This is a genomic window from Rhodococcus sp. USK13, from assembly GCF_018343855.1.
GTDB classification, from domain to species: Bacteria; Actinomycetota; Actinomycetes; order Mycobacteriales; family Mycobacteriaceae; genus Rhodococcus_F; species Rhodococcus_F oxybenzonivorans.
In genome coordinates this window covers 1378527-1436197 of record NZ_CP069242.1, presented here as the reverse complement: position 1 = coordinate 1436197, position 57671 = coordinate 1378527, and the positions used below count along the sequence as shown (strand labels likewise).

52 protein-coding genes and 4 pseudogenes (2 of these 56 cut by a window edge) are annotated in these 57671 nt (G+C 65.1%); 32 read left to right on the top strand and 24 right to left on the bottom strand.

The genetic code is table 11. The features are described 5' to 3' along the window. The 5 genes and pseudogenes from JQT59_RS09440 to JQT59_RS36825 all read left to right on the top strand — a co-directional run. A protein-coding gene (locus tag JQT59_RS09440; RefSeq protein ID WP_213575898.1) for an FAD-dependent oxidoreductase crosses the window boundary here: on the top strand, positions 1–234 show its end. It extends 1338 nt beyond the left edge of the window; the window shows 234 of its 1572 coding nt (coding positions 1339–1572); its start codon lies off the left edge, out of view; it ends in the stop codon at positions 232–234. 1024 nt (positions 235–1258) lie between these two features. Continuing rightward, positions 1259–2770 carry an MFS transporter gene (locus tag JQT59_RS09435; protein WP_213575897.1) on the top strand — a complete coding sequence of 504 codons (1512 nt, stop codon included), beginning with the start codon at positions 1259–1261 and terminating at the stop codon, positions 2768–2770. A gap of 180 nt (positions 2771–2950) precedes the next feature. Next, positions 2951–3127, top strand: a pseudogene (locus JQT59_RS36835) (transposase); the annotation flags it as partial. Between the two features lie 62 nt (positions 3128–3189). Continuing rightward, the gene (locus JQT59_RS36830; RefSeq protein WP_249354308.1) at positions 3190–3375 is read left to right on the top strand and encodes a hypothetical protein; all 186 of its coding nucleotides are present in this window, start codon (positions 3190–3192) and stop codon (positions 3373–3375) included. Then, positions 3372–3812, top strand: a complete 441-nt coding sequence (locus tag JQT59_RS36825; RefSeq protein ID WP_249354306.1) for a transposase — start codon at positions 3372–3374, stop codon at positions 3810–3812. The genes JQT59_RS36830 and JQT59_RS36825 overlap by 4 nt, the downstream gene beginning before the upstream one ends. Positions 3813–3931: 119 nt before the next feature. Here JQT59_RS36825 and JQT59_RS09425 read toward each other — a convergent pair whose 3' ends face one another. The 5 genes from JQT59_RS09425 to JQT59_RS09405 are packed head-to-tail and all read right to left on the bottom strand — an operon-like array spanning position 3932 to position 9312. Then, complete coding sequence (locus JQT59_RS09425; RefSeq protein WP_213575896.1) at positions 3932–5017, bottom strand: ABC transporter ATP-binding protein; 1086 nt, start codon at positions 5015–5017, stop codon at positions 3932–3934. Positions 5018–5068: 51 nt separating this feature from the next. Further along, a complete protein-coding gene (locus JQT59_RS09420) occupies positions 5069–5950 on the bottom strand; it encodes a carbohydrate ABC transporter permease (protein WP_213575895.1) in 882 nt (293 codons plus the stop codon). Further along, on the bottom strand, positions 5950–6915 hold the full coding sequence (locus JQT59_RS09415; RefSeq protein ID WP_213575894.1) for a carbohydrate ABC transporter permease: 966 nt from the start codon (positions 6913–6915) through the stop codon (positions 5950–5952). Before JQT59_RS09415 ends, JQT59_RS09420 begins: the two co-directional genes overlap by 1 nt. Continuing rightward, a complete protein-coding gene (locus JQT59_RS09410) occupies positions 6912–8237 on the bottom strand; it encodes an ABC transporter substrate-binding protein (RefSeq protein WP_213577586.1) in 1326 nt (441 codons plus the stop codon). Before JQT59_RS09410 ends, JQT59_RS09415 begins: the two co-directional genes overlap by 4 nt. Before the next feature lie 52 nt (positions 8238–8289). Beyond that, complete coding sequence (locus tag JQT59_RS09405) at positions 8290–9312, bottom strand: sugar-binding transcriptional regulator (RefSeq protein ID WP_213575893.1); 1023 nt, start codon at positions 9310–9312, stop codon at positions 8290–8292. Positions 9313–9454: 142 nt separating this feature from the next. Here JQT59_RS09405 and JQT59_RS09400 point away from each other — a divergent pair, with 142 nt between their 5' ends. From JQT59_RS09400 to xylB, 4 genes are read left to right on the top strand one after another with little or no spacing between them, the layout of a single operon-like run. Beyond that, positions 9455–10459, top strand: coding sequence for an NAD(P)-dependent alcohol dehydrogenase (locus tag JQT59_RS09400; protein ID WP_213577584.1), 1005 nt, complete (start codon positions 9455–9457; stop codon positions 10457–10459). A 10-nt stretch (positions 10460–10469) separates the two neighbouring features. Next, complete coding sequence (locus JQT59_RS09395) at positions 10470–11951, top strand: mannitol dehydrogenase family protein (protein ID WP_213575892.1); 1482 nt, start codon at positions 10470–10472, stop codon at positions 11949–11951. Beyond that, on the top strand, positions 11948–12871 hold the full coding sequence (locus JQT59_RS09390) for a carbohydrate kinase family protein (RefSeq protein WP_213575891.1): 924 nt from the start codon (positions 11948–11950) through the stop codon (positions 12869–12871). Before JQT59_RS09395 ends, JQT59_RS09390 begins: the two co-directional genes overlap by 4 nt. Continuing rightward, on the top strand, positions 12868–14259 hold the full coding sequence (gene xylB, locus JQT59_RS09385; protein WP_213575890.1) for a xylulokinase: 1392 nt from the start codon (positions 12868–12870) through the stop codon (positions 14257–14259). Before JQT59_RS09390 ends, xylB begins: the two co-directional genes overlap by 4 nt. Positions 14260–14302: 43 nt before the next feature. Here xylB and JQT59_RS09380 read toward each other — a convergent pair whose 3' ends face one another. Then, a complete protein-coding gene (locus JQT59_RS09380; protein ID WP_213575889.1) occupies positions 14303–15307 on the bottom strand; it encodes an NADP-dependent oxidoreductase in 1005 nt (334 codons plus the stop codon). Positions 15308–15341: 34 nt separating this feature from the next. Then, entirely contained in the window at positions 15342–15728 is a 387-nt protein-coding gene (locus JQT59_RS09375) for a DUF1304 domain-containing protein (RefSeq protein ID WP_213575888.1), read from the bottom strand. Between the two features lie 79 nt (positions 15729–15807). On the opposite strand from JQT59_RS09375, the gene JQT59_RS09370 reads away from it, so the two are divergent. Continuing rightward, a complete protein-coding gene (locus JQT59_RS09370) occupies positions 15808–16401 on the top strand; it encodes a TetR/AcrR family transcriptional regulator (protein ID WP_213575887.1) in 594 nt (197 codons plus the stop codon). A gap of 14 nt (positions 16402–16415) precedes the next feature. Here JQT59_RS09370 and JQT59_RS09365 read toward each other — a convergent pair whose 3' ends face one another. Continuing rightward, on the bottom strand, positions 16416–20891 hold the full coding sequence (locus JQT59_RS09365; RefSeq protein ID WP_213575886.1) for a PDDEXK-like endonuclease domain-containing protein: 4476 nt from the start codon (positions 20889–20891) through the stop codon (positions 16416–16418). Positions 20892–21114: 223 nt separating this feature from the next. On the opposite strand from JQT59_RS09365, the gene JQT59_RS09360 reads away from it, so the two are divergent. Further along, on the top strand, positions 21115–22257 hold the full coding sequence (locus JQT59_RS09360; RefSeq protein ID WP_213575885.1) for a glycoside hydrolase 5 family protein: 1143 nt from the start codon (positions 21115–21117) through the stop codon (positions 22255–22257). A gap of 4 nt (positions 22258–22261) precedes the next feature. Here JQT59_RS09360 and JQT59_RS09355 read toward each other — a convergent pair whose 3' ends face one another. The 3 genes from JQT59_RS09355 to JQT59_RS09345 are packed head-to-tail and all read right to left on the bottom strand — an operon-like array spanning position 22262 to position 24689. Further along, positions 22262–22714 carry a MaoC family dehydratase gene (locus JQT59_RS09355; RefSeq protein WP_213577582.1) on the bottom strand — a complete coding sequence of 151 codons (453 nt, stop codon included), beginning with the start codon at positions 22712–22714 and terminating at the stop codon, positions 22262–22264. Between the two features lie 45 nt (positions 22715–22759). After that, complete coding sequence (locus JQT59_RS09350) at positions 22760–23506, bottom strand: GntR family transcriptional regulator (protein WP_213575884.1); 747 nt, start codon at positions 23504–23506, stop codon at positions 22760–22762. 31 nt (positions 23507–23537) lie between these two features. Continuing rightward, positions 23538–24689 (bottom strand): acyl-CoA dehydrogenase family protein, encoded by a 1152-nt coding sequence (locus JQT59_RS09345; RefSeq protein ID WP_006946138.1) that lies wholly within the window; start codon positions 24687–24689, stop codon positions 23538–23540. A 193-nt stretch (positions 24690–24882) separates the two neighbouring features. Here JQT59_RS09345 and JQT59_RS09340 point away from each other — a divergent pair, with 193 nt between their 5' ends. From JQT59_RS09340 to JQT59_RS09330, 3 genes are read left to right on the top strand one after another with little or no spacing between them, the layout of a single operon-like run. Next, complete coding sequence (locus JQT59_RS09340; protein ID WP_213575883.1) at positions 24883–25722, top strand: HpcH/HpaI aldolase/citrate lyase family protein; 840 nt, start codon at positions 24883–24885, stop codon at positions 25720–25722. Beyond that, entirely contained in the window at positions 25719–26726 is a 1008-nt protein-coding gene (locus tag JQT59_RS09335) for a MaoC family dehydratase (RefSeq protein WP_213575882.1), read from the top strand. Before JQT59_RS09340 ends, JQT59_RS09335 begins: the two co-directional genes overlap by 4 nt. A 25-nt stretch (positions 26727–26751) precedes the next feature. Next, positions 26752–27960 (top strand): CoA transferase, encoded by a 1209-nt coding sequence (locus tag JQT59_RS09330; RefSeq protein WP_213575881.1) that lies wholly within the window; start codon positions 26752–26754, stop codon positions 27958–27960. Positions 27961–27969: 9 nt separating this feature from the next. Here JQT59_RS09330 and JQT59_RS09325 read toward each other — a convergent pair whose 3' ends face one another. After that, positions 27970–28110, bottom strand: a complete 141-nt coding sequence (locus tag JQT59_RS09325) for a hypothetical protein (protein ID WP_213575880.1) — start codon at positions 28108–28110, stop codon at positions 27970–27972. A 496-nt stretch (positions 28111–28606) separates the two neighbouring features. Here JQT59_RS09325 and JQT59_RS09320 point away from each other — a divergent pair. The 7 genes and pseudogenes from JQT59_RS09320 to JQT59_RS36820 form a co-directional block, all read left to right on the top strand. Then, positions 28607–28825 (top strand): annotated as a pseudogene (locus JQT59_RS09320) (DDE-type integrase/transposase/recombinase); the annotation flags it as partial. Positions 28826–29884: 1059 nt separating this feature from the next. After that, on the top strand, positions 29885–31246 hold the full coding sequence (locus tag JQT59_RS09315) for an RraA family protein (protein WP_213575879.1): 1362 nt from the start codon (positions 29885–29887) through the stop codon (positions 31244–31246). After that, positions 31243–32580 carry a TRAP transporter large permease subunit gene (locus JQT59_RS09310; RefSeq protein WP_213575878.1) on the top strand — a complete coding sequence of 446 codons (1338 nt, stop codon included), beginning with the start codon at positions 31243–31245 and terminating at the stop codon, positions 32578–32580. The genes JQT59_RS09315 and JQT59_RS09310 overlap by 4 nt, the downstream gene beginning before the upstream one ends. Positions 32581–32598: 18 nt before the next feature. Then, positions 32599–32874 carry a hypothetical protein gene (locus JQT59_RS09305; RefSeq protein WP_213575877.1) on the top strand — a complete coding sequence of 92 codons (276 nt, stop codon included), beginning with the start codon at positions 32599–32601 and terminating at the stop codon, positions 32872–32874. Positions 32875–32882: 8 nt separating this feature from the next. Beyond that, positions 32883–33866, top strand: coding sequence for a cyclase family protein (locus tag JQT59_RS09300; protein WP_249354303.1), 984 nt, complete (start codon positions 32883–32885; stop codon positions 33864–33866). A gap of 56 nt (positions 33867–33922) precedes the next feature. After that, on the top strand, positions 33923–34687 hold the full coding sequence (locus JQT59_RS09295) for an IclR family transcriptional regulator (RefSeq protein ID WP_213575875.1): 765 nt from the start codon (positions 33923–33925) through the stop codon (positions 34685–34687). A gap of 484 nt (positions 34688–35171) precedes the next feature. Next, a complete protein-coding gene (locus JQT59_RS36820) occupies positions 35172–35345 on the top strand; it encodes a hypothetical protein (protein WP_249354302.1) in 174 nt (57 codons plus the stop codon). A 455-nt stretch (positions 35346–35800) separates the two neighbouring features. Here the strand turns inward: JQT59_RS36820 and JQT59_RS36815 are convergent. Then, positions 35801–35896, bottom strand: a pseudogene (locus JQT59_RS36815) (helix-turn-helix transcriptional regulator); the annotation flags it as partial. A 92-nt stretch (positions 35897–35988) separates the two neighbouring features. Between JQT59_RS36815 and JQT59_RS37670 the strand changes: the two are divergent. Further along, positions 35989–36111 carry a hypothetical protein gene (locus tag JQT59_RS37670; protein WP_283254101.1) on the top strand — a complete coding sequence of 41 codons (123 nt, stop codon included), beginning with the start codon at positions 35989–35991 and terminating at the stop codon, positions 36109–36111. Positions 36112–36175: 64 nt separating this feature from the next. On the opposite strand, the gene JQT59_RS09285 is transcribed toward JQT59_RS37670, so the two are convergent. From JQT59_RS09285 to JQT59_RS09260, 6 genes are all read right to left on the bottom strand, one after another. After that, a complete protein-coding gene (locus JQT59_RS09285) occupies positions 36176–36847 on the bottom strand; it encodes a DDE-type integrase/transposase/recombinase (protein ID WP_249354301.1) in 672 nt (223 codons plus the stop codon). A gap of 65 nt (positions 36848–36912) precedes the next feature. After that, positions 36913–37140 carry a hypothetical protein gene (locus JQT59_RS09280; protein WP_249354300.1) on the bottom strand — a complete coding sequence of 76 codons (228 nt, stop codon included), beginning with the start codon at positions 37138–37140 and terminating at the stop codon, positions 36913–36915. A 767-nt stretch (positions 37141–37907) separates the two neighbouring features. Continuing rightward, on the bottom strand, positions 37908–39404 hold the full coding sequence (locus JQT59_RS09275; RefSeq protein ID WP_213575874.1) for an aldehyde dehydrogenase family protein: 1497 nt from the start codon (positions 39402–39404) through the stop codon (positions 37908–37910). A 325-nt stretch (positions 39405–39729) separates the two neighbouring features. After that, positions 39730–40224 carry a hypothetical protein gene (locus JQT59_RS09270; protein WP_213575873.1) on the bottom strand — a complete coding sequence of 165 codons (495 nt, stop codon included), beginning with the start codon at positions 40222–40224 and terminating at the stop codon, positions 39730–39732. A gap of 268 nt (positions 40225–40492) precedes the next feature. Continuing rightward, positions 40493–41326 carry a cupin domain-containing protein gene (locus tag JQT59_RS09265; RefSeq protein ID WP_213575872.1) on the bottom strand — a complete coding sequence of 278 codons (834 nt, stop codon included), beginning with the start codon at positions 41324–41326 and terminating at the stop codon, positions 40493–40495. Positions 41327–41391: 65 nt separating this feature from the next. Further along, positions 41392–41910, bottom strand: a complete 519-nt coding sequence (locus JQT59_RS09260) for an antibiotic biosynthesis monooxygenase family protein (RefSeq protein ID WP_213575871.1) — start codon at positions 41908–41910, stop codon at positions 41392–41394. Positions 41911–42096: 186 nt separating this feature from the next. Between JQT59_RS09260 and pdxR the strand changes: the two genes are divergently transcribed. After that, on the top strand, positions 42097–43599 hold the full coding sequence (gene pdxR, locus JQT59_RS09255; RefSeq protein WP_213575870.1) for a MocR-like pyridoxine biosynthesis transcription factor PdxR: 1503 nt from the start codon (positions 42097–42099) through the stop codon (positions 43597–43599). 49 nt (positions 43600–43648) lie between these two features. Here pdxR and JQT59_RS09250 read toward each other — a convergent pair. Further along, positions 43649–44061: pseudogene (locus JQT59_RS09250) on the bottom strand (hypothetical protein). Between the two features lie 929 nt (positions 44062–44990). On the opposite strand from JQT59_RS09250, the gene JQT59_RS09240 reads away from it, so the two are divergent. Then, positions 44991–45389, top strand: coding sequence for a hypothetical protein (locus JQT59_RS09240; RefSeq protein ID WP_213575869.1), 399 nt, complete (start codon positions 44991–44993; stop codon positions 45387–45389). Positions 45390–46011: 622 nt separating this feature from the next. After that, complete coding sequence (locus tag JQT59_RS09235) at positions 46012–47265, top strand: acyl-CoA dehydrogenase family protein (protein ID WP_213575868.1); 1254 nt, start codon at positions 46012–46014, stop codon at positions 47263–47265. Here JQT59_RS09235 and JQT59_RS09230 read toward each other — a convergent pair. Beyond that, positions 47223–48263, bottom strand: coding sequence for a helix-turn-helix domain-containing protein (locus tag JQT59_RS09230; protein ID WP_249354299.1), 1041 nt, complete (start codon positions 48261–48263; stop codon positions 47223–47225). The genes JQT59_RS09235 and JQT59_RS09230 overlap by 43 nt on opposite strands. 238 nt (positions 48264–48501) lie before the next feature. Between JQT59_RS09230 and JQT59_RS36805 the strand changes: the two genes are divergently transcribed. From JQT59_RS36805 to JQT59_RS09210, 5 genes are all read left to right on the top strand, one after another. Further along, the gene (locus JQT59_RS36805) at positions 48502–49059 is read left to right on the top strand and encodes a sigma-54-dependent transcriptional regulator family protein (RefSeq protein ID WP_249354297.1); all 558 of its coding nucleotides are present in this window, start codon (positions 48502–48504) and stop codon (positions 49057–49059) included. A gap of 95 nt (positions 49060–49154) precedes the next feature. Then, on the top strand, positions 49155–50189 hold the full coding sequence (locus JQT59_RS36800) for a helix-turn-helix domain-containing protein (protein WP_249354295.1): 1035 nt from the start codon (positions 49155–49157) through the stop codon (positions 50187–50189). Positions 50190–50349: 160 nt separating this feature from the next. Then, positions 50350–51843, top strand: coding sequence for an aldehyde dehydrogenase family protein (locus JQT59_RS09220; protein ID WP_213575867.1), 1494 nt, complete (start codon positions 50350–50352; stop codon positions 51841–51843). Between the two features lie 314 nt (positions 51844–52157). Next, entirely contained in the window at positions 52158–52613 is a 456-nt protein-coding gene (locus JQT59_RS09215) for a hypothetical protein (protein ID WP_213575866.1), read from the top strand. A gap of 145 nt (positions 52614–52758) precedes the next feature. Then, positions 52759–54399 carry an AMP-binding protein gene (locus JQT59_RS09210; protein ID WP_213577576.1) on the top strand — a complete coding sequence of 547 codons (1641 nt, stop codon included), beginning with the start codon at positions 52759–52761 and terminating at the stop codon, positions 54397–54399. 293 nt (positions 54400–54692) lie between these two features. On the opposite strand, the gene JQT59_RS09205 is transcribed toward JQT59_RS09210, so the two are convergent. Beyond that, the gene (locus JQT59_RS09205) at positions 54693–55235 is read right to left on the bottom strand and encodes a hypothetical protein (protein ID WP_213575865.1); all 543 of its coding nucleotides are present in this window, start codon (positions 55233–55235) and stop codon (positions 54693–54695) included. A 313-nt stretch (positions 55236–55548) separates the two neighbouring features. On the opposite strand from JQT59_RS09205, the gene JQT59_RS37665 reads away from it, so the two are divergent. Together JQT59_RS37665 and JQT59_RS09195 are read left to right on the top strand one after the other, a co-directional pair. Continuing rightward, a complete protein-coding gene (locus tag JQT59_RS37665; protein WP_283254056.1) occupies positions 55549–55677 on the top strand; it encodes a hypothetical protein in 129 nt (42 codons plus the stop codon). 208 nt (positions 55678–55885) lie between these two features. Beyond that, complete coding sequence (locus tag JQT59_RS09195) at positions 55886–56149, top strand: ribbon-helix-helix domain-containing protein (protein WP_249354293.1); 264 nt, start codon at positions 55886–55888, stop codon at positions 56147–56149. Positions 56150–56260: 111 nt separating this feature from the next. On the opposite strand, the gene JQT59_RS09190 is transcribed toward JQT59_RS09195, so the two are convergent. Next, positions 56261–57544: a VWA domain-containing protein gene (locus JQT59_RS09190; protein WP_213575864.1), complete on the bottom strand. Its 1284-nt coding sequence runs from the start codon at positions 57542–57544 to the stop codon at positions 56261–56263. 126 nt (positions 57545–57670) lie between these two features. Then, position 57671 carries a 1-nt sliver of a hypothetical protein gene (locus JQT59_RS09185; RefSeq protein ID WP_213575863.1) on the bottom strand. Its footprint extends 341 nt past the window's final position, so just 1 of its 342 coding nucleotides falls inside the window; its start codon lies beyond the right edge, outside the window; only part of the stop codon is in view: it crosses the right edge, with 1 base visible at position 57671.

Below are 57671 nucleotides of genomic sequence, written 5' to 3'. Positions count from 1 at the left end.
ACCAACGGAGGGCTTGCCGTCGACACGGACCTGCGCGTCCTCGACCGCACCGGCACTCCAATTGCAGGACTGTTCGCGGCTGGCTCGGCTGGTCAGGGCGGGCTGCAACTTCTCAACAACGGCCTACACATCGGATGGGCGATGACCTCAGGACGACTCGCCGGCACCGCGGCCGCAAGGTCCCCAATTCTGACCGGATCCCCGAATACCCACCTCAGCGCAGCCTTTTTGTAGTTGGTGGACACAAAGGTTGGTCGGTCAGTCGGCTGATCGGCGGTTTGCCACCGAGAGCAGAGTGGACTCCGTGCTGATTGTAGAAATGGAGCCAGCGCGGTAGAGGCTGCGTTGTAGTGGTCGACCCACTCGTACGAGGCGTGGCCCCAGTCGTCGGCCATGGCGCCGGGAGGGCGCTCGATCTTCCCGCTGATCCGAGCCGGGTGATGGAAACGGCGATCATCTACCTTACCACTGCAACCGGCGTCGTGGACGAACTGCAGTGCGGAGCGAAAGCACGAATATCTTTGCCGCCGCAGTACAACGTCCAGCCGTCATCGACGAACCGGGCCATGTGCAGACGCGGTCGCGAAGGCTGTTGAGCGTCAGCTGCCGAGCGTTTCCGCCGTGTTTCGACATGAGCACCTCCGCCGATGTCTTTTCGCGGACCGGCGGCCGGAACCGATCTACCCACCGCGCGGGGCAGTAGGCACCGGCGATGTCCGGCTGCCCTGACCCATGTGTCCACCGGCAACTTGGCCAACAACTTTCCCTGCCACATGGTGCATCCCGCTCAGGGGATCACCTATACGGGGTATATCTCCTAGATTCCGCGTGTAGCCGCCGGTAAGCCTGTTCACGGCCTATTGACTAATAGGAAATCGACTTCTACTGTATGCCGTATATGTGATTCGCGTCTCACCTTGGTGCGCGCCGGTCGCCCTACGCGATCATGACCATCGCTTCTGACGAGGACTTTCATGACAGCAACGACGTTCCCTGCACAGGGCACGCATCTGAGGCCGAGCACGCAACGAGGCCAACAATTCGCCGTAGGTCTGATCGACCCAGCGCACATGCCTTTAGCTCTATCCGGGACGCCCGACATTCGGCCGGTGTGAAGCGAATCCTATGGTCCTCCATCGTTTACCGTCTGAACGCTTCCACTTTCGTCCGATTTCTGCGATTGACGGTTTGTGCTCGTGCATCCACACACCACTAGCTCGCTTCGAAACACCACCGCCTAGTAAGGAGATACCTGCTCATGAGTAGCAACCTCGACAAGGACGTATCGGGTGTCCGAAAGAGATCCGTATCGCTGGTGATCGCCGGACTCATCCTGGCCGAACTGGTGGGTGCATTCGAAAGTGGCATGGCGCTTCAGCTGCTCTACTCGAACGACCCCTTCTTCGGCACGGACATCGCCAAGCTCAGCTGGATAGTGACCGCATACTCCCTGGTCGCAGCCGCTTCAGTCGGCATCTGCGGACGGTTGGGCGACCAGTTCGGCCGCCGCAAGGTCCTGATCGTTGTTCTGCTCCTCGCAACAGTCGGATCTCTGGTCAGTGCACTGGCACCGAACGTCGAAATCGTTATCGCGGGTCGCGCTGTCCAAGGAATAGCTGCGTGCATTCTTCCACTGACCTTCGGAATTGCACGGCAGGTGCTGCCAGACAAAAAGGTTCCCTTGGCCTTTACCCTGCTCGGCCTCACAGCCACGGCGGCCGGCGCCGGCGGAATCCTCCTCGCCGGCGTCATCATCGATCACTTCACATGGCCAGTCATGTTCTACGCCTGCGCGGTTCTGTCGCTGATTGCCTGCGTGTCCACCCTGGTCATGATTCCGGAGGATTCCTCCGAGTCCATGGCCGGAGGCAGAATCGATTACTTGGGCGTCGTTCTTTTCGCCGTCGGCATCTGGGCGGTGCTGTACGCCATCACGAAGGCCAGCGATTGGGGATTCACGAGTTCCCGTACATTGCTGTTTGCGGGGATGGGCGCCGCGGTGCTGGCTCTGTGGACGAAATGGGAACTGCGTGTCAGTGATCCGGTGTTCGAGTTGCGTCGATTCCGAAATCCCAAGTTCAGCTTGACGATGGTTGCAACGGCTCTGTGCGGACTCGCACTACTCGGGATGGCGGGTGTCTTCAACAAGGCCGTCATGCGGACCCCCGAATATCTCGCATCGTCTGATGGCACAACGATCGATCTTCCTGTAGGGCTGGGATTCACCGCCACCCAAGCCGGGATTCCGAGCGTTCTCGGCGCACTGATCGGGTACACAATTTCGCCCATGATTGCGCGTCTGTGCCGAACCCTCGGAGCGGCTCGGACCGTGATGATTGCCTTCGTGATCGGGATTGTCGCGTACGTCGGCTTTCTGTTCACCTACTCGTCGGCAGTCGCTTTCGTGATCAACATGGTTGTGCTGGTCGCTCTGGCGCTGGGGTTCGCCCTGGCCGGTCTTCCCATGCTCATTGTCGAATGCGTTCCGCAGACCGAGACGAGCGCTGCGACGGGAATGCAGTTGGTGGTGCGTACCGCCTTCACCGGAGTCGGAACTGCAGGAATCGGAATCATTCTTGCGCTCAGCACCATAGACGTCGGGCCCCGGTCGTTCCTGAGTGAGACAGGTCTACAAGTCGCCGTCCTCGTCGGCGTCACTGTGTCGGTTGTCGGTCTCGCAATAGTTTTTGCCGCCTCCCGTCTGAAGGCCTCGGAACCTGACAACAACCCTAGGCACGCAGACACCCCAGTCACAGCTACCGCAGAATAACCACCGTTCGACCGGTTGCGGGCTTACCGCAGTTGCATCTCCCGGAAAGTCTCACAGTTCCTGCTCAGAAGGTGTTTGAGAACTCGTGATTGTGGGCGTGTGCCTCGCTGAGAATCGAAGAAAGTGGGCTCCTGGTTGGGTCGGTGAGTGCCAAGTCCCCGCCCACTCCAGGAGCCCACAATGCGATCATCGCCGATTCCGCCATACCCGTCGTGCCCGCCCCAGGCGACGAGCGGGCACGGTTGCGCGGTGTACCCGTCGTCGGTCACCGACGCAGAGTGGGCGACCCTCGAACCGCTGTTGCCCGCGCCCGGCAGCACGGCAGGCCGCGGCGGCAGACCCGAGAAACATTGCCGCCGGCTGATAGTGGACGCCATCTTGTACATCGTGCGCGGTGGTATCGCGTGGGACAACTGCCGATGGAGTTCCCTCCAACCGGGACGGTGTACGCGGTCTTCACCCGCTGGTCCCACAGCGGCGCGCGGCAGCGCATCGTCGACACGCTGCGCGACCGCCTGCGGGTGCGGGCCGGGCGGGACCGGTGCCCGACCGCGGCGATCATCGCCTTGCAGACGGTGCCGGCCGCCGATACCGTGCCCCGATGAGCCGCGGCTGGGATGGCGGCAAGAGAACGAACGGCGTCAAGCGACACGTTGCTGTGAATGTGAACGGACTGCTGCTCGCCGTCGTCGTCACCGCTGCCTCGATCCAGGTCCGCGACGCCGCGCATCGACTCCCGACCGCACTGCGCGGCAGGTTCTCCACCACCCGGCTGGTCTGGGCCGACTGCGGTCCGCCCGGACGGCTGCCCGTCTGGGCGAAAGACCCTCTCGCCCTGCCTATGCAGATCATCAAACGCATCCCCGGCGCCGCCGGTTTCCACGTCCGACCCCGCGTTGGGGTGGTCGAGAGAAGTTTCGCGTGGATCAACAAGCACCGCCGCTGCGTGCGAGACTACGAAACCAGACCCGACCACCACTACGAGGCCATGGTTCACATCGCAACGATCGCGACCATGACCAGGCGGCTCGCTCGAACCTGACGGTTTTCAAACACACTCTGAGGCATTAGCGACCCCCACTGCGTCAATCCGTCCGCGGGAAATTCCTTCGACACAACGGGTGGGCGCGGACCCGATCTCGGATCGGCCGCGCCCACGCTCTAGTCGCCGATCCGCTCCCCCGTTTCCGGGTGGAAGAGATGCACCGCTCCGTCGCGCTTGCGCAGGGACACCGTGTCGGCCAGCCGCGCGGGGGTGCGGGTCAGTGAACGGGCGGTCAGTTGCGTACCGTCGCCGGCGATGTGGGTGTGGACGTAGGATTCACTCCCCAGTTCCTCGACCAGGTCCACGATCACCTCGATGCCGCCCTCACCGGTCGTGAGTTCCAACTGCTCGGGACGCACACCGACCGTGACGGTGTCCAGCCCGGCGGAGTGCAGCGCCGACAGCTGGTCGCGTTCGAGAGCGAGCGTCGAGTTCCCGAGACGCACACCGTCGCTGACGATGGGCATGGTCATGAGGTTCATGGCCGGTGATCCGATGAAGCCTGCGACGAAGGCGTTGTTCGGCCGGTCGTAGAGCTCGGTCGGCGCCGAGAACTGCTGCAGCTTACCGTTCTTCAGGACGGCAACCCGGTCACCCATCGTCATGGCCTCGACCTGGTCGTGGGTGACGTAGACGGTGGTGGTGCCGAGCCTGCGCTGCAATGCCGCGATCTGGGTACGCGTCTGGACGCGCAGTTTGGCGTCGAGGTTGGACAGTGGTTCGTCCATGCAGAACACCTGTGGTTCACGCACGATCGCGCGTCCCATCGCGACGCGCTGCCGCTGGCCGCCGGACAGCTTGCCCGGTTTACGATCGAGGTATTCGGTGAGGTCGAGAACCTTCGCCGCCTCTGCCACTTTCCGCTTGCGTTCCTCGAGTCCGACCCCGCGCATCTTCAGCGCGAATCCCATGTTCTCGCCCACCGTCTTGTTCGGGTAGAGGGCGTAGTTCTGGAAGACCATCGCGATGTCGCGGTCCTTCGACGGCACACCCACCATGTCCTTGCCGTTGATGGTGATGGTGCCCTCGTCGATGTCCTCGAGGCCGGCGAGCATGCGTAGTGCCGTGCTCTTGCCGGAACCGGACGGTCCGACGAGGACGATGAATTCGCCGTCTTCGATCTCGAGGTCGAGCGAATCGACCGCCAGCGTGTCGGCGTTCTCGTAGATGCAGGATGCGCCCTTGTACGCGATGTCAGCCATGATTGCTCCTCTTGTGAGTACCGAAGTCGGGGGAAGTGTTTGTCGGGGTGATCATTTGATCGCGCCGAACGACAGGCCGCGGACCAGCTTGTTCTGCGCGACCCAGCCGGCCAAGATGACCGGGAGCGCCGCCAGCGTCGCCGCTGCCGACAGCCGGGCCCAGTACAGTCCCTCACCGGTGATGAATCCGACGAGGAACACCGGAATGGTCTGCGCCTGAACGGCGGTGAGGTTGACCGCGAAGAAGAACTCGTTCCACGAGAAGATCACACAGATCAACGCGGTGGCCGCAATGCCGGGAGACACGAGCGGAAGAATTACCTCACGCACGGAGGTCCACAGGCTCGCACCGTCCATACTCGCCGCCTCGAGCAGTTCGCCCGGGACCTCGAGGAAGAACGAGCGCATCATCCACACCGCGATGGGCAGGTTCATCGCCGTGTACAGGATGACCAACGCCCAGATGTTGTCGAGCAGACCGATGTCGTTGACGATCACGTACAGCGGGATGATCGCGGCCACGATCGGCAACATTTTCGTACTGATGAAGAAGAACAGAGCGTCCTTCGTCTTGCGTACCGGCCGCAGCGACAGCGCGAACGCCGCCGGCACACCGAGCACCAGCACGAGGATCGTCGACATGGCGGTCGCGAATGCCGAATTGAGCAGTGCGATACCGATTCCGCTCTCGAGAACTGCCGTGAACTGGTCCAGGGTAGGCGTGAAGAACAGCTTCGGCGGGGTCGTATAGGCGTCACCCTCCTGTTTGAATGCGGTGAGCACCATCCAGGCCACCGGGAAGAAGAAGCCGAGCGCCACGATCCACGCCACCACGCTCCACGGGCTGAACTTGCGGTGCTTGCGCGCCCGCTTCTTCTCCGGCGCGGTGGGTGGTGTGGACTCCACCGGCACCGCCGCAGTGTCGGTACTCATTACGCTGCCTCCTCGTTACCGGTAAAGCTCTTGAAGATCAGGCGCAACGCCAAGGTCGCGACGACGATGGTCGCGATCACGACGATGACGCCCATCGCAGCGGCCTGCCCTATGTCGAAACCGAGGAACGCGCGCTGATAGATGTAGAAGGGGAGGTTGGCACTGGCCGTGCCGGGTCCACCCTGGGTCATCATGTAGATGGCATCGAACGTGTTGATCAGGTAGATCGCGCCCAGCACCGCGCCGAGTTCGATAAACCGGCGGAGATGCGGGAGGGTCAGTTCGCGGAACATCGCGATCGGCTTGGCGCCGTCCACCCGTGCCGCCTCGAGGATGTCGCGCGGCATGGACTGCAGACCGGCCAGGATCAGCAGCATCATGAACGGGGTCCACTGCCAGATCAGGTTCACCATGACCGCGGCGAGCGGGAACTTGCTGACCCAGTCGACCTGCCCTACCCCGAACGGGGAAAGGACGAAGTTGACGATGCCGAACACCGGGTCGAACATCGTGGTCTTCCACAGCAGCGCACCGGCGACGGGCGTCACCAGGAACGGCGTGATCAGGAGAGTACGTACGATACCGCGGCCGAGGAACGCGCGGTCGAGCAGCAGCGCGAGCAGCAGCCCGAGGACCACGGAGATCAGCACGGTGCCGACGATCAGGATCACGGTGTTGATCGCGACCTCACGGAACTGGCTGTCCTGGAACACGTCCACGTAATTCTGCAGTCCGACGAAGGCCTGGGACCCCGGACGCACCAGGTTCCAGGACTGCGTCGAGTAGTACAGCGTGAACAGGAACGGAATCTGGGTCACCACGATCATGAAGATCAGGGCGGGCAGCAACGGCCCTCGGCGACGCCATCCCTCGGCGCGGGAGACGCTGTCGTCCTTGGCCTCCCGCAGTTCTCGCACCCGGTCGGCGGTGGTATCCGCGGCCGGCTTCTCCGCGATGGTGGTCACTGTTCCTCCCGATATGTCGCGCCGACGACCTCGGCGTACTGCTGTGCCTGGGCGAGCGCCTCGGGCACGGTCTGCTGGCCCGCGATGGCCGCGCTGATCTGCTGGCTGACGCGGGTTCCGAGATCCTGGAACTCCGGGATCGCCAGGAACTGCACCCCGGTGTAGGGAACCGGTTGCACTGTGGGCGCCTCCGGTGTCGCGTTCTCGATCGCCTCGAGCGTCAGCGGACCGTAGGCCGCCGAGGCCTCCTTGTACTCGGGAATCTCATAGGTCGACAGCCGGCTGCCCGGGGGCACCCGCTCCCAGCCCAGATCTTCACCGACCGTACGTATGTATTCTTTGTCGGTCATCCACGAGATGAACTTCCACGCCGCATCGGGGTTGTCGCTGCTCTCCGGTATTCCGAGTGACCAGCTGTACAGCCAGCCGGAGTTGTCCTTCACCTCGATCGGTGCGGGTGCGTACCCGATCTTGCCGACGACGGCGCTCGACGACGGATCCTCCAGGGTGGACACCGCGGACGTCGAGTCGTACCACATCGCCACCTGCCCCTGAGCCAGCTGTGTGACGCACTCACCGAAACCGCTCGTCGCGGCACCGGGCTCGCCGTACTCGCGCACCAGGTCGACGTAGAACTGCACGGCGCGTTCCACCTCCGGACTGGTGAGCTGCGCATTCCAGTCCTCGTCGAACCAGCGGCCACCGAACGTGTTGATGACGGTGTCGAGCGGCGCGAGCAATTCACCCCAGCCCGGCTTGCCACGGAGGCAGATTCCGGCCATGTCCTCGGAGTCGAGTTGCTGTGCGGCTGCGGCGACCTCGGTCCACGTCGGCTTTTCCGAGAGGGCGATCCCGGCCTGCTCGAATAGGTCCTTGCGGTACATCAGGAACGAGGACTCGCCGTAGAACGGCACCGAGTACATGTTCCCCTCGTAGGACAGCGACTCGCGCAGGGTGGGGATGAAGTCGGCCTCGTCGTACCCCTCGGTCGCCTGGGCGTACTCCGAAAGATTCTTCAGCCAGCCGTACTTGGCCCATTGCGGAGTCTCGTAATTGCTGATCATCACGACGTCGAACTCGCCGCCACCGGTTGCGGTGGATGCCGTGATCTTCGCGCGCGCCTGATTCTCCGACAGCGTCACGAACTTCAGGTCGATGTCGGGGTTCTCTTCCTCGAACTGCGACGCGAGCTTCTGGGCATCTTGCATCTGTGAGTTGGACACCATCGCAATGGTGATGGTCTGATCCGACGCGCCCAGCGATCCGGCGCCCGCGCAACCACTGAGCGTGAGGCAGAGCGCTCCCGCGCCCGCCACCAGCATCGTCGCCGGTTTCCTATGTTTCTTCACCGATCTTCACCTCTCTTGCGTGGTGCTACTGATCGAGCAGCCAACGCGCGCATTCGATGTCGCAGACCAGCATCTTGGCCAGTCCGCCGTTGAGGGCACCCAGTGCCGCATGGTGTTTCGCGGCTCCACCCGTGACGAGGATCGATCCCTCGCAGGCCCGGATGTCGTCGAGTGGAACAGACATGGCCCGCTCGTTCAGCGGCCCATCCACGTCAGTGCCGTCGAGCCGGAAGAAACGGCCACCCACCTCGCCGACCGCGCCGAGGTCGGTAAGTACGGAGAGCATGTCGGTGTCGAGGAAGCTTCCCTCGAACAACGTGGTCGACGTGGAGACCGCGCCGGTGCCGAACATCATCATCTGCGCCGTGCGACCGACCTCGAGCGCCTTGGAGATCACCGAGTCTCCCCGCATGGATACCACCGTGGACGCATCCGCGTACAGCGGGACGGGAAGCCGAATAGTGTTCGCCTGCAATTGTTCCGCGCACCTACCGAGGACGTATTCGGTGCCGGTCTGGTAATTGATGGCGCTCACCGAGCCGTCGAGCTGCACAACGGTGGCGCACACTGCCGCACCGGAGGGTAGACCCTGCGCCACGGCCACCGTTTCCGGGCCCCAGGTGAAACCGAGCGTGTCGGTGTCGCGGATCCGCCGCACCAGCAACGACGCAGCAGCGCGTCCCACCCCGGCGAAGCTGCCGTGTTGGTCGATCGGGCCGGCGGCGTCCACAGAGTCGGCGACCACCACCGCTTCGACCAGGTTGAACCGTTCTTCGAGAGCACGTTCCTCGTCGGAGCGCAGGGCGTCACTGAGGTGCGCCGGAACCTGCACCTCGATGCGGACCAAGCCCTGCGCCTTGGCGCGGGCAACCAAGCGGCCCGCGGTGGGCCGGGAGACGCCGAGCCGAGTCGCGACCTCGGCCTGCGTCAGCCCGTCGAGGTAGTAGAGCGTTGCCGCTCGTAACGCGAGTCGCAGATCTTCCGTGGTCGACGGTGACGGGACTGCGGTGAGAGACGGCGTCGATGCCGTTGTATCGGGGGATGTCACTGGTTCTCCTCGCCATGATCTCGGGCCGTGGAGCGGACGCCCGAGAAACCCGTGAGCAAATGATCACTATGCGTTCTTCTGCTCAGTACGTTAGCATCGAGGTGTGACCCACACAACACTTCCCTCGAGTATCCCCAGTACGATGCGTGCCAGCGTGCTCGTCGAACCCGGTCGCATCGAGATCAGGGAGCGCGCGGTACCCACCCCCGCTCCCGGCGACGTGCTGGTGCAGGTCTCCTCGGTCGGCGTCTGCGGATCCGATGCGCACTACTACCGCGAGGGACGCATCGGGGAGTTCGTCGTCGAACAGCCCATCGTTCTCGGCCACGAGGCGTCGGGCACCATTGTCGGTGTCGGTGAGGGCGTCCCGACAGGCCGAATCGGGCAGCGGGTGTCGATCGAACCCCAGCGCCCCGATCCCGGTACCGACGAGACCCGGCGCGGTCTCTACAACCTGTGCCCGCACATGCAGTTCTATGCCACCCCGCCGATCGACGGGGCGCTGGCCGAGTACGTGACGATCGGCGCCGCTTTCGCGCACGCCGTCCCCGACGAGATGTCCGACGACGCGGCAGCACTGTGCGAGCCGCTGTCGGTGGCCATCGCCACGGCCCGGAAAGCCGGGCTGACCGCGGGATCGCGGGTGCTCATCGCGGGCGCCGGGCCGATCGGAATTGCCACGGCGCAAACGGCACTGGCCTTCGGCGCCACGGAAGTGATCGTCTCCGATCTCGACGCACAAAGGCGGGCCGTGGCCGCCAAGTTCGGCGCCACCACCGTCCTCGACCCGCGCGAGCAGGACGTGTCGGCCCTCCGAGTGGATGCCTTCGTCGACGCCTCCGGAGCGCCGAGCGCCGTGCTGGCCGGCATCGGCGCGGTTCGGCCGGCGGGCACCGTCGTCCTGGTGGGCATGGGTTCGAGCGAGATGACACTTCCGGTGCAGACGATCCAGAACCGGGAACTGATACTTACCGGCGTCTTCCGGTACGCCAACACCTGGCCCGCCGCGATCGCACTCGCCCGTTCCGGCCGGGTCGATCTCGATTCGATGGTCACCGGAAAGTACCCGTTGGCCGAGGCCGAACAAGCGTTGAATGCAGACCGGATGCCGGGCAGCCTCAAGGCCGTCGTACGCGTCCAGGAATGAGGAGAGAGCGATGCAACTGAACGCGCAGACGCTGGAGCGGCTCAGCGATGCAGTCGAAGTACCCACCTACGACCGAAACGGCATATCCGTTGGGATAGTGCATTTCGGGGTCGGGGGCTTTCACCGTGCACACCAGGCAATGTACGTCGACAAGCTGCTGCGCCTCGGGCAGGCCAGCGAGTGGGGCATCTGCGGAGTCGGGGTTCTGCCCGGCGATCGGCGCATGAAGGACGTACTCGAGGCACAGGACAGGCTCTATACCCTTGCCCTGAAACATGCCGACGGGACCTGGAACGTGAGCGTCATCGGCTCCATCGTCGACTACCTCTTCGCACCGGACGATCCGGAAGCGGTGATCGAAGAGATCGCCGCCGAGTCCACCCGGATCGTCTCGCTCACGATCACCGAGGGCGGCTACAACTTCACCCACGACACCGGCGAGTTCGACCGCGAGAACCCCGACATCGTCCACGATCTCCGCGATGGTGCCACGCCGACAAGCACATTCGGGCTCATCGTGGAAGCACTGGCCCGTCGACGAGCCCGCGGACTGGCGTCGCCGACCATCATGTCGTGCGACAACATCGAGGGAAACGGCACCGTGGCGCGCAAGATGTTCCTCGCCTACGCCGAGATGAAAGATCCGGAACTCGCGGCGTGGATGCGCACCGAGACCTCCTTCCCCAACTCCATGGTCGACCGCATTACCCCGGTGACCACTGCGGAAGTGACGCAGGCACTCTCGACTCGATTCGGCATCGACGACCAGTGGCCCGTCGCCGCCGAACCGTTCACCTCCTGGGTTCTCGAAGACGCGTTCGTCCTGGGCCGGCCGCCGTTCGAGCAGGTCGGCGTGCAGTTGGTGGACGATGTGGCACCCTACGAACTGATGAAACTCCGCCTGCTCAATGCGAGTCATCAGGCCCTCTGTTATTTCGGGTACCTCTCCGGGTATCGCCTCGTGCACGAGGTCGCGCAGGATCCGCTGTTCGCCGAATTTCTGTTGTCGTACATGGACGACGAGGCCACGCCTACCCTGGCGTCGGTTCCCGGGGTCGACCTCGACGAGTACAAGCGCACGCTCATCGAGCGCTTCTCGAACCCGGAGATCCGCGACACCGTCGCCCGCCTGTGCGCCGAGTCCTCGGACCGCATCCCGAAGTGGCTGCTGCCGGTGATCCGCGAGAATTTGACAGCCGACCGGCACATCCGACTGTCGGCCGCGATCGTCGCGAGTTGGGCCCGATACGCCGAGGGAGTCGACGAGAACGGCGAACCCATCGACGTCGTCGACCAGTTGAGGGACTCCCTCGTGCCGATCGCACGCAGCCAGCACGAGAACCCCACGGCCTTCATCGAGAACCAATCGATCTTCGGCGATCTGGCCGACTATCCACGGTTCGTCACCGCCTATCTGTGGGCACTCGATTCGCTACACCGGGTCGGCGCGCGAAAAACACTCGAATCCCTGCTCGAGAAGGTGCAGTCATGAGCATGGTCGTCGGGGAAGCCCTCATAGACATCGTCACCGCCGCCGACGGCACCACCACCGAGTACGCCGGGGGCAGCCCCCTCAACGTGGCGGTCGGACTCGCCCGCCTCGGCAGACCGGTCGAATTCGTCACCCGCATCGGGGAGGACGCACGGGGAGAATTGATCCTCGACCACCTCGAAGCCTCCGGCGTCCGTGTGGCGTCGGGAAGCATGTCCGCAGAGTCCACGGCCACCGCCCGGGCGACACTCGACCCGACAGGTGCGGCCACCTACGAGTTCGACCTCGAATGGGCGCTGCCCGCTCCCGCCTGGGCCTCGACTCCGGAGCTGGTTCACACCGGATCCATTGCCGCCGTGATGGAACCCGGATGTGCCGTGGTGGCCGATATCCTCTACCGCCTACGCCCCTCCGCGACCATCAGTTTCGACCCGAACGTCCGGACCGCACTGATTACCGACGAGGTACGAGCCCGGGAACGAATCGAGCACCTCGTGTCGATGTCCGACATCGTCAAGGCCAGTGACGAGGACCTCGCCTGGTTCGACCCCACCCGGGACCCCGTCGACATCGCCCGCGACTGGTTGGCGCTCGGACCCGCAGTGGTCGCCGTGACGAAAGGCTCCGAAGGTGCTTTCGCGGTGTGCGCGGCGGGTGTCGTCGAGATGGCCGCGCGCGAGGTCCAGGTGATCGACACCGTCGGCGCCGGTGACGCCTTCATGGCCGGACTGCTCGACGGCTTCTGGTCCCAGGGCCTGCTCGGCGCGAAACACCGTGGTGCCCTGCGCGCAATCGATCCCGCACGGCTGCGCACCGTACTGGCCAACGCCGTTCTCATGTCCGCCCTCACCGTCGCCAAGGCCGGCGCGGACCTTCCCGACCGCGAGACGCTCGACCGAGAGGCCGGGATTCTGCAATGACACTCGTCGCAGGAATCGACTCGTCGACCCAGTCGTGCAAAGTGCTCGTCTGCGACGCCGACACCGGAGAACTCGTCCGCAAAGGCACAGCGCCACATCCCGACGGGACCGAAGTGCACCCGCAGGAATGGGCGCGGGCCCTGGACACCGCGATCACCGCGGCCGGTGGTCTCGACGACGTCGCGGCGGTGTCGGTGGGAGCGCAGCAACACGGCATGGTGTGCCTCGACGACAGCGGGTCGGTGGTACGCCCGGCGCTGCTGTGGAACGACACCCGGTCGGCGGAGGCTGCCGCACACTTGGTGGAGGACCTCGGCGGTCCCGACGCCTGGGCGGACGCCGTGGGTGTCGTCCCGCTCGCAGCCATCACCGTCAGCAAGCTGCGATGGCTCGCGGATTCCGAACCGGCACAGGCTGACCGGACGACCGCGGTGTGCCTGCCGCACGACTGGATCGGCTGGCAGCTCACCGGTGCGCGCGATCTCGATGCCCTGGCCACCGACCGCGGCGACGCGAGCGGCACCGGATACTTCTCGGCCGCGGCCAACGCGTATCGACCCGACCTGTTGTCGCTGGCCCTCCGTGGCCGCTCGGTGCAGGTGCCCCGAGTGGCAGCGCCGTCCGAGCGGATCGGCGAGACGCGGTCGGGCGCGGTACTCGGCCCCGGCACGGGTGACAACGCCGCTGCCGCACTCGCCCTGGACGCACAGGAAGGTGACGTCATCGTCTCGGTGGGCACATCGGGGGTGGTGTCCGCGGTGTCGGACATACCGGCCAACGACCCCGGCGGTTTCGTCGCAGGGTTCGCCGACGCGACCGGACGTCATCTGCCGCTCGTCTGCACACTCAACGCGGCGCGGGTACTCGACGCCACCGCGGCACTACTCGGCGTCGATCACGAAGAGCTGTCGCGGCTTGCGCTGTCGGCGCCGTCCGGCAGCGGCGGCCTGGTGATGGTGCCGTACTTCGAAGGCGAACGCACACCGAACCGTCCGGACGCCACAGGGTCGATAGAGGGTCTGCGGCTGGGCAATTCGACGCCCGCCCACCTCGCGCGGGCGGCCGTCGAAGGGTTGCTGTGCGGGTTGGCGGATGGAATCGACCACCTGGTCGCGCAGGGTGTCGCCGTGCGCCGGATCCTGCTCGTCGGTGGTGGCGCACGCTCGCGTGCACTCCGTGAGATCGCCCCGGCCATCTTCGGTGCGCCCGTCCTGGTGCCGCAACCCGGCGAGTACGTTGCGGTCGGCGCATGCCGGCAGGCTGCGTGGACACTCGCCGGCACAACGGAACCACCCAAGTGGGATCAGACCTCCACCCAGCGTTACGAGGCCGACCCTGCCCCCGACGTCCGCGAACGCTATAGGCGCTCCGCGCCCGTGAGTGGTTAACGAGTCTCTGGACTCCTCAACCACTCACGGGCGGCGGAGCCGCCTACACCTTGACCAGCATCTTCCCGACGTTCCCACCACGCATGAGCTGGAGGAATGCGTCCACCGAATTCTCGATGCCCTCGACCACCGTCTCGTCGTGCACCACGTCACCGGACGCGAGCCACGGTCCCATCTTGGCGGCGAACTCGGGGAACACGTGGGTGTAGTTGCCCAGCGTGAATCCCTGCAACGTGAGACCGCGGCTGATGATGTTCATCATGTTGTCCGGTCCCGGCACGCGCTCGGTGGCGTTGTAGCCGGCGATCGCTCCGCACAGCGCAGCTCGTCCCCCGTTGCGCATGGCGGCGAGTGCCGCCTCGAGGTGATCGCCGCCGACGTTGTCGAAGTAGACGTCGATTCCGTCACCCGCGACTCCGAGTAGCTGCTCGCGGATGGGCGCGGCCTTGTAGTCGAGCGCGATGTCATAGCCGTAGCGGTCGGTGAGTAGCGCGACCTTCTCGGCGGAGCCCGCGGATCCGAGGACCCGGGAGGCGCCTTCGAGGCGGGCGATCTGCCCGGCGGCAGTTCCGACGGCACCGGCGGCACCGGAAATGAACACGGAGTCACCGGGCTTCAGGTGTGCAATGTGCAGAAGACCCACGTAGGCGGTGAGGCCGGTCAATCCCAGAATGCCGAGGTATGCGGACACCGGGACCCCGGGAATCTCCTCCACCACACGGAATGCGGAGGCATCACCCTGCGCCACGTCGCGCCATCCCAGGTCGTGCACCACGACGGAGCCGACGGGGTGGCTGTCGACGGTCGACTCGACGACTCGCCCGACTGCGCCACCGGTCATGGTCTCCCCCAGCACGAAAGGCGGAATGTAGGACTTGACGTCGTTCATGCGACCGCGCATGTATGGGTCGACGGAGGTGAACTCGTTGACCACACGAACCTGATCACCGGCGAGGTCGGGCAACTCCACGGTGACAGTCCGGAAGTCGTCCTGGGTGGGCCAGCCCGCCGGCCGGTTGATCAGTTGAATCTGCGTGCTCGATACCACGAGTAGTTCCTTTCACTGCTGTGACGAAAGATGTCTAGAGCGCCAGTCCGAGCGCGAGGAGAAGGACCGCGAGCAACGGAAGCGTGCCCTGGGTGAGGGCGGCGCGTGCCTTGTCCGGTGAAGAAATCAGCAGGACAGCCGCGGCGAGGACCATCGATCCGGCACCGGCGAAGACGAGGGCAGCACCCACCGCAGTCGCGTCGACAGCGACCGCAACGACGCCGACCGCGGTCACGACGGCGAGGAAGAGATTGTAGAAGCCCTGGTTGAAGGCCAGCTCCTTGGTGGCGGCGGCCTCGTCGGCGGTGGTGCCGAAGGTCGCGCGGGTACGCGGCGCGGTCCACAGCACCGACTCGAGCACGAAGATGTACACGTGTAATGCACTGGCAAGAGCGGCGAGAACCAGACCGGCGGTAACCATACAAGCTCCTCCTGATTGTGAACTGACCATTTCAATATATACTGAAATGAGCGTTTCACAACAGTGAGTGAGGATCGTCATGCCACGAACACAGGACTTCGACACCACCGAGGTGATCGGCCTCGCACGTGATGTGTTCTGGGACAAGGGTTATGAAGCCACATCGGTGCCCGACCTCGAACGCGCCACCGGACTCAACCGCTCGAGCCTGTACAACGCCTTCACCAGCAAGCGGGGCCTGTTTGACGCCGCCGTGCAGGACTACCTCGACCGTGTCGTCCGCCCCCGTCTGAAAATTCTCACCGCTGAGCCCGCCCGGCCCGACGCGGGCGTGCGCTACTACCGCGCTCTCGCCGAGACCTTGGCCACGCTCCCCGAGGACTGTCCGGGTCGTGGGTGCCTGCTCCTCAACAGCGCTGCCGGGTTCGCCGCCCACGACGAGACTCAGCGGATGGTCGTGGATGCCTATCGCAGTGAACTGTCCGCAGCGCTGACCCACGCGCTGCGTGCCCTCGATCCGGACGCGCCTGCCGCCGTCGTCGAGCACCGCACGCGACTGCTGACGTCGTTGTCGGTCAGCGCGTTCCTGCTCTCGCGCATCAACCGGGACGAGGCGATCGCGGTGGCGCACACCGCGATCGAACAGCTCGAGGAGTGGCGCGGCACCGCCTGACCGCGGCCCGCCCGTCAGTCGGCCAGAGCTGGCGCCGCGTGCTTGCCGCGCTCAGGAGTGCCGTCTCCGGACGCCCGCTCGGCGGCCGCCGCCATCTCGATCGCGGTGGCATGGTCGACGGCGTGCGGGGCGATACCCAGGTTGTCCAGGGTGTCCCAGAGGCCGGCCATCGCCGCCTTCGGGTCGAGGTAGTACTCGGATTCGCGCACACGCCAGAAGGTCCAGCCGCACCGCTTGAGTTCCTGCTCGCGTTCGAGGTCGGCGATGCGCTGCGCCGGCGTGGTGGAGAAGGCATCCGCATCACATTCGACGGCCAGCCTCATCGTCCCGCCGGTGACTACGAGGTCGATGCGACGATTGTTCACCTCGACCTGAGGATTGACGTGATAGCCGCGCTCGGCGATGTCGTGGAACACCCGCTGCTCGAGGAGGTTGTCGAACGGTGGCGTCCGGACGTCTCGGCTCACCCCTCGGGGCATCGGCTCGGCCGGCGCCGGTGACGTCGACATGACATAGCTCAGCAGGGAATTACGGAGGTCGGCCCGCTTCAGCTCGTCGACGGTCACCGAGTGGAACAGCCACAACTGGTCCTGCGCCCGCGACGCCGCGACGTTGAATCGACGCTTGTACTGATTAGCCGTCAGCGGAACGAAGTGCTGCTCCGGCGTCACCACCATGGACAGGAAGACGACGCTGCGTTCATCGCCCTGGAAGTCGGGCGGTGTTCCCACCCGCAGTCGCCGTTGCTCCCACTGCTCGATTCCGATGCGCCGCACCAATTCGCCGCGGATCGCGTCGACCTGCGACTGTCCTTGCAATACCACGATTCCGAACGTCTTTCCGTCGTACCGGGGATCGACGAGGCATTCGATGAGCTGATCGACGAGCGCCTTCGCCTCGACGTGGTTGGCGAGCGTGGCATCCTTCCCCGACACCGTGGCGTCGGGAACGTAGGTGTGCCGCAGGGGCGGTAGCCGGTCTGCTCCGAACTGCCGCACCGGCACCAACGGCAGCTCACCGTAGAACTGGGTACTCGACCAGTTGATGATTTCGGGCATCGACCGGAAATGCTCGCGCAGCCTGACCACCTGGCCGAAACTGGTACGCAGAATGGAGAACAGGCTCGACCGGGGAGTCAGCGTCGCTTGCACGTATTCCGGGAGATCTGGAAGGTAGGCGTCCAATCTGGTGAAGACGTCGTCGAGCGTCCCGTTGGTGGGGATATCGGCGGGCGCGCATTGCTTGTCGTCGCCTACCACGATGACCCGCGGTGCCAGCCACAGCAGGAAGAGGTTGGTGATGTCGGCCTGGCTCGCTTCGTCGACGATGACGACGTCGAAGCTGCCCGGGACCGGCGGTATGGACGCGAGGACCTGCTGCAGCGGCATCACCCAGGCGGGCACGGCTCCCTGCGCCTCTCCCATCGCGGATCTGGCTGCACTGCGGTACTTTTCGGCATACTTCCCGCCTCCGGCACCGATGTTGGAGATGTGTTCGCGGTACGTTTGCAGCGCCCGGACCTGATCGGCGGTGAGATTCTCGAGGCAGTCCCGCCACGCGGCGGCGGCCGCCAGCCGAGCGGTCAGATGTGCCAGATCGGCGTCGAGGCCGTTCAGTTCGGCTTCGAGTTCCTGCTCGCGCCCGGCGCGGTGCTGTTCGGTGACCCACTGACGGGCACGACGCCACGCCCACGCCTCCGACAGCTGCCAGCTCATCTCGTCCCATTCGGGAAGCGTCGCTGTCCGGCGCACCAGCTCGTAGAAAGCCGGGGCGACGGGGGCGAGGCGGTCGGCCAACTCGTCGAAGAGCAATTGATCGTGCTGCTCGGCGCGCGCCCTGGCGTATTCCGCGAGGGCAGCGGACAGTGCCGCGTTGTCGGCGCGGTCGAGAGCGGAAACCAGAGCGGTGCCCTCGGGGGAGGGACCCGAGTCGATCTCGGCAGACACCGCCGAGACGATGGCGTCGAGTTCTGCACGCGCACTGTCGACGTCGGTTCGGGTGGTGATGGCCTCGGCCGCACCGGCGACCGCGGTGGCGTCGCGAAGTGTGCGCATGCGGGGGGCAGTGGGCGACAGCGCGAACAGCTCACGGGCAAGCGCATCGCGCGCCACGAGCAAGGCACGCACCCGCGCGATCCTGCCGACCATCAGGTTGAGGCTGTCCACCTGAACGGCGCGGGAACCGTTCATCTCCACCGGAATTCCGAGATCGCCCAATAGTGTTGACGCGGTCAGGGCGGCGTCGTGCGCGCGTAGGTGTTCCGTGACGAGCCGGACGGCAGCGGCCGTGGTGGCGGGTAGCCCGTCGACGGTCGCCTCGATGCCGAGCTCCTCGACGGCCTTCTGCTCGTCGCTGCGACGAAAGCGTGACTTCCATTCCACGGCACCGGATTCCATGGCGACAGCCAGCGCCCCGACCGCGTGGAGTGCAGGCCTGCTCATGACGGAACACTGGACATCGTGCGCACCGATGTAGCGGTCGGCGGCGGCGGCCGCTTCCACGATCGCAGGCAGCGCATCCAATCGGCCCCACAAATGCGTGGCTCGACCGGCGAGAACCGTGTCGGCCAGTTCGTGGAATCTGCTGTCGAGTTCGAGGACGTCGTGCGCCCGGGCCTGCAGTTCCTTGCAATGCCGTCGTACCGTGTGCGCGGTATCGGTGTCGACGCCGCCGAGGACGTCCAGCAAATGTGCCGACTGCGGAGTGTCGATGGGAACGGTGGTCGACGCCCGTGCGCAGAGCCGTTCGAGTTCTGCGCGGTTGGGCAGAAGTGCGTCGAGTGGCGGCAGACTTTGCCGCGAGCGCAGGGCACGTTCCGGTGTTGCCGTCACACACAGTGCGCGCAACGTGTCGAGCTCGGCGCCCGTCAGCGGCGGTTCCTCGCTCAGCAGGGGTCCGGGGAGCCACTGGAAGTCGGCCTGCAGGGCCATGACCTTGCGGACGATCGTGGCTGCCGTGCCTTCGTAACCCTCAGCCACGGGATCGTGGAGGTACGTCTCGGATTCGCGCAGTGCCGTCACGCGGTCGAGTACGACCGCACGTTTCTGCATTGCCTCCGCCCGCTGGGCGCGCAGGTCGGCGATCCGCTTGCCCTCACTGTCCGGGTTGAACGACGACTTCCGCTCGGCGATCGTCGCGACACTGCGGTTGAGCTCGTCGGATCCACCGCGCGAGAGGTCGGTGATCGAGACGCACAGTTCCTGCATCTCGGGCGGCAGCTTGTCACGGAGCACACGCAGAGCCTGAGCCTTCTCGCTGGTGACCAGCACCCGCTGTCCCCGGGCAAGGAGGGCCGAGACAAGATTCGCGATGGTGTGGGTTTTTCCGGTCCCGGGCGGCCCCTCGACCACCACGCCACTGTCTCCACCAAGGCGCTCGATGATCTGCGACTGCTCGGCGTTGGCGGGGAGGGGGAACAGAGGGTCGTCGGCGAGCGTGGCGGGCGCGGCAGCACCCGTGCGCTGCAGCCACGTCACTCGCTCCGCCGGCTCGATCGCGTCGACCAGCTGGGCAAGCCCGAGCGGGACCGTGGCACCGTCGCGTTCGAGATGGGCGATCATCTTCTCGTAGTACTCGACGAGGGCGAATGCGCTGCGCTTGCGGAGCACCAGTGCGGGTGCGGGGGCGAGTGTGGCCGTCCCCGTCTCGTCCGGGGGCTCGACAGCGTCACGGACATCGATAGCGGTGGTGACCGTCAGCGGGGCCCACTCCCGGAGGAACTGCCCGATCTCGGTGCCGAGCGGAGAGGTCGCGACCTCCTGCAACTGCTGTTGCAGTCGCATCGACTGCGAGCTGTCGTAGAGGCCGAGCCCGGTCAGCAGCTGGGAATCTTCGAGTCGAGGCGCTGTGCTCGGCGTCAACCGGACGAGAAGGTCACCTGTCCGAACGTCGCGGGAGATCCCTGCGGGCTGCGTGACGAGGTGGGTGCGGATACCGGCATCCGGACCCACACCGGGAACGGTGAGCAGACCGGAGGCGAGGACGAGTTCGATCGACTCGGGCCGGGCATTCAGCTCCTGCAGCATCGACTGCAGTGAATGGTACAGCTCGGCGTGCGGGCGCTGTTCGCGATCCGTCGCCGCCCAGGCCTTCCACCGCGGCAGGTACGCGTCGAAGGCTTGCCGGACCTCGTACGCCCGGCGGACGTCGTATTCCTCGTCGGAGTCTTCCGCGTAGGCGTCCGATTCGTTCAAGGCGAGTTCGGGACGCGAGCTGTCGGATCGGGCAGCCGCATCCACCCAGCCGTGCAGAACGGGCGGCAGTGCCGGTGGATCGTCCACGGCAGCGACGGGCACTCGGAGGACGATGTCACCCTGCGCTGCATCTGCCGAGAATCGGAGCACCCGGCCTTCGCAGTGCAGCCATTCCACCTTTTCGTGCTGGTCGACACGCAGGACCGGCTTGGTGCGAGCCCTGACGATTTCGCGCAGGAACTGCAGCAGCCGCTGGACGCGGCCTGCAAGCTCGGCGTCGGTTTCGGGACTCGACAATGTAAACCTCTGAGAGTTCTCGGTGATGGTCGGCGCTGGCCCCCGCCCTGCACACTATCGGGTCGATGGGGACGAGATCGAGGCGTAGTCCCCGTTCGGAGTCAAGAAGACCACCCCGCAGTTGCGCAGGTCACAGGGACTGGACGGTCGCCTGGCACCGCCGCGCACCGACGTCCGTCCCCGCCACACTCCATTCCGACCATTCGGTCTCTAGTATCTGTCCATGGCCGATTCGCGCATCACCAAAGCCGGTGCCGTGCTGGCCACCGCCGCTCTCCTGTCCTTCGGAACCCGTGCCGTCGGGGCTGCCGACCCCGCGCCGGACTCGCGGGTCACGGCGTCTTCCGAGGGATTCGCCCTCGACGGTCAACCCTGGTGGCCGACGGGTTTCAACGCCTATCAGCTGGCCACCAACTGGTCGGTGAACTGGGGTTGTGGGGCCATGGTCGATCTCGGGTCCTACTTCTCGTCACTTCCGGCGCACTCGCTGACCCGGTTCAACCTCTTCCAGGCACTGGCGATCAACCGGTTCACCGGGCAGCTCGACTTCGGACCGATCGACGCCGTCTTCGCTGCCGCCGAGGCACACGACCAGATGGTGATTCCCGTCCTCGCACCGCAGGACGGCGCGTGTGAAGACGACGTGTTCAAGGGCCGGCAGTGGTATGTCGACGGGTGGCAGACCATGACACCGGGGGCTCCCCGCACGTTGATGAGCTTCCGGGACTGGATGCACACCGCCGTCGACCGGTACAAGAACTCGTCCTCACTCGCCGCCTGGGAATTGGTGGGCGAACCGGAGACGAGCACTTGCACGGACGCGGCCTGTTCGTGGTGGACTCGGTCGTGTGGCCCAGACGCCGCACAGGTATTGCGGGACTTCTTCGACGACGCCGGGGCCGAGCTCCGCGCGCGCGACCCGCGGACCCTGATCACGGCCGGATTCACCGGCGGCGGGCAATGCGGCACCCAAGGCGATGAGTACCAGTTCGTCGGGGAATCGCCGTATGTCGACGTCGTCCAGTATCACGACTACGGCGCGGACGCCGTCCCGCTTCCGGGCGATCAGTGGAACGGTCTGGGTCGACGACTCGAACAGGCGGAGGCGCTGGGGAAGCCCCTCCTCATGGGCGAGATCGGTGAATTCGCCGGATCGTGCGGCGACCTCGGCGACCGTGCCGCACACATCACCACGAAACTCACCGGTCAACGCGATGCGGGCGCAGCCGGGGCCCTGCTCTGGGCGTTCGTCCCGGATCCCCGGCCCACCGAGTGCACTTACGACGTGGGGCCCGACGACCCGCTGTGGGATGTGGTCGAGCAGTTCGGGTCCCTCGGCACGGGTACCGCCCCGGGCGCCTACTGAGAACTCAGGACACGAGTACGCGCACCGTCTCCGCTACGCACGCCGGCTTGTCGGATCCTTTGATCTCGATGATGTTTCTCACGACCACCTGGGCACCTTTTGCCGTGCGTTCGCAGGAGACGATCTCGCCGCCGGCGCGGATCGACGCCCCTACCCGGACCGGTTCCGGGAAGCGAACCTTGTTGAGCCCGTAGTTGATCACCATCTTCACTCCGTCGACGCGCATGAGTTCTGCGCCGAGCTTCGGCAGCAGTGAGAGCGTGAGATAGCCGTGCGCGATCGCCGCGCCGAACGGGCCCTCCGCGGCACGCTCCGGGTCGACGTGGATCCACTGGTGATCTTCGGTGGCGTCGGCGAAAAGGTTCACGCGGTCCTGCGTGACCACCAGCCATTCGCTGAAGCCGAGGGACTCCCCTACAGCAGCTTCGACCTCGTCGATTCCGTTGAACACGTGCATGTCGGTACTTCTCCTCATCGGTTTACAGTTCAGAGTGGTTGTGGTTCAGCGTCCGCCGCGGCGGAGCGTGACTCGGTAGGTGTAGTGCTCGGGCAGGAAGTAGCTGACCGCGAGTTCGACGATCCGGCCGTCGGCGTCGGTGTACAGGCGGTCTACTCGCAACATCGGGTGCTCGACATCGCAGTCCAGCTCCCGGGCAACGAACTCGGTGGCCGGCGCCACGGTGATCGACTGCGCCGCCTCGACGATGGGACTTCGCAGGTGCGGTTCCAGCAGCCCGATGATTGTGTACGAGCTGACGGCGCCCTCGGCCATCTCGGGCGCGTCGGCGACGAGCCGTGCGATCTCGTCGGGAAGGTAGACGGTGGTCAGCACGAAGGGTGTGTCGTCGTGACGTCGCCGGAACACGACCGTGTGGACGAGGTCGGTATCGAGCCGGAGCCTGCTCGCCGCCTCGATGTCGACCCGGCGGCGCAGCGGCGAGACCACTTCCATGGTGGTGTCCGTGGACAGATTCATCAGGTCTTCGATGGATCCGAGCTGACGCAGGTAGCGGCCATCGGACTCGGCCGCGAAGGTGCCACGCCCGGGCACCCGGTAGACGATGCCCTCGGCCACCAGATCCTGGAACGCCCGCCGGACCGTTTGACGACTCACCCCGTGTTGCTCCGCGAGTTCGAATTCGGTGGGAAGTTTCACGCCGTCGCGGTACTTGCCCGCAGCAATGTGCTCGCGCAGCTGTTTGGACACCAGCTGGTACGCCGGCTCACTCTCTCGTTCCCTACCGTTCATCGCGCACCGATCCTACGTGCAGGTTGTGGGACTACAGACCGCCTCGGGCCACGAGTTGCGAGACGATGACGTTGCGCTGAATCTCATTGGTGCCCTCGCCGACGATCATCAGCGGTGCATCCCGGAAGTACCGCTCGACGTCGTACTCGGTGGAGTAGCCGTACCCACCGTGAATACGGACCGCCGACAGCGCGATCTCCATCGCCACCTCGGACGCGTACAGCTTCGCCATACCCGCCTCCATGTCGCACCTCTCGCCGCTGTCGTACTGCTCGGCCGCATGCCAGGTCAGCTGCCGTGCCGCCGTCAACTTGGTCGCCATGTCGGCCAGATAGTTGCCGATCGACTGGTGCTTCCAGATCGGCTGGCCGAAGCTCTCCCGCTGCTGGGCGTAGGCGAGGGAATCCTCGAGCGCCGCCGTCGCCACTCCCAACGCCCGGCAGGCCACCTGGATGCGACCGGTCTCGAGACCCTTCATCATCTGCCCGAACCCCTTGCCCGGGGTGCCGCCGAGGATCGCCGTGGCCGGAATGCGATAACCGTCGAACGAGAGCTCACACGTCTCGACACCCTTGTACCCGAGCTTCGGCAGATCCCGCGACACCGTGAGCCCCGGACCGTGCTCGACCAACACGATCGAAATACCCCGGTGCTTCGGATTCGCACTCGGATCGGTCTTGCACAGCAAAGCGATCAATCCCGAGCGGCGGGCGTTGGAAATCCACGTCTTCGCACCGCTGATCACCAGATCGTCGCCGTCGGTCTTGGCATTGGTCGACATGGCCTGCAGATCCGATCCCCCACCGGGCTCGGTCAGCGCCATCGTGGCCCGGATCTCGCCCGTCGCCATCTTCGGCAGATACTGCTGCTTCTGCTCCTCGGTGCCGTACAACGACAGCAACTTCGCGACGACGGTATGCCCACCCATCGCCCCGGCCAGGCTCATCCACCCGCGGGCCAACTCCTGCGTCACCTGCGCATAACACGGCATCGACACCGGCGATCCGCCGTACTCCTCCGGTACCGCCAACCCGTAGATCCCGATCTGCTTCATCTGCTCGATCCACTTTTCGGGGTACTCGTTGGCGTGCTCCACCTCCTGCACCGTCGGCTTGACGTCGCGGTCGATGAAAGCCCGCACCGTCTCGACCAGGTAGGTCTCTTCCTCGTTCAGCTTGCCCATGAACCCTCACCTCGCGCGCTCGACATTTGTACGGCCATAGTTGCGCTTTGTTCGTCGCAAGTCAAGAATCCGTCTTGACATAGGCGGTTATCCCCTGCCAGCATCGTGTGCGATCCTGAAGTTCTGGCCGTACATATCGGTCGTGCCCGGCTATCTCGAAACCCGGCAATCCCGAAACGAGGAATGAAGCATCGTGCAGAACCTCACCCGCAGGCGCGCCGTCCTGGTTGCCCCCGGATCCGACGAACGCAAAGCACTGAAGGCTTTGCAGTCGAACGCCGACGAGGTGGTCCTCGATCTCGAGGACGCCGTCGCACCGGCGAAGAAGGCTGCGGCCCGCGATCTCGTCTCTCGCCTCGTGCGCGAATCGGACGGCTCCCGGGCAGTCTCCGTCCGCATCAACGCGCTCACCACACCGTGGGCAGCGGACGACCTCGCCGCATGTGCCGAGCTCGGCCCCTCGTTGACGAGCATCGTCGTTCCCAAGACCGAGACGCACCAGGATCTGCAGGACGCCGCGGACGCCGTCGGGACCGTCCGACTCCAGGCGCTGGTGGAAACACCGCGCGGGGTACAGAACATCGATGCGATCTCACGGGCCGATCACCTCGATGCGGTCATCATCGGCTACGCCGATCTGGGTGCCGCACTGGGACGTTCCCGCGCGGCCCGCCCCGAGCACTGGCTCGCCATTCAGGAGGCGGTCCTCGTGGCCGCTCGCGCCGCAGGTATTCAGGCGATCGACGGCCCCTTCCTCGGCATCGCCGACGACGACGCATTCCGGCACTCGGCGTCGTGGACGAGCGCCCTCGGATTCGACGGCAAGTGGGTGATCCACCCGAACCAGATCTCCTCCGCCGCTGCGGCATTCACCCCCTCGAACGCCGACGTCGACAATGCGCGACGAGTGATCGACGCACTCGCCGACGCGGAGGCGGCCGGGAACGGCGCCGCGCAACTCGACGGTCAGATGCTCGACGAAGCCGTCGCAGTTGCGGCACGACGGGTTCTCGCACAGGTGGGTGGACAATGACGATCACGCAGACGTACGTCGGTGGACCGTATTTCGACGAACTCGAGATCGGTCAAGTTTTCGATTCTGCTCCTGCCGTCACTCTGACGACGGGCCTCTCGGCCACCCACCAGGCGATCCTCGGCGACCGGATGAGGCTGCCACTCGACACTCACCTGTCGCGGGCGGTCACCGGAGCGCCCGAGGGGGTGGCCAACCCGGGACTCGTGTGTGACCTCGCGATCGGACAGTCGACGGTGGCCACCCATCACGTGAAGGCCAACCTCTTCTACCGGGGCCTGCGGTTCCACCACTTCCCGCACCTGGGTGACACCCTCCACACCCGCACGGAGGTAGTGGGATTGCGCGAGAACTCCGCGAAACCCGGGCGGAAGCCCACGGGCCTCGCCGCCCTGCGGATGACGTCGACCGATCAGGACGGCCGGACGGTCCTCGACTTCTACCGCTGCGCGATGCTTCCGCTCTCCGAGAGCCCCGACGAGAACCGCGTCCGGAAGGCGGACGACCTGTCGGCCGTCGGACCGCAATCGGAGCAGCCCTTCGGCGCACCGGAGGGATGGGATCTCGACGTGTACCGCGAGAAGGTGCCCGGCGAACATTTCACCCCCGCCCTCGCCGGTGCGGTGTTCCGCAGCAGCGGTGATGTGGTGTCCAGCGCACCGGAACTCGCACGCCTGACTCTCAACATCGCGGCCACACACCACGACGAGCGCGTCGGCGCCGACGGACGGCTCGTCTACGGCGGCCACACGATCGGGATCGCCCTCGGGCAGGCCACTCGCGCCCTGCCCAATCTCGTCACCGTCCTCGGCTGGAAGTCGTGCGATCACACCGGGCCCGTCCACGAGGGCGACACCCTCACCAGCGAACTCCGGATCGAGAGTGCCGACGCCCTCGCCGCTGGGGGTGGACTACTCCACCTTCGGTCGCTGGTGTTCGCGCACAACGCCACAGCCTCCGACGTTCCCGTACTCGACTGGCGCTTCACCGCCCTCATGGCATGACCTCCACCATCAAGGAGCTTCCCTCGTGACTGCCCACACTCCCCTTGCCGGACTCCGGATCGTCGAGGTCTCCAGCTTCATCGCGTCCCCGCTGTGCGGGCTGACGCTGTCTCAGCTGGGGGCCGAGGTGATCCGGGTCGACCCCATCGGCGGCTCCGCCTGCTACAAGCGCTGGCCGGTCACCGCGGACGGTGAGAGCATCTACTGGACCGGTCTCAACCGCGGTAAGCGGTCCGTGGCCGTCGACATGCGCAGCCCCGAGGGGCAGGAACTGGTGCAGCAACTGGTCACGGTCCCCGGTGCGGGTGGCGGAATCCTCGTCACCAACGCCGGTGGCCGTGACTGGCTCGCCCACGACGCGCTCAGCGCCCTGCGCTCCGACGTCATCACTCTCGAAGTTCTCGGTGGCACCGACGGTTCCCCCGCCGTCGACTACACCGTCAATGCAGGACTCGGTTTCCCGTCCATCACCGGTCCCACCGATCATGCCGGTGTCGTCAACCACGTCCTACCCGCGTGGGACGTGGTGTGTGGGCTGTACGCCGCGCTGGCCGTCGCCGCCGCCGTCCGGCACCGCGACGCCACCGGTGAGGGCACCCACATCCGCCTGCCGCTCGAGGACGTCGCGCTCGCCACCGCCGGCACGCTCGGCTACCTCACCGAAGTCCAGATCAACGGCACCGGCAGGTCGGCGACCGGAAACTCCGTCTACGGCACCTACGGAACGGATTTCACCACCAGCGACGGCGAACGGTTCATGATCGTCGCCCTCACCCCACGTCACTTCCGTGACCTTGTCGCCGTTACCGGAACCACGGCCGCGGTGGAGGCACTCGCCACCGCACTCGACGTGGACTTCGCACGCGAAACCGATCGCTTCACCCACCGCGACGTCCTCACAGCCCTGTTCGCCCGCTGGTTCCGTGAACACACCGCAACCGAAGTGGCCGAGGCACTCTCGAAGACGTCCGTGCTCGCCGAGCGCTACCGCACCTTCGAGGAAGTGGTGAAGTCCGGGGAGCTCGAGAAGAACCCGATGTTCACTCCCCTCGATCAGCCGCGCATCGGCACCTACCTCGCGTCCGGGCATCCCGCGTCGTTCGACGGCCACCACGCCACCGTCGCACCGGCATCCGCGGTGGGAGAAGACACCGCACAGGTCCTGAGGGACTGGCTCGGCACGCCGGAATCCGACATCGCCGCGCTACACGAGCGCGGCGTCGTCGCAGGCTGACCGAAAGAACTACTGCGCCTCCACCAACTCCCAGCCGGTGCTGAGATCACGCACGAGGTCGGGGATACGACGGACGACGCGTTGAGTGTCGACGAAGCCCCGGAACGGCATCGCGAGAATCGCGTGCATCTCTCCGGCACGCGTCTCCACCAGCCGTTGGTAGGACGGAGCGATGTCGCTGACGATGTACTCCCAGCGTGGTTTTCGGTCGGCCCAGTTGAATTCGGTGCAGGGGTGCCCGCAGTCGCAATTGCCGTCCGTCGATGTACCCGGTCACCGACAGCGGTGCCGCCTTTCCCGGCCACCTCGAACCGGGGACCGACGGTTGGGCGGCCACCGTGGTGGCGGGCGAGTCCGCAACTCCCTTACAAACAAGGCGATTTGGGCCCGGGTGGCGGTAACAGGATCGACGCCCTCGCGCTCACAGACCAGCAGATACTCGGCCAGGCCGCGCGCATACGCGTCGATCGTGCGAGGCGCATGCCCCAGATCGGTCCAGATCCGCAACCACTCGGCCGCCCGCTCGTGCCGGCACAGGACCGGCCACGTCTCCTCCAAGATCATCGACGCAGTCAACAGGGCCCCTCAGCTCGTGATGACACCGCGGGACGAACAACGACCCCCGGCGTGATTCCACGTAACTAATACGGTGATCGACATCTGTTCACGTCGGGTGGTGGGGTGGTCCATCGCCGACCATATGCGTACCGAGCTCGTCACGGACGCGATCGAGATGGCGGTGCGCACCCGCGGTGGTGACGTCCGTGGGATCGTATTCCACAGCGACCGCGTCGCAGTACGCCGCAGCGGAATTCGTTGATGTTGCCGCCGGCATGGGATCCGACCGAATCGAGGACGGGTCGGACTGAACCCCCGAGGCGGCCACGCTGGCCTACGAGCTGCCGGCAGAGCCCGAACTGCTCACGGCGACCCATCCGAGGTCGCGATTACTGTTGCCCCGCGGTGTTGTCGGTGGGGCGGTTTATGGTGGCTTCCGCGACGAGCAACAGGTCGCTGCACACTGACAAAGACCATGGATCGTTCATGGTCCTGATCTGCGGAGTCTCCTCAGATCGGTGGGTTGTGCGGCGACCTGTTTTTCAGTTCGTCGGGCAGGTTCGTGTGTGGCCCGACTGAGGTGCGGTGTTTGATGAGTAGCAGCTCCCAGACCTCGCGCGGCAGGTCAGCAGGGTGGGGTGTCCCAGTCGGCATGATCGATGTCCGCGTAGAGACCGCCGAGGTGGTGCGTGACCGCCGCCGCGCCGCGGGGCAACCGACCTGGTCCCCAAGGGCACCCCACAAGCGTCACGACACCACAGCCCACGAACCCACCCCCACTCCCCAGCAAAAACAGACCGAGCAAACTGTACGGGGCAGAGGCACGAGAACGCGCAAGATTCACTGACAAAAGGACGATCGACTGTCACAGGACACCCTCTGATCGAAGTGACGCACATGCCAGCCACTCGGACTGTAGTTTCCACTGCTCGATGTCACTTCTCCGTATCCGACCTGCGCGTTCTCATAGTCGTGTCGGTGCCTGATTCTCATGAACCTGCCGGAATCCGCCGTCTAGTTGATATCCCGTTAGCGGATCCGCTTGCGAGAGCCGCGCGGAGCTGAGTCTTTGGACGACTTGTTCCGGATACCGGTTCCCTGCGGTCGAACTCTGCTCTCGCAAAACGGGATTCGGTCAACCCTCGCCTTCTGCCGCGCCAAATCGAGGACGTCCTCACCACTCGACGGAGTCGTGAACCTGCACAGCCCGGTGCCAAAAACGCGCGGCGTTCTTCGCTGTCCGCGCGTGCGGTGGCCACTATCGCGATCGACCCCTCTCAACTCTCGACGCCTTGACAACTGCGATGCAGTGTGACCACCATTACTGCATCATGTGATAGAAGTTATCACCTTATGAGAGGAAATTATGAAGGTTGCGATCCTCGGCTTGGGTGAAGCCGGAAGTCTCTACTCATCGGGATTCCTCGCGAAGGGCTGGGAGGTGACCGGGTTCGACCCGGCCGACACCGCCACCCCCGCGGGAGTGCTGCGCTTCGACGACGTCGCCGACACCGTGCGGGGTGCGGACCTGGTGCTGAGTCTGACCAGCGCGAAGGTGGCGGTGCGGGCGGCGACCGATGCCGCACCGCATCTGTCGGCCGGCATTTGCTATGCGGACATGAATGCCGCGCCGGCCGAGATCAAGGCACAGGCCGCCGACGTCGTCGGCGCGGCCGGCGCTGCGTTCGCCGATGTCGCGGTGGTCGGGTCCGTCCCCGCCCACGGGGCGCGTACCGCCCTGGTGATCAGTGGCGACGGATCGACCGCGGCAGCCGCGTATTTCGAGGCGCTCGGTGCCACGGTCGAGGACATCTCCGGTGCGCCCGGGGACGCGTCGAACCGCAAGCTGCTGCGCAGCGCGTTCATGAAGGGCCTCGGCGCGTTGATCGTCGAATCGGTCGATGCCGGGATCGCTGCCGACGCCGAGCAGTGGGTGCGTGCGCAGATCGCCGGTGAGCTGTCCGGCAGCTTCTCGGCCCTCGACCGGCTGCGGGACGGCACCCGCAAGCACGCCGCCCGACGCTCGGTGGAGGCGGCCGCCTCGGTCGAGCTCCTCGACACCCTTGGCGTCCGCCCGGTACTCGCGTCCGCGACGGCCGAGGTGCACCGCACCCTCGCCGATGCGAATGGGCGCGCCACCGACGAGTTGCTCGAGGCCTACGCCGGGCTCCCGGTCGCCAACATCGGTGACGCCCGCCAGCGCATGGGCATGGTCGATTCGGGTATCCACGCCATGTGGAAGGGTGCACGGATCGTCGGCCGTGCCCGCACGGTGTGGACCCGGGCCGGCGACAACAAAGCGCTGCACGAGGCGCTGGCGAAGGTGCAACCTGGTGAGGTGATCGTCATCAACGGACAGGGCGACCAGAACCGGGCCTTGATGGGTGAGTTGATCGCCGAACGCGCCCGCTCCCGGGGCTGCGTCGGCATGATCATCGACGGCGCCGCCCGCGACATCGATGTCCTGCAGGAGATCGGATTCGGTGTGTGGGCCCGCGCGGTGAACCCGTCCGGCCCCTACAAGGACGGCCCCGGCAAGATCGACGTCCCGGTCGCGGTCGGCGGTGTCGTCTGCGCCCCCGGCGATCTGGTCGTCGCGGACGACGACGGCGTCATCATCATCCCGGCGGCCGAAGCGTTCACCAGCCTGGCCGGTGGCCGGGCGGTCGAAGCCGACGAGGCACAGCGTCGCGCCGCGATCATCGCCGCCCGGAAGGTCCCGGCATGATTGCCATCTGGGCGTTGCTGGCGTTCATCGCGTCGATCGTCTTCTGGAATGCGGTGCTCAAACGCAACATCGGTGAGGCGATGATCGTCGGGTTCGTCGTCGTCGGGGCCTTCGCCGGCCGTGACGCCCCGAAGTACATGTGGGAGGGCTTCGTCAATTCGATGCAGGAGGAAGTGACGTTCGCCGGGCTGGCGTTCATCTTCATGAGCTTCATCCTCGCGAAGACCCCGGTGCTGGACCGGCTCATCGACATCCTCAACTCGTTCCTCGGCCGCCTGCGCGGCGGCCCGATCTACACGTCCACCGTCGCCGGCGGCATGTTCGGTGCCATCGCGCATGTCGGTGCCTCGGTCACCGCGGCGGTCGGCTCGGTCACCGTGCCGTGGATGAAACGCTCCGGCGTGAGCGGCGAACTGTCCGCGACAGTGGTCGCCGGCTGCGCGGGCATGGGCGTGACGTTCCCGTTCAGTGCGACCATGTTCATCCTGGTCGGGTCCAGCACCGTCACCGGGATGATGGCAGCGGACGACATCATCGTCCCGCTCGCCATCGCCGGCCTGTGGTGCCTCGGCTACCGGCTGGTGCTGAGCTACTACCTGGTCCGCAAGAACGGCTTGCAGCCGATCGCCCCGGAGGACCGGATTCCGGTCAAGCGGAGCCTGCGGGTCGGGTGGACCTCGCTGTTGCTGTTCGTCCCGATCCTTATCCCGCTACTACTCACCCGCGGGCCGATCGCCGCACCCATCGCGCACTACACCGACCTGGTGATGTCGAGTGCCCTGAGCCTGATCACCTGGATCCCCGTCCTGATGATCCTGCTGGTGCTCTTCCTCGGGCGCCGGCACCTGCCCAAGACCAGCACGGGCTGGTGGAAAGTCCTCGGCGACGCCGCCCCCCAATTCGGCGTCATCGGTATCACCATCGTTGCCGCGTTCTCCGCCTCGGCGGTGCTCGCGAAGCTGAAACTGCCTCAGCAGCTGACCGCGATGCTCGAAAGCCTCAGTGCACCGTCCTGGCTGATGGCGATCCTCGTCGGGATCATCATCGTCGTCATCGCGATCCCGCTGACCGCCTCTGCCACCATGGCCTCGGTCGGCCCCGTCGCCGTCGCCGCCCTGGTCGGCACCGGTATCGCCGCCCCCGTCGCCGCGGCCGCCGTCCTGGTCTTCGCGTCCACCGAGGGCGCCTCCCCACCCTCGGGCGCCCCCATCTACGTCGCGTCCGGCATCGCCCGGATCGACCCGTCGAAGATCTTCATGCCACTCCTGAAGTACTACTGCATTCCCATCCTCGGCATCGGGGTACTGATCGCCCTGGGCCTCCTCCCCGTCTAAACCGCGACAGGACACGTCATGTTCCAGAAAAGCTTCTCCACCCTCTTCCGCATCAGCGTCGTCGCGTTCCTGCTCGGCGGACTGGCGATCGTGCTCGGCCAAACCGTCGGACTGATCCTCGGCGACGGCGTCGTCGTCACCCACGTCGAGGAACTACTCGCCCCCTACGCCTACGGTGCCGCAGGCATCGCCGGACTGCTCGCCTTCGTCCTGTCGTACTTCCACCACGACGGAGAGGAGGACGCCCTCGGAAACGAGGACTCTCCCGCCCGCACCGCCGAACACGTCGGATGAGCGGGCCCATGAGCACGATCGGTGCCGACTCCACCTACGCCGACCTGTGCGCCCGCACCGACGGCGCCCCGGCAGGGGCGAGCTGGGGAGTCTTCGACAACCGGGACCGGGGGACGGCGAACTTCGCCGGTCCCGAGCAGGTCCGCGACGCCGCCACCCGGGTCACCAGGGGTGCGGTGTTCGCCCTCGACTACCCGCTCGGGGCGTTCGACCCACCGATGGCCCGCTCCCGCACGGCGCCGAAGCACACCATCGTCTCCGCGCACGCCGAATCCCGCGACGACCTCCTCGACGGCTTCTACCTGCAAGCCAGCAGTCACCTCGACGGACTCCGCCACCGGCGGGTGTCCGGACACGGCTTCTATGGCGGCGTGCCCGACGACCAGATCACCGAAGGAAGTCCCGCTCTCGGGATCCAGTCCTGGTCCCAGGACCCGATCGTCGGCCGCGGCTTGCTCCTCGACCTCGAAGCGCTCCACGCCGAACGCGGGCACCCACTCGACCATGCCCAGGGTCCGGCGCTCGACCCCGCCGATCTGGACGCCGCCGCGCAGCGCCAGGGCTGTCAGATCCGACGCGGTGACCTGATTCTCGTCCACACCGGCTGGGCGCACTGGTACCTCACCGCCACCGACGACCAACGCAACGAGGTCCGAGCCGGCCGCCGCGCCACCGGCTTCGCGCAAACACGTGAATTGGCACGCTGGTTGTGGAACCACAAGATCGCGCTCTTCGGTACCGACACCTTCGCCGTCGAAGTACTCCCCGTCCTCCCCGACAGCCCGTTCACGGAGTCCGCCCCTGAGGACGCCGGCATGATGCACCAGGAACTGATCGGCAAACTCGGCGTCCCCCTCGGCGAACTGTGGAACCTCACAGGCCTCGCCGAGGACAGCCGACGCACCCACACCTGGGACGCCCTGGTCACCGTCAAACCGCTCAACTTCGTCGGCGGCGTCGGTTCGCCCTGCAACGCGACCGCCATCCGCTGACAGGTTTATCGCACAATGATAAGTTTCATCGAAAGTAGGTGAATCGAGGAGGAAACATGGCGGCGCCGACCAACAACATGCGATCACTGGACCGCGCGTTCGACGTGCTCGGTGTCCTCCAGGAGGCCAAGCAGCCCCTGCGGCTCAGCGAAGTCGCCCGCCACGCCTCACTGCACGTCGCGACTGTGCAACGGATCCTCGGCGTGCTCCTCGAACGCGGGTACGCCGCCCGCATCGGCGACACCTACAGTGCCGGGCCCGCTGCGCTCGCGGTCGCGCACGCGTTCATGGTCACCAACCCGCTCAGCGTCCTTGCCCAGCCCATGCTGCAGCAGCTCGCCGCGAGTACGGGATTCACCGCGTCGATGTACGTGAAGGTCGAGTCCTCCCGAGTGCTCATCGCCCGAGTGGAAAGCGACCATCCGCTCAACTACGTCCTCCCCGTCGGTGAGCGCCTGCCGCTCTACCTGGGCGGCGCCGGGAAGACGATCCTCGCTCATCTCGACACCGCGGAGGTCGACGAGATCCTCAGCGGTATCGGCGACATGGCATTGGCCAGCGGTGCGACCATGTCCAAAGCGGAACTGTTCGCCCAACTCGACAAGATCCGCAGCGACGGCTTCGCCGTGTCCGTCAGCGAACGCCTCTACGGCATCGCCTCCGTCACCGCCCCCGTCCGCGCCTCCGACGGCACCCTCGTCGCCGTTCTCGGCATCACCGGACCCACCGACACACTCACCGACACCCAGATCGACCACCTGATCCCCGAAGTACGCCGCGCCGCAACCACTCTCGGCACACGGGTACCCGTCGCCGGCTAGCAGGAAAATTCACTTCCGGCCGACGATTCCTGTTTCGAAGGGCTACCCCAAATTAGCGGTGATGACAAAGCAGGCACGAGCAACTCGAGCGCTAGCCTGTCGGCCGTTGCGCCACCGGCACCGGCAGAGCCGGTGGCGCCTCCTGCGCCGGCTAATGACCTCGTAGACGTGCAGGGCCGCGAGTTTGCTCCGAGCGTGAGCCTCACGTGGGACAGCTACTACGAGACGTTGAATCCCGGGAGTCTGTGTCAGGTTCCCTCATGCATGAACTCAGTGGTGCCGTGCCCGACCATCCGGAGTTGCGCGACTCTGGTTTCAGCGATGGCGTCAAAGTCGCGTTGAGGTAGGGAGACGTGTGCGGGCAGGGCACCCGTACACGCTAAATATGCTGGCATACAGTATAATCCAGCGAAAAGCCCGGCATGTAATGGATTTTTGGCCAAAGGTCAGCCTCGATTTACCTTCCGGGCCAGCGGAGTCGATCTTGGATCAAACACGCAATCCGTACTCGCAGTTCGTTTTGGTGATCGGCTTCGTCGGCTCGAGCCGATCGGTCGCCGCGCTGATCCTCGGAGCGTATGACGCCGAAGGACGGTTGGTCCAGGTCGGTTCCGTTTCCTCCGGACTCACGGTGCCGATGCGCCGACAGCCCCGTTAGCACTTCCGGCCGCTGGAACGTCCTAGCAGCCCTCTCCCGGACCCGTCAGCGGCCGCAGAGACCGTCCCTGAGGCTCAGTGGCCGACTCCTCGGCTGGTCGTGGACGTCGCCTACAGGGCTCACACGGCGGGTGGGCTGCGGCATCCCTCTCTGAAGGGACCGGCGCTTCGACGTCGATTTTCAACCGGTTCGTGTGGAGGATCTGCAGAACGGCCAGAGGAAAGCCGCCGACCCCTTCCCCGGCGTCAGCGGCTCCTCATCCCCTACGCCTGGGAATCCTACGCACTGTTGGTCTTACCCGGCTCGGGGGTGACAGTGACGCCATATCGCCTCTCGGCAAGTGGTCGCTCGCAGCGACTTTTCTGGTGTAGTACCCGGGGTATGAGCGCCACCTTCAGGCTCTTCAACAGCGGACGAGTGGGCGGTATTCCAGGGGCCGCTCCCGGTCAGGCGTTTCACGGCAGAAGGCTGAGTTTTCGAGCGGCGACAACAGCCTCGTACCGGGATCGCACGTCGAGCTTGCTCATCGCACTGCGCAGGTAGCTCTTCACGGAAGTTGTCAACCTGTCTGAGACACGTTGGTGTTGATCCCGGTCGGTCCGGGGAGGGCTGGTGCGGTTGGTTTGCTTCGGAATCGTTCGGGGTGTTTCGACCAGTAGCGGTCGAGGGCCTGCTGGCGGCGTTGTCGGACGAGGTGGCGGTGTCGGCATGGATGGCCGCTGGTGTGTGGCGGCCGAGTCCGCTGTGGCGGTGCTCGGTGGCGTAGCGGTGGAGGAACTGTGCGGTCCAGTCGCGGGCATGGTCGATGCTCTCGAACAGGGTCGGACAACTCAGGTCGTATTTGATCGTTTGAACAAAGACTCCGAGAACGGGTTGTCGTCACTGACCCGTGGTCGCGCATACGAGGCGAGCACACCGTTGTCGGCGAGCGCGTCGACGAGCGCGTGGGCGCGCATGATCGCACCGTTGTCGGCGTGCACCACCGCGGGCGCTCCGTGTTCGTCGATGGCCAGGGCGAACATGTCCACGGCCCGTTGGGTGTTCACGGTGTACTCGATTCTCCAGGCCACCGGATACCGGGAGAATACGTCGATCACCAGATACAGTTTGTAGCGGTCCTGTGTTCTGGGTCCGCGTAATTCGGTGATATCCCACGACCACAATTCCCCGACCCGTCCGCAGTGCACGATCGGCTTGTGCCGAGGAGTCGAGCCGCCGCCGTGCTTTCTGCGTCGGCGATCGCCGACCATGTTCTGTTCGGCGGCGACCCGGTAGAAGGTACGTTCGGAGCAGCAGACCAGTCCCGCGTCGAACGCTCGCCAATACGTCTGCACCACAGAGAGTTCTGCGTACTCGTCGGATTCGAGGGCGCTGACGATGGCGGCGCGTTCGGCGGCGGTCAGGGCTGCCGGTTGCTGTCGGTTCTTCTGCGGTATCGGGTCGGTGACCGGCTGGTAGTGCCTGTAGTGGTGGGTGAGGCGGTAGTACGTCGAGCGGGGCACCCCGACCAGCCCACACGCTGCGCGGACCCCGATCCCGGTGGCGGTGAGCTCGTCGACGAACCCGGTCAGTGCAGTTTGTTGCGTTCGAGCCAGTTCGCGTACTCGGTGGCGCTCAGCAACGCCGGCGGGATCTCGGGTTCGTCGTCGGTCGTCGAGCTCGTGGTAATCCCCTCCAAGAGCTCGTAGGCTTTTCCCAGAATTTCCTGCACGGCCTCGCTCTGGGCGACCTTGTGTTTGAGTGCCGCATTCTCCTTGCGTAGGCGTGCCAGTTCGGCGCGGTCGGCGTTCTCCATTCGGCGCAGCGACCTCTCTTCTCGGGTGACCGATGTCAGTCCCGTGAATTCTCCCTCGTCGCGACTGTGCAGCCAACGCCTGACGGTGGCCTGTGTGAGGTTGTGCTCGCGCAGCAGCCTGGTTTTGGCACCGCGGTCGGTGGCGGCATCCCACCGGTGGACGAACTCGAGCCGAAAGGAATCGGGAATTGCCTCCCACCGGTCGGGGTGCGTCCGATCTCAATATCGATCATGCCGTCTCGTTTCCCCACGTCCTGGCCCAGATGTGTCTCACGACCATCCTGGCAATGAACGTTCACCGTCTCCGGTCCAACCTTTCTGTCTTCGGCGAGATGGCGTCGAAGCCTCGACTACTGCGTTGGCTGAGTACGCGGCGGCGTGTGCTGTGGTCTCGAAGGATTGAATTGGGCCATCGCGTGTGTTCGTATCCTGGCGATGGTGGGCGCGTCGAGGAGGCGGAGCCATCTGCGGAGGGTGAGAAGATAGCAGAGTCGGTGCCAGTAGTGCTCGGCGCTGATCCCGAATCGTTCCCAGATTTGGTCTGCTGGAGGGCCTCCGTAGGGGAGCCATTCGACGGCGAGGGCCACAAGCAGCTGGTCTTCGTCCGGGCGGGTGCTTCTCGAGGACCGCGTGGGAGTCGCCTGTTGCAGGCATTGGAGGGGGTTGGGTCCGGTGACTTCTGGTGGATGCATGGGCACCTCGGAGTGTGGGGCGGGGAGGTCGCGGGCGGCGGTCCGCCCGCGCCCCCCTCATTTCTTCTGGGGGTGTTATCCCTTGTTGAGGATCACGGTCTTCGTTTCGGTGTACGCGTCGAACGCGGAGGAGCCGTGTTCACGCCCCCATCCGGACTGCTTGTAGCCGCCGAACGGCAGGGCCGGGTCGAGAATGTGGTAGCTGTTGATCCACACGGTTCCGGCCTTGAACCGGGCTGCGACGTTATGCGCTTTCGCGAGGTTCGAGGTCCAGACCGCGGCGGCGAGACCATATTCGGTATCGTTCGCGGTTCGGAGGAGCTCATCGGTGTCGTCGAACGGCGCTACCGTCACGACGGGTCCGAAGATCTCTTCCTTGACCACACGCATCGTGGGCTTGGTGTCGATGAGGACGGTCGGTTCGACGAAGTAGCCGACGTCGCCCTTGCGTCCGCCGCCGGCCACTGCGGTCGCGCCCTCGGCGCGGCCGCTGTCGAGGTAACCGAGAACCGTGTCGAGTTGCTTCTGAGAGACCAGGGGGCCGATCTGAGTGTCCGGTGCCAGGCTGTCGCCTACTTTGAGATTCGCGGCGATCTCTGCGATGCCGGTCACGACGCGGTCGTACACCTTCGACTCGACGAACAGTCGCGACCCAGCCTCGCAGGCTTCGCCCTGGTTGAAGAAGATCGCGTTCGCGGCTCCGGCGATGGCTGCATCGATATCCGCGTCGGCGAAGACGACGTTCGGGGACTTGCCGCCGAGTTCAAGGGTTACCTTCTTCAGATTGCCCCGGGCGGCGCCGACGATGTGCCGTCCGACCTCGGTCGATCCGGTGAACGAGATTTTGTCGACGCCGGGATGTGCGGCCAGGGCAGCGCCGACCTGTTCCCCGTCTCCGTGCACGATGTTGACCACACCGTCGGGCACGCCGGCCTCACGCAGCACCTCTCCGAGGAGCGCGGCGCTCAGTGGGGTCTGTTCCGCTGGTTTGAGGATGACGGTGTTGCCGGCGGCGAGCGCGGGAGCCAGCTTCCAAGCGGCGAGCAGGATCGGGAAGTTCCAGGCGATGACCGCGCCGACCACACCGACGGGCTCTCGGACGGTGTAGGCGAAGTAGTCACCGGGGGTCGCCACCGCCGAGACCGGAATCGTGGTGCCCTCGAGTTTGGTGGGCCACCCGGCCATGTAGCGGAACCAGTCGACGGCGAGCGGCACGTCGACCAGTTGCGCGTAGGCCAGGGGCTTGCCGCTGTCGAGTGCGTCGAGTAAAGCGAATTCCTCGAGCCGGCTCTCCATGAGATCGCCGACTCGCCAGATGATCTTGCTGCGGGCCGAGGGGCTCAGCCTGCTCCACGGCCCGTCGAGGGCCTTGCGGGCTGCGGATACGGCCCGGTCGACGTCCTCGCCCGACCCGAGAGCGATCTGCGCCAGGGTGTTGCCGTTGGAGGGGTTGAACGTCGCGAACGCTTCCCCTGATGCCGAGGACACATTCTCTCCTCCGACCAGGTGCTGGATCGGGTTTTTCAGGAATGCAGCTACCTCGGGTGAGGGCGCTGCTGCAGTGGTGGTCATGTCGTACTCCTCAAAAGGGGTTGTCGGCCCGGTGCGTGGCCGGTGTGCCGGTCGCGGGGCGCGGGTTGGTTGGATGTGCCTCTGTCGCTGCATGTTCCGTCCTTCGCCGTGCCGCTGGTCTCTATTCGGCTGCTAGGAGCGTATGGCCGGCGAGGGGCCGTCGACTGTGTAATTTGTAGACGGTCCTCGATGGCCGTTGCCGGCAGTGGTTGACTCGGCGGATGCGCGTATGAGTCGCATTGCGGAAGACAGTGCGGTGAGTGCTCGACGTCGGCATCGCGTGCTGGTTGCGCTGGGGTTTGCCGGTCGCTGTTGCGGCGAGTTGTTAACTGGCCCTGGACACATAGTCCGAGACAGCACCATGGATGATGACCACGAGAAGTCCGACGATCATCAGGTAGCCACCGATTCGGAGTGTCGGCACAGCCTGCACGAAGCCGCCCCAGCTCAGCGGCCCCTTCAGTGCCAGAGCGGTGATGAGGAGGGCGGCAATGCCTGTCAGCAGTTCCGCCGCCGACAACAGTCGCCGCGGGAGTAGTACCGCGGCAGCCGAGACCACGATGACCAGTATCACCAGCGCCCATCCCAGCCATCCGAAGTACGCAGCTTGGATCGCTGACGGACTTTGCGCGGTGGCGGCGCCGAGATCGGAAAAGCTCAGATTTGCATCCGGGGTTCCGGTGTCTGGGTGGGCGGGGCTGAACATCCATGCCGGACCGACCATGCTGACCAGCAGAAAGATCGCGGCGGCGGCAACCGCTGCGGTGGGCGCGAAGGTCGCAATGGTTCGGAGACTGGTTCCTTGGGCTTGTGTTGTCATCAGACTCGTCCTTGATTGGTGGTGGGGGCACGTTGCCTCGGAGTTGTCGACACCCGGCCTCGGGCCCTGACCGCCAGCGACAGAAGTGCGCGGCACGACTCGCCGCTCGAGGGCCGGTCCGCGCGCAAGCAAGCGTTTCGACGGCGGGCGGCCGTGTCAGGCCGGGGCAAGGGTGCCCCGTGCCTGCAGATGGGGACGAAAGCTGATCTGCAGGCACGGGGCGGTGAATCTGAGGTTCTGCTGGCAGCTGTTGCTGTCCGGGCTGCGGTCAGGCGGGCAGGTTCTCGTTGGTGATGACCCAGAACTTCTTCACGAACGGACCCTTCGAGGTCCAGGTGACCGGCAGGCCCGAGGGCAGCGCGATGATGTCACCGGCCTTGAAGTCGTACTCCTCACCGGTTTCCTGGTTGACCAGGTGCGCCTGCCCCTCGAGCAGCAGCATCGTCTCGTCGCCGATCGGCGCGGTGTACGGAACGGTCGAGGAACCATCGGGCTCGCAACCGGCGATCCCGACGCCGGTGCGCCACAGCCCGCACATGAGCGTGCCGGTCGAACCGGTCGAGCGCAGCGCGAACAGTTCACCGCAGACCTGCGGTCCGTGTCCGGGCTCAACCCACTCGTACGGCTCCCAGTCGGCCGGATTGTCGCTGATATTGCCGACATACAGGTCATCGCCCTTGGTGGCCTCCTGCGGGCTGTCCCACAGCACCCAGAACTTCTTCAAGAACGGTGCCTTGATCTCCCACGTGATCTCGAGGCCCTTCGGGTGGCTCATGATCGAACCCGGTTCGAGGTGATACTGCTTGCCGGTCGAGTTCACCGTCACCGTCACCTCACCCTCCAAGATGACGACGGTCTCGTCGGCGTCCGGAGCGGAGTAGTCGACGTGACACGAACCATCCGCCTCACATCCGGCAATGCCCTTACCCGTGCGCCACAGTCCCGCCTGCTGCGCACCCGAGGTGCTGCCGGTCCGAATGAACGCGACCTCGCCCTTGATCTGCGGTCCGAGCTTCGGTTCCACCCATTCGAACGGGATCCATTCGTCCGGGTTCGTACCCCGGCTGCCGACCTCGAGCTTCCGGACAAGTGATGTAGTCATTTCATGTTCCCTTTCAATGGGTGCCCCAGTGGGTTCGGTGGGATGAAACATCGGAGAGGCGAGGATCAGGCGTTCGCCTGTGCGGCGGCGGCCGGCTCTTTGCCGTTCGTCTCGGCGGGCGCGGGCGCGAGGTCTTTGAAGACGCCGAAGCTCGATTCCTGCTCGGTCATGTACGGGAAGTGGAATCCGCAGTTCGGGCACTGTTCACGCAGGACGGCCTGCTCCTGACTGAGTTCGTACGCCTTGTCCTGAAGTTCGTTGCAGCACGGACAGATTCGCAACAGTCGGGTTCCCACCAACTCGAAGTTGGTGATGATGTCCTCCATGATGGCGCCGTTGGCCGCCCACGCCTTGGCGTGCTTATGGTAGGTGTCGGTGTGCCAGTCGTAGAGGGCGTCCTTGCTCGCCCAGAAGCTGCATTCGTTGAACCACATCCGGTCGTCCGGGTGCTCCCACCAGGTCAGGTGCAAAAAGCCGGGCAGCTTCATCAGGTGGTGCCGGGTGTCGGCGAAGACCACCTTGAACTTCTCGTACGCGTCGGGGCTGGAGAACCGCACGCGCTGCATGCTCAGGTAAATAGCCATGACGGGGAACCTCTCTATGTGAAGCAGTGCGTTCTCGCCGGTGCCCCGGCTGTGGGCGTCGACTCCAGCACCCGCACTGACATCGCTCTGCGATTGCGTTCACACTGATCGTGTGTGTGGTTCCTATAGTTGACCTGATCCGACCGATCCAACAGATCCAATTCCGAGGGGATTAGAGGTACCGATTTGTCACCTGCCGGTAACACCCCAGACGGGCCGGCTTCTCCCGCGCCCGCATACCGCCGCCTCTACGAGCAACTCCGCGCGGGCATCCTCAGCGGCCAACTGAAAGCCGGATCGCCCCTGCCGGCGAGCCGGCGCCTCGCGGCCGAGGTTGGCGTCTCTCGCAACACGGTCCTAGCCGCGTTCGAGCAACTCGACGCCGAGGGCTACCTCGACCGCCGCCCCGGATCGGGCACCTACGTCGCCAACGTCCTGCCCGAACAGCTGCTCACCATCAACCACGCTCCACAGACCGGTTCCGGCTTCGACGGCTCCGGCAGGTTGTCGCACCGCGGCCAGGCGATCGCCGACACCCGCAGAATGCCGCTGCCGGAGATCACCGGCGTGCCCGCCGAGGAGACCGCCTTCCAGATCGGACTGCCGGCCCTCGATCACTTCCCCGCCGAACTGTGGGCGCGAATGTACGGCACACAGTTGCGGCGATCGACCCCGGACCTGATGCGCTACAGCGACCCACGCGGCTACCGCCCATTGCGCGAAGCCATCGCCTCCTACATCGGACCGGCACGTGGAATCCGCTGCACTGCAGACCAAGTCGTCATCGTCTCCGGATCGCAGCAAGCACTGGAATTCAGCGGCAGGATCCTGCTCGATCCCGGCGATCCTGCCTGGATCGAGGACCCCTGCTATCTAGGCGCGAAGGCGGCCCTGATCTCCGCCGGAGCGCGCCTGGTGCCCGTTCCCGTCGACGGCAAGGGCATCGACGTGTCCGCCGGTATCGCACGCGAACCGACCGCCAAGCTCGCCGTCCTCACCCCCTCGTACCAGTTCCCCCTCGGAGTCACCCTCGCCCTCGAGCGCCGGCTCGCGCTCCTCGACTGGGCCGCCCAGACCGGGGCCTGGATCGTCGAAGACGACTACGACAGCGAATTCCGCTACCGCGGACGCCCGCTCGTCGCCCTGCAGGCCATCGACAAACACCACCGGGTGATCTATGTCGGCACCTTCAGCAAGATCATGTTCCCCGGGCTACGGCTGGGCTACCTGATCGCCCCGACCGAGCTCGTCGACGGTTTCGCCGCCGCCCACTTGAGCACCGACATGCACGCCCACCTGCTCGACCAGGCGGTGCTGGCCGACTTCATGCAAGCAGGCCACTTCACCAGGCACCTGCGCAGAATGCGCGTCCTCTGCGGCAACCGGCAGCAACTCCTCGTCGCCGAAGCCAAACGCCAGCTGGGTAACAGTTTGCGGATCGAAGACCCCGGCGGCGGACTTCACCTGGTCGGCTGGCTCCCCGAAGACCGCGACGACCAGACCGTCGCCGAACTCGCCGCACGCCAGCGCCTCCACCTCTGGCCCCTCTCCACACACTGCATCGAAGCCGACCTCCCACCAGCCCTTCTGCTCGGTTACGCCGGAATCAAGGAACGCGACATCGGGAACGGCGTGGCAACCCTGGCGCGAATCCTCCGCAGCTACAGACCAAATGCCCGGTTGAGCTGACCGCCACGGTGGGCTTCGCTCCGTCACAAATGCGGCCGCTCCGGCCGCGTCATCCGGTCAGCAGTAACACACCCGTCAGCACGGGCGCGTCGACCTTTGTGGCCTCCAGCGCGATGTAGGCGTAGTGCGCGTGTGACCGCGGCGCTTCCTCACCGGAAAGGACGCGGTCGGATCGCCGCGTAAGCCGAGGCCATACCACCGCGAGTTGTACGCTCAGGGTTGCGACAACACGGCCGCGACCACAATCCCGGTGGGCGGTTCACCGAGAACGACCGCGATGACCAGCATCACCGCCAGTATCGACTCGACGATGTTCAGTGCCCGAAACACGAGGCGGCCGATCCCCAGCCCGATCCGCAACGTGATGTCGGGGCCCGGAACTTCAACGGGGCCTCGAGAAACCAGCACCATCTCCAGCCAGACGAATGTGACAGCAGTAGCCACTGCCATCGCGACGGTCAAAGTCCTCTCCCATCAACCCAGGGCTTTTCCGCACGGTGTGAATTCGATTCGACCTCAAATGCCAGAGGAGTCCGAGTCTGGTGGGATGACGTCAATCGTCTCGGGGGATTGAAATGGGTCATGGCCTGGTCTTGAAGTTCTGTGATGGTGTCGGTATTGAGTAGTTGCAGCCAATTCGGACGCGCGAGCAGGTAGCAGATTCGATGCCAGAATGGCATGGGGCCGAACCCGAATCGCGCCCAGATATCGTCTTCCTTGGGTCCACCGCGGGGAATCCATTCGACGGCCAGAGCGAGCATCGCCTGGTCGTCGCCCGGAAGGTTCCGGTTCGCCGGCAGTATGACGGTGTTCCGGGACCGACGTTCCGGGAGTGGAGGTCTGGCAATTCCTGGCTCACTCATCGACTCTCCTTACGTCAACGGGTAGATGCTACGAGCACTGAGTCCGCGGCACCTACCCGTTATGACTTGCATCCGCCGAACGGGCAGCGACACCCCTGATCTCACGCTGTTCTCCGAGATCAGCGTGAGATCAGCGCGCCGGTGGCGGTCCGGGCACTACCAAGAGCGAGCTGTGTTCACGCTGGCAGGTTCTCGTTGGTGATGACCCAAAACTCCTTCACGAACGGGGCCTTCGAGGTCCAGGTGACGTTCAGACCCGACGGCAGCGCAATGATGTCGTCGGCCTTGAAGTCGTACTCCTCGCCGGTTTCCTCGTTGACCAGGTGCTCCTGCCCTTCGAGGGAGTGACCATCACCTGGACATCGAAAACAAATTCGTGAAGGCGTTCTGGGTCCTTATCAGCGAAACCCCGCCCGCCTGAACACAGGTCGAGGGCGTCTAGGGCTACGGCAGGGTTGCAGAACACCCCCACTGCGTGCCTGTGGTCAACAGCAGTCGTCGCGTTGCCGTGATCCTACTGCTGCCAGCATGATTGGACCAGCATGGATGTACAACCCGGCTCAACCCGATACCGGGACCCCGGGTGCGAACCTGAGCTTCTCCGACCTCGCCACCGCAACCGCCAAGAGCCCGTCGGCACTTCAAGCTGCGTACTTCGGGTGGCTGGGGTGGGCGCTGGTGATTCTCGCCGTTGCCATTTCGGTCGCGGCATTGCTACTTCCGCGGCGGCTTCTGTCGGTTGCGGAATTGCTGACAGGGCTCGTCGCCCTGGTCCTGACCGCGCTTGCCTTGAAGGGCCCCCTGAGCTGGGGTGGTTTCGTCGCCGCTGTACCGACACTACGCATCGGCGGCTGTCTGATAATCATCGGACTTCTCGTGATCACCTTCCATGGTGCCGTGTCTTCATACACGTCCAAGGCCAGGTAACCGCACGAGAGTCCCGTCAGATGGGGTGCGGGGGGTTTCCGCAGTGGTTGCGATGGGCGTCGTGCCGACGTCGTCTTGGGCATCGGGTCGATGAGACTCCCTGCTTCAGGATGCCCCGGGTGTCGAAGGCTCGGGCACACGCCTGGGCCTTCGATATCCGGGACTTCGTTGCGTCGTCGTTGTGCGTTGTCACGTATGCGGGGCGAAGTCTTGTGTAATGGGCGTGCGCAGCGTGCAGTCGGCCTCGAGTTCGTCGCCGCCGACCGTCGTATCGGCACACTCCCAGAATAGACGATCGAAACCGTGTGATGCTCCTACAGTCCCACCGATCGGTGTGATCTCATCAGGCCTGCAACCACGCACAAAAGGTATCGACCGCATCCCACCCCGGCGCCTACGGGCGGGTGCCGGTGAAGACCGCGCCGTTACCGCATGGAGTTGCTGGCCTACGAATTCATCGAGCCTGTTCGGATAGTACAGGCCGCTGCCTGGCGCAATCATCCAAGCTAGTCGGCGCGGGGATCCAAGCGTGGTGATCGGTGACGGGACACCATTGTTGTCGAGCCCGAGTGTGTTTGGGCTCACACGTTCGTAACATTTCACAACGGAGGATCTGATCGCAATGGCCATCAACTTTGATCTGAGCCCGGAGCAAGCCGGTCTGCAGAAGGCGGCACGATCGTTCGCCGACGATCGGCTCAGTCTCGTCGAGGGCGTAATAGCTCCTCTGCCGACCCCCGAGGCCCGGTTCGCGGCGATCAAGCCGTTCTATCAGGACATGGTGGATGCCGGCTTCTTGAAGGCACTCGTGCCCGTGGAGTACGGCGGAACGGCGATGCCCTCGCTCGACTTCGCGTTAGCTGCAGAGGAACTCACGCGCGTCGATATCAATGTTCCGACTGCACTGCTCGGCACCGGTTTGGGACTCCAGCCGATCATCCACTTCGGAACCGCGGAACAGAAGGCCCAGTTCTTGCCGCCCTTCGCCGGGAGCGAACCGCTCCTCGCGGCGTGGGCCTTCACCGAAACGTCCGGCGGCGCGAACTTCGACTCCAGCGACCCTTCCACCGGTGTACAGACCTTCGCTCGACTGGACGGAGACGAATGGGTCATCAACGGTGACAAGCACTTCACCACCAACGGATGCGGATTCGATGGAACCGGAGCCGCGCTGATCAGCGTCCTGTGTCGTACCGATCTCACCCTTCCTCCTCAAGAATCGCTAGCGGTGATCGTCGTCCCGGGCGATACTCCGGGTATCAAGGTCGAGTCCTATATCGACACGATGGGCCACCGGGCGACCATCTCTCCCCGTATCACGTTCACCGATGTTCGCGTACCCGCCCGTAACCTCATCGGCGCTCCGGGGGACGGAATCGAGATCTCCCGGAAGACCTTCAACTGGACGTCGTCCCTCATCGGAGCGGCCTGCGTGGGGCGGATGCGAGCGGCATTCGACTACGCATTCGAGTTCGCCAAGACCGACAAGCGGTCCGGTCCGGTGCCGATCATCGACTACCAGAATGTCGGCTACATGCTCGTCGATATCAAGACTCGGATCGAGGCGGCCAGATACTTCACCTGGAAGGCGTGCGATCTCTATGACAAGACCGATGGCGCGGACGAAGAACTCGGCCACATGGTCAAGGTGTACGCGTCCGAGCTGTCCGTGCAGGTGGTCTATGACGCGATGCGGGTGGTGGGGGTGAACTCGTACGGCGACCAGACCCCGATCGCCGGCATCATGGAGGACGTCCTGTGCTTCCCCGTCTACGACGGAGGCAACATGGGTGTGCGGCGCCGCCAGCTGCATGCGTTGCTCAAGAGCGCGGACTACGACCCGATGGAGTCCTCAGCAGGCATCGCAACTATCTGAGCCGGCACGGCCGCGATCCGGTGAGTTTCCCGGTACTGGGTGGGCGTGCACGCGAGATGACGCTGGAATGTGCGGGTCAGATGGGAGCTGTCGCAAAATCCCCAGCGGGTGGCGATCTCACTCAACATCACCGAATCCGGTGCCACCTCGAGGTCGCTCATCGCTCCTCGGAGCCGCTCGTCTCGGACACACGCCGAGAACGTGGTTCCGACCGCCTGAAACAGCCGGTGCAGGGTTCGCACCGAGATCGCGGCCTCCCGCGCGGCCCCCTCGGCACTGACCCGTCCGAGGGGGACGGCGGCGCGAATGTAGTGCCGCACAATCCGGCGCAACGCCGCATCACGTCGTTCGTCGTCGGATGTCGCGAATTCACCAACCCGGGACGAGGTTGCCGCGGTGAGAACGTCGGTGAACGACCGTTCGAGCGTCTTCAGCGTGATGTCATCCATGTTCGATTGTTCGCTCCACAGGGCTGACATCATCGCCCCCACAACGTGGCCCGGACCGGCGGTCGTGTCGATGGCGCACGAGGTTGCGTCGTCGACACGAACTGTCGAGTGCCAATGATCACGGGGAATCCGGAAGGACAAGACTCGCCAGTTGGGTTCGTTCGACGGCTCCCGGAACTCGAGCGTGTAGGGACGCGTGGTGTCGAATATGGCGAAGCTGCCCGGACGGACGATGCATCGGCGGCCATCCTGCTCGCCGAAGCATGTCCCGGACAACTGCAAATTGACGAAGAGCACCTCCTGCGGTGCTCGCCGGACCTCCGCAGCTCCGTGCGTCAGGAGCTGAGTGCAGGAGGCGATTTCGGCGCCATTGGTACTTGCCAGTGGTTCCGACCGCACCCACCCCGGTATCCCCTCTGCGGTGGCACTGTGATCGATATGTGCCCGTCCGCGCCGCGGGGAGAGCGGCGTGAAGGCCTCGCAGACGACATCACCCCAATATCTGGCCTGATCCTGCACACTCAGACCAGCGGTGGACCAGTACGGCACGGGATCCCTCCTGTTCCGAGCGCGACCAGCGTGCCGAGGACCAGCACGTATGCCATCAGATTCTGCGCGCTCGGACATCCCTGTCAAGTGGAGGGGCCCTCCCGGACATCGGGCACAGACGACGACAGGGATTCGTCCACTTGAGGTCGACGACCGGCGCAGGCGCATATCGGCCAGACGAACGGCCGGTGTCCTCTCGGGTGAGCCGAGATGTCACGGTCAACGAAGGAGTGAAACCATGACGGACGCGTCCGGAGTCAACGACAAGGTGCTGCGCCCGGAGATCGCCGCGTCGTGGAGGCGGTCGGAGATCGCCGGACTCACCCACGAGATGGTCCTCGAGCGACTGCAGATCGGCGACTTCGAGTCGTCGAGTCAGCTGTTGACCGCGGCCGTACCGGTGCTCGACGGGGTGGCCCGTGACCTGACGGGGCTGACGTACAGCCTGCTCCTCGCCGATGCGGAGTGTCGGATCGTCGGACGCTGGTTCGACCGGCCGACGATCGACAGCACACTCCAGCGCGCCGGCGCCGTGACAGGCTCGAGGTGGAAGGAATCCGATGTCGGAACCAACGGGCTGGGCACTCCCGCTGAAGTTCGGAGTGGGATGTGGGTGCACGGTGCCGAGCACTTTGCGTCCGTGCTGAGTGGCTTCACCTGCTACGGCCTGCCGATCCTGCACCCCCTCACCCGGAGGGTCGAGGGCGTTCTCAACATCACGGTGCACCCGGACGACGCCCACCCCTGTTTCCGCCCACCCTCACCCGGGTCGTCGATGACATCGAACAGCGATTGATCGACACGTCGCGGCCGGCCGATTCGCGGCTGTTCCGGGCGTTTCGAGAGGCCTGCAGGACCGGTCGGGCCATTGTCGCGCTCAATGACCACCTCATGCTGGCCAGCAACGCCGCGGTGGCGATGGCCGAAGACCTCGACCTCGAGACGATGCGAGAGATCGCCCGCTCTGCTGCCCACCGGGGGACGTCAACAGTCGAGTCGCTGCTCCTGCTGTCCGGCGCGATGGTCACGGCCCGGATCGACAGACCGCACGACTTATCGCCCGGCGCAGTGTTCTGGCTTCGACCGCGCTCCGGCCCACACGCTGCGCCGGGTGCCCAGCCTTCGAAACGAAGTCACCTCGTGAGCGCCGAGCGAGCGACATCCACAGCGGTCGCCAGCGTGTTCGTCGAAGGTGAACCCGGCAGCGGCAGAAGCACGGTAGCCCGATCCCTCCTCGACGGGACATCGGTCACGGTCATCGACGCACTCGACTGCCTCGTCGAGGATTCCACCGATTGGGCCGGGCGGCTTGCAGCGGCAATAGACGGGGGCGCAGACGGACTTGTCATCGACAATGTCCATGTCCTGCCCGGTCAACTGGTCGACCTTCTGGCCCGCACGCTCAGCGTCGATCACCACAGCATGCCTATTGTTCTGGCCGGAAATCCGCAGGCGTGGCTGCCTGCTCACGTTCAACCCTTGGTCCGGCGCTGTCGCCAAGTAGTCGCACTGAAGCCGTTGCGCGAGCGGCGCAACGAATTTCCGGTGCTGGCACAGTCGGTCATAGATGCTCTCGAGCCTGGACGGACACGTCGATTGGCTCCGTCAGCGGTCCGCGTTCTGACAGCCCAACCCTGGCCGGGAAACATCCCCGAACTGCGTGAGGTCCTGCGTCACGCTCTCGCCAACAGACCATTCGGTGCGATCGAGGTAGTCGATCTACCTGCTGCCTATCGTGTGCGACCGGTACCCGCGCTCGCAGGCCGGGAGAACGCTGAGCGGCACGCGATCATCGAAGCACTGCGCCGCTTCGACGGCAACAAGACGCGGGCGGCACAGTTCCTCGGGATCACCCGCACCACCCTCTACAACCGGCTACGCGCGCTGAAGATCACCGATGACACCGTCCATTTTTTACACAGTTGACGCATCGCTCCCGGAACTACCGTTCAACTACACACCCAAGGGCAGGAGCGGCCCGTCGAACTCTCGCGCCGCACAGGAAAGCACGAACCCCTTCCCGACAAGCACGTACCACCACGACGGCTCAGTCCGCCAGACCAAGCACAAGTTCGAGGAGCATGTAATGACGGTTACTTCAGCGGCACCCTCACCCCAGGTATCGGCTTTCCTGGGCAATCCGGTGCTGCACCTGATCGACGGCAAACAGGTGCCGGCAGCGTCGGGCGAAACGTTCACCACGTTCAACCCGAGTAACGGTGAATCCCTTGCCCAGGTGGCATTCGGCGGCGAGGAGGATGTCGACCGCGCGGTCGCAGCGGCTCGTCGCGCCCTCGACGGACCGTGGGGCCGTATGACCCCGGCGCAGCGCAGCAAGATCCTGTGGCGGGTCGGCGACCTTCTGGAAGAACGCGTCGAAGAGTTCGCCCTCCTCGAGGCACTCGACAACGGAAAGCCGCTGACCTACGCGCGGCTGGTCGACGTGCCGCTGTCGGCCGACTGGTTCCGGTACATGGCCGGCTGGCCCACCAAGCTCGAGGGCAGCACGATCCCCGTCACCTCCACCGCCGCTCCCGGCGACTACTTCGCCTACACCGTGCGCGAGCCTGTCGGCGTCGTCGCCGCGATCGTCGCCTGGAACTTCCCGCTGCTGCTGGCAGCGTGGAAGCTCAGTCCCGCGCTCGCCACCGGCAACACTGTCATCCTCAAGCCCGCCGAGCAGACCCCGCTCAGCGCGGCCCTGCTCGGTGAGGTCCTTCGTGACGCCGGAGTGCCCGACGGCGTGGTGAACATCGTGCAAGGCGACGGAAAGAACGTCGGCGCCGCACTCACCGCCCACCCCGGAGTCGACAAGGTCTCCTTCACCGGATCCACCGCGGTGGGACGCGAGATCATCTCCTCGGCCCGCGGCAACCTGAAGAAGGTGACCCTCGAACTCGGCGGCAAATCCCCCAACATCATCTTCGACGACGCCGACATCGACGCCGCCATCGAAGGGGCAGCGAACGCCATCTTCTTCAATCAGGGCGAGGCCTGCGAGGCGGGATCCCGGCTGTTCGTGCAATCGAAAATCTACGACCGAGTCGTCGAAGGTGTCGCCAAGATCGCCTCCACCCTGAAGGTGGGCGACAGCCTCGACCCCGAAAGCCAGATGGGCCCTCTAGTGTCGCAGAAGCAACTCGACACCGTCCTCGGATACCTCGACAGCGGCAGGGAGCAGGGGGCCACCGCACTGACCGGTGGCGGCCGCAAGGGCGACGTCGGCTACTTCGTCGAACCCACCGTCCTGGTCGACACCACCCCGACCATGCGAGTGGTCAAGGAAGAGATCTTCGGACCCGTGGTCACCGTGTCCCCGTTCGACGAGGTCGACGACATCGTCCGCACCGCGAACGACACCGACTACGGGCTCGCCGCCGGTGTCTGGACCTCGGATGTGTCCAAGGCCCACAACGTCGCCGCACAACTCAAGGCCGGCACCGTGTGGATCAACAGCTACCACGTCCTCGACCCGGCCCTGCCGTTCGGCGGTTACAAGCAGTCCGGGTGGGGCCGCGAACACGGCGGCGCGGTCCTCGACGCCTACACCGAAACCAAAACGGTGATCCTCAAGAAGTAATTACCCGGGCAGATGCCGCGCGTCGCCGAACTCGGCATCTGCCTGGCGGACTGGCCGAACGCGAGGAAGTTCATCGAGGCAGCAGAGCCACCGTTCGACGCTCGGCTACGCAGCATGTTGGGAGTTCATGCATCCGATTGCCAGAGGTGTCGCTCGATGCCAAATCGTCTGTCGCTGTGCGTCAAGACACGCTGATAGCGCGCTGGAAGAATCGTCAGAGCACGGATAACCCACTCCCGGGTGGCGCCCCGGGGAACGATCGCTGCCACCCAGACGCCCTGTTTTGCACAGGAGCGTGAGACGAGAGGGAACTGATGGACAACACCACGGCCGCGGTTTCCGTCCTCGTCATTTCGGATGAGATCAGCGCGCCCACCGATACGGCGGATCCCCGGTGGCAGATGCCGACCAACCCGCGTGCAGGCGTTGCCTCAGCAGAGCCACACGGTCGGCAACGGCGCTCACGCGCCGGAGAGGCGTTCGGGCCGGGGACGCTGGCCCGATGCCGCGAGCTATACGAGATTCTGCTGAAGGCGGAGACGTTGACAGCCGAGGGCAGTTGGCTGATCGACTTCGCGATACGGTGGTCGCCATACGGCGGTTCCAGTGCCACGGAATTGCTCGAACACTTCGGAGTCACACGCCCCAGATATCTCGAACTGCTTCGGAATGCGCTGGGGCCTGGATCAGCGGATCTGCCCCGTATGCGGGATCTCAAACGAGAGTTGAACATTCACCTGGGACATGCGTGGACGCAGGTGCCGCGCTGAAATGCGCCCACGCACGGTTGTCCCCAGAACGGTGCTCCCCGTGGCCCAGTCCGACCTGGTGCCGCCGGGTCACAGCGCGGGCTCTACTCAGGACCGAAGTACCGGACTCGGACCTGACCGCAACGCATATCAAGGAGAGAAGATCATTTCCAGCGACATCGATGAACGCATTCGGCAACTGCTGGCGCAGTACGACACGCCTCAGGCGTGCGCCGCTGAGCTGCTGTGTGACCGTCATCCCGACGACACGGTGGCCTTCACCGTCGTCGAGAGCGATATGACAACAACTGATCTGACGTACGGCGACTTGAGACGGAAGTCGGCCCAGTTCGCTGCCGCCCTGACCGAACTGGGCATCGAGCCGGGTGATCGCATCGCAACGTTGATGAGCAAGTCCGCCCAGCTGGTGGTCGTCCTGCTCGGCATCTGGCGCCGAGGTGCGGTGCACGTTCCACTGTTCACCGCGTTCGCACCGCCCGCCATCGGGTTCCGATTGGAATCGAGCGATGCGAAGATCGTCGTCAGCGACGCCAACCAGCTCGACAAACTCCAACCCGGCGACGACATTCCCGCCGACGCACCATGGTTGGTGATCGCTGCCGGCAGCACCGAGAATCCGGCACAGTTACGCCTGGACGACCTTCTGGCCGGATACACCCCCGACGACCCCCGAGGCAACGCCGTCGCCGTGGGCGGCCAGGGTCCGCTCGTGCAACTGTTCACCAGCGGAACCACGGGCACCCCGAAGGCCGTGCCCGTCCCGGTGCGCGCCCTGGCATCGTTCCACGCCTACCTGGAGTTCGGGCTGGATGCGCGACCGGACGACGTCTTCTGGAACGCCGCCGACCCCGGCTGGGCCTACGGCCTGTACTACGCGATCCTGGCGCCCCTGGCATCCGGGACCCGCAGCATCCTGCTGCACGCCGGCTTCTCCGCACCGCTGACCTGGCAGATCATCGAACGACTCGGCGTGACGAACTTCGCCGCCGCGCCCACCGTGTACCGCAGCCTTCGCGCCGACCCGACGCCGGTCCCCGCCGGAATCAGTCTGCGGCGCGCATCGTCCGCAGGCGAACCACTCACCCCCGACGTGGTGAGCTGGTCGAAGCATGCTCTCGGAGTCGAGGTACACGATCACTACGGGCAAACCGAACACGGCATGTTCATCTCCAACGCCTGGCACGATGCGCTCGCCACCGATGCGCCGGCCGGGTCGATGGGCAAACCACTACCGGGTTTCGTTTGCGCGGTGCTCGCCGACGACACCGACGAACTCGCCCCCACCGCAACGATGGGACGGGTGGTGATTGACACCGTCAACAGCCCGCTGCTGTGGTTCCCCGGCTACATCGACGCCCCGGAGAAGACGGCACAGCGATACACAGAAGATGGGCGTTGGTACCTGACCGGTGACGCGGGGATGGTCGACTCCGACGGGAACTACTTCTTCTCCGCCCGCGACGACGACGTCATCATCATGGCCGGCTACCGAATCGGACCGTTCGACGTCGAAAGCGTACTGGTACTTCACGACGACGTCATCGAAGCAGCCGTGGTGGGACTGCCCGACGAGCTTCGTGGTGAGGTACTCGAAGCGTTCGTGGTCCTCCGCCATGGAGTGGTCGGCGGCGACGAACTCGAGGCCGAGCTGCAGACGCTCGTCAAACGAAAGTTCGCCGCGCACGCCTACCCCCGCCGGGTGCACTTCGTGCAAAGCCTCCCCAAGACACCCAGCGGAAAAGTACAACGTTTCCTACTCCGCAAACAGGAAAGCGCACAGACATAGCCACGAAGATCTGACGCCACGCCCGGCCACCGACCACCACCTACACATCGATACGACGAGACCCCCGTACTTCGGGATCACACTGAAAATATCCGCGAACTCGAGGACCGAAATGCCCACCCTTCTCGTATATGCGTTCCTCGCAGTACTCCGCATCCTCATGCCCCGTGCAGGTAAGCGGGCACTGGGCCACTTCCTTCTCACAACAGCGCTCACCCGCTCCTACCTAGGGTGGTCGCACTCCACACACGATGCGGCCCTGTCATGGTCAGATCCAGGGATGGAAGAGCCGCTCACTGATGACCGGGTTTCGTGATGAGTGGGCAACTCGAGGTGAGTCGATGCTCCACCAGCTCCACCCCTGCACATCGACGGTCGCTGGGATCGCCGACGTCACGTGTGCCGTCATCGAATGCCCGGATGAAGTTCTCGATGCTCCGGTGCATCGAGTCGAGCCCACCCGATCCCGGCACAGGAGTCAGGGGCACGTTGGTGACAATTACGAGATAGCTCGGAAGCGGATTGCGGTTCTTGGCGGGATCAGCCCACGCCTCAAGCTCGTGTTTCATCTGTCCCCAGAGCCACTCCGCATTCTTCTGGGGCACGGACTCGATCCGTTCCTTGTGCTTGACCTGGAAGACGGTGTACCCGTCCCATACTTCTGCGCGAGAGGTCTCGGAGCCGGACCAGATGACCGATCCGTTGCAGTACATGTCGCGTCCCCCGTCGCGACCGGAACCAAGTGCCTGGACTTGCGCACCGAACTCTGCAATCGCCAGCGCGGCGGCAAGATCCTGGAATCCGGTCGGGCCTAGCTGCTCGAGGTTGTGCTGCACACTGCCATGATGGCAGGAGGGCCTTTCCCTCCGAGAACCGAGCTGTCACTCCACGAATCGCGATAGCGCCTGGCCTGCTGTCAAACTGATCCAAAGCATGAGATTTTGCGCCTCGATGCAATCGCTGCCGGCCATCGATGATCACTCGGGAGAAACGGCGCATTTTTGTACTACAGAACCTAATTTTGTAGTACAGTATGCGGGTGGCAGTCGAATGGGCGAACAGCGCGGACAAGCACGGGATCGAGCACGAGGACGCGTTGCATGCGATCGAGAACGCGGTCTAGTCGAGCAGGAGTTCGACGAGCCCCGTGTGCCGGGTCACGCGAAGCCTTGGCTGTTCATCGGTCCCCCGCGGAAACTGGGTGGGCCGCTGATCGAAGTGATGGTGGAGATCGTTCCGCCGAGGGGCATGGTGGTCTTCCACGTGATGGAGGCGTGAGAAAAGCACCTGGCCCGGATGCGAGACCGTCCCTGATCCGTCAGGCGCCGGGAGCGAAGGAACCCGGCACCGCAACCCGATGCACCACCCACCCAGAGGTATCCGAACAGATCACCCAGCACCACCACCTAAGAGAGGTGACATACCGATAAACAGCAACGATAAGAACACCGAGTACGACGAGCTCGCCGAGTGGGCCGAGCACGACATGACGCTGCCGAAGGACTCGGCCACCGCCAAGCGCGGCGAGGACGCCGCCGCCGCTGGCCGGGCCCTGCTCGAGAGGGTCGGCGCCGGCCGCCCGTCCCTGGCGCAGGACGCGGGCATCAGCGGTGCCTCACCCAAACGCCAGGTCCGGCTTCCACTGCCGCTGAGCAACAAGCTCGATGAACTCGCGCAGCGTCAGCACCGCAAGCCCAGCGAACTCATGCGCGAGGCGGTCGAGGAATACATCCAGAAGCACTCCGCCTGAGAAATCTCCGCGAGTTTTCCGCCTACAGGTCAACGCCCGAAAGACCCGCCTTTCGATTCCGTCGCACAATCGCAGGGAGGAGAACATGGTTCCCCAGGCGGGTCTTGGTCTTCAGCTGAGGACGCGGGCCTTCCGTGCGGCACGCAGCCAGTCCGGGTACTCGCTGAGGAGCAGTTCGTAGAGGGCACTGTCGGTGAGCGGGTCGATGTTCTCGACGCCGAAGAACCCGGCGTTGTCGACGAGCCGGCCGGTCAGGGTGTCGAGCTTTTCGAGGACACCGAAGCTGGACTTGCCGATTCCGATGAACTGCCAGAACGCCGGAAACGCACTGGCTGTCCGCATCAGGGCGGTGATCTGCGCCCGCGCATTGAATCCGCCGTCGGTGAAGAACAGCACCAACGTCGGGACCGCGGCGGTCTTGTCGAGGGTGCCGATGATCTCGTCCATGATCGGGATCTCGTTGTTGGTGCCACCGATCGCATCGAAATCGATGCCCCCGTGCCGGCCGTGCAGGTGGACATAGGTGTTCACCCAATTGTCGGCATCGGCGACGGTGACGTCCGGCAGCTTCACGAACCGCTGCGCGTACGCGTAGGCCTCGAGGTTGCCGTCCGAATCGAGCTGCGTCGCGACCGGCACCATCCGCTCGATGATGCGTTTGACCTCACCGGACCGGTACCGCTTGGACATCGACCCGGTGTTGTCCATGACCAGAACGACCCGGCCGACCGGGCTTGCGGCACCCTTGCTCAGGAGGACTTTCGCGACCTCCCGTTTCTGCAGATTCAGCTTCTCCCGCTTGACCAACGAGAGCTTCGCTTCGCCGGGCACCGTCCGCACCCCCTCCCCGTCGACGGTCGCCGATGCGGCCGCCACGACAGCGGGCTGTGTGGGTTCGGGTGCCTGGGCGGGTTCGGGTGCCTGGGCGGGTTCGGGTGCCTGGGCGGGTTCGGGTGCCTGGGCGGGTTCGGGTGCCTGGGCGGGTTCGGGTGCCTGGGCGGGTTCGGGTGCCTGGGCGGGGGTTTCGTCGACGCTCACGCCGTGCTCGGTGACCAGGGCGTCGAGTCCCCCGCTCCAGCCGGCCGACCGGTTACGCACCTTCCAGGACCCGTTGCGCCGATACACCTCGAGCAGTACCGCGGACCGCTCGGTCGTGAGGCCTTCCGCCGGAATCTCGAGAGAAGCACCGCCCGCCTGGGTGAGAGTCACTGACAGGCCCGGGACTTCGGCGAGGTTGCCGGGCACGTTCTCATCCAGTGCGACGGCCACGGCGAGGGTGTCGATCGCCGTAGGGACGGTGTCGAGGTTCAGCGTTCCCTGCCGGGCACCGGTCACCTCCACCATCGTGGTGGCCGTGTCGATCGGGCTGTTCGCCCCGCGTGTCAGAGAGGTCATTTTGTGTTCCGGCCCCCAAGGGTGGGGCTGAGTCCTTTCGTCAAGGGCCGCGAGGTGGTCGGTACGCCCGCGACCTGGAGCCTAGTAAGCAGATGGGAATGTGGGTGCGGGAGTGCCCGTGTGCGGT

Coding starts and splice junctions, on each gene's coding strand:
- JQT59_RS09435 (WP_213575897.1), top strand. CDS start 1,259: ATGAGTAGCAACCTCGACAAGGACGTATCGGGTGTCCGAAAGAGATCC.
- JQT59_RS36830 (WP_249354308.1), top strand. CDS start 3,190: ATGGAGTTCCCTCCAACCGGGACGGTGTACGCGGTCTTCACCCGCTGG.
- JQT59_RS36825 (WP_249354306.1), top strand. CDS start 3,372: ATGAGCCGCGGCTGGGATGGCGGCAAGAGAACGAACGGCGTCAAGCGA.
- JQT59_RS09425 (WP_213575896.1), bottom strand. CDS start 5,017: ATGGCTGACATCGCGTACAAGGGCGCATCCTGCATCTACGAGAACGCC.
- JQT59_RS09420 (WP_213575895.1), bottom strand. CDS start 5,950: ATGAGTACCGACACTGCGGCGGTGCCGGTGGAGTCCACACCACCCACC.
- JQT59_RS09410 (WP_213577586.1), bottom strand. CDS start 8,237: ATGCTGGTGGCGGGCGCGGGAGCGCTCTGCCTCACGCTCAGTGGTTGC.
- JQT59_RS09400 (WP_213577584.1), top strand. CDS start 9,455: ATGCGTGCCAGCGTGCTCGTCGAACCCGGTCGCATCGAGATCAGGGAG.
- JQT59_RS09395 (WP_213575892.1), top strand. CDS start 10,470: ATGCAACTGAACGCGCAGACGCTGGAGCGGCTCAGCGATGCAGTCGAA.
- JQT59_RS09390 (WP_213575891.1), top strand. CDS start 11,948: ATGAGCATGGTCGTCGGGGAAGCCCTCATAGACATCGTCACCGCCGCC.
- xylB (WP_213575890.1), top strand. CDS start 12,868: ATGACACTCGTCGCAGGAATCGACTCGTCGACCCAGTCGTGCAAAGTG.
- JQT59_RS09375 (WP_213575888.1), bottom strand. CDS start 15,728: ATGGTTACCGCCGGTCTGGTTCTCGCCGCTCTTGCCAGTGCATTACAC.
- JQT59_RS09370 (WP_213575887.1), top strand. CDS start 15,808: ATGCCACGAACACAGGACTTCGACACCACCGAGGTGATCGGCCTCGCA.
- JQT59_RS09360 (WP_213575885.1), top strand. CDS start 21,115: ATGGCCGATTCGCGCATCACCAAAGCCGGTGCCGTGCTGGCCACCGCC.
- JQT59_RS09355 (WP_213577582.1), bottom strand. CDS start 22,714: ATGCACGTGTTCAACGGAATCGACGAGGTCGAAGCTGCTGTAGGGGAG.
- JQT59_RS09350 (WP_213575884.1), bottom strand. CDS start 23,506: ATGAACGGTAGGGAACGAGAGAGTGAGCCGGCGTACCAGCTGGTGTCC.
- JQT59_RS09345 (WP_006946138.1), bottom strand. CDS start 24,689: ATGGGCAAGCTGAACGAGGAAGAGACCTACCTGGTCGAGACGGTGCGG.
- JQT59_RS09335 (WP_213575882.1), top strand. CDS start 25,719: ATGACGATCACGCAGACGTACGTCGGTGGACCGTATTTCGACGAACTC.
- JQT59_RS09315 (WP_213575879.1), top strand. CDS start 29,885: ATGAAGGTTGCGATCCTCGGCTTGGGTGAAGCCGGAAGTCTCTACTCA.
- JQT59_RS09310 (WP_213575878.1), top strand. CDS start 31,243: ATGATTGCCATCTGGGCGTTGCTGGCGTTCATCGCGTCGATCGTCTTC.
- JQT59_RS09305 (WP_213575877.1), top strand. CDS start 32,599: ATGTTCCAGAAAAGCTTCTCCACCCTCTTCCGCATCAGCGTCGTCGCG.
- JQT59_RS09300 (WP_249354303.1), top strand. CDS start 32,883: ATGAGCACGATCGGTGCCGACTCCACCTACGCCGACCTGTGCGCCCGC.
- JQT59_RS09295 (WP_213575875.1), top strand. CDS start 33,923: ATGGCGGCGCCGACCAACAACATGCGATCACTGGACCGCGCGTTCGAC.
- JQT59_RS09280 (WP_249354300.1), bottom strand. CDS start 37,140: ATGGAGAACGCCGACCGCGCCGAACTGGCACGCCTACGCAAGGAGAAT.
- JQT59_RS09275 (WP_213575874.1), bottom strand. CDS start 39,404: ATGACCACCACTGCAGCAGCGCCCTCACCCGAGGTAGCTGCATTCCTG.
- JQT59_RS09270 (WP_213575873.1), bottom strand. CDS start 40,224: ATGACAACACAAGCCCAAGGAACCAGTCTCCGAACCATTGCGACCTTC.
- JQT59_RS09265 (WP_213575872.1), bottom strand. CDS start 41,326: ATGACTACATCACTTGTCCGGAAGCTCGAGGTCGGCAGCCGGGGTACG.
- JQT59_RS09260 (WP_213575871.1), bottom strand. CDS start 41,910: ATGGCTATTTACCTGAGCATGCAGCGCGTGCGGTTCTCCAGCCCCGAC.
- JQT59_RS09240 (WP_213575869.1), top strand. CDS start 44,991: ATGATTGGACCAGCATGGATGTACAACCCGGCTCAACCCGATACCGGG.
- JQT59_RS09235 (WP_213575868.1), top strand. CDS start 46,012: ATGGCCATCAACTTTGATCTGAGCCCGGAGCAAGCCGGTCTGCAGAAG.
- JQT59_RS36805 (WP_249354297.1), top strand. CDS start 48,502: ATGACGGACGCGTCCGGAGTCAACGACAAGGTGCTGCGCCCGGAGATC.
- JQT59_RS36800 (WP_249354295.1), top strand. CDS start 49,155: ATGCTGGCCAGCAACGCCGCGGTGGCGATGGCCGAAGACCTCGACCTC.
- JQT59_RS09220 (WP_213575867.1), top strand. CDS start 50,350: ATGACGGTTACTTCAGCGGCACCCTCACCCCAGGTATCGGCTTTCCTG.
- JQT59_RS09215 (WP_213575866.1), top strand. CDS start 52,158: ATGGACAACACCACGGCCGCGGTTTCCGTCCTCGTCATTTCGGATGAG.
- JQT59_RS09195 (WP_249354293.1), top strand. CDS start 55,886: ATGACGCTGCCGAAGGACTCGGCCACCGCCAAGCGCGGCGAGGACGCC.
- JQT59_RS09190 (WP_213575864.1), bottom strand. CDS start 57,544: ATGACCTCTCTGACACGCGGGGCGAACAGCCCGATCGACACGGCCACC.